The 57671-nt window shown below is 33.5% G+C and carries 51 protein-coding genes and 1 tRNA gene (2 of these 52 cut by a window edge); 22 read left to right on the forward strand and 30 right to left on the reverse strand.

Features of this window, described 5'->3' with window-relative positions:
- From IRZ78_RS00555 to IRZ78_RS00580, 6 genes are all read right to left on the reverse strand, one after another.
- Positions 1–856: the 5' portion of a UDP-3-O-(3-hydroxymyristoyl)glucosamine N-acyltransferase gene (locus tag IRZ78_RS00555; protein ID WP_194614662.1), read on the reverse strand. 74 nt of this gene lie to the left of the window's left edge; only the first 856 of its 930 coding nucleotides appear in the window; it begins with the start codon at positions 854–856; the stop codon falls past the left edge of the window.
- Positions 857–990: 134 nt separating this feature from the next.
- The gene (gene efp, locus IRZ78_RS00560) at positions 991–1557 is read right to left on the reverse strand and encodes an elongation factor P (protein WP_072970794.1); all 567 of its coding nucleotides are present in this window, start codon (positions 1555–1557) and stop codon (positions 991–993) included.
- 92 nt (positions 1558–1649) lie between these two features.
- Positions 1650–2435, reverse strand: a complete 786-nt coding sequence (gene lpxA, locus IRZ78_RS00565; RefSeq protein WP_065450097.1) for an acyl-ACP--UDP-N-acetylglucosamine O-acyltransferase — start codon at positions 2433–2435, stop codon at positions 1650–1652.
- A gap of 74 nt (positions 2436–2509) precedes the next feature.
- Positions 2510–3898: a bifunctional UDP-3-O-[3-hydroxymyristoyl] N-acetylglucosamine deacetylase/3-hydroxyacyl-ACP dehydratase gene (locus tag IRZ78_RS00570; RefSeq protein ID WP_065450304.1), complete on the reverse strand. Its 1389-nt coding sequence runs from the start codon at positions 3896–3898 to the stop codon at positions 2510–2512.
- Complete coding sequence (lpxD, locus tag IRZ78_RS00575; RefSeq protein WP_194614663.1) at positions 3891–4934, reverse strand: UDP-3-O-(3-hydroxymyristoyl)glucosamine N-acyltransferase; 1044 nt, start codon at positions 4932–4934, stop codon at positions 3891–3893. Before lpxD ends, IRZ78_RS00570 begins: the two co-directional genes overlap by 8 nt.
- 39 nt (positions 4935–4973) lie before the next feature.
- Positions 4974–6203 (reverse strand): HD domain-containing protein, encoded by a 1230-nt coding sequence (locus IRZ78_RS00580; RefSeq protein ID WP_194614664.1) that lies wholly within the window; start codon positions 6201–6203, stop codon positions 4974–4976.
- Positions 6204–6424: 221 nt separating this feature from the next.
- Between IRZ78_RS00580 and IRZ78_RS00585 the strand changes: the two genes are divergently transcribed.
- The 5 genes from IRZ78_RS00585 (at position 6425) to IRZ78_RS00605 (ending at position 10827) form a co-directional block, all read left to right on the forward strand.
- Positions 6425–7978 carry a bifunctional response regulator/alkaline phosphatase family protein gene (locus IRZ78_RS00585; RefSeq protein WP_194614665.1) on the forward strand — a complete coding sequence of 518 codons (1554 nt, stop codon included), beginning with the start codon at positions 6425–6427 and terminating at the stop codon, positions 7976–7978.
- 163 nt (positions 7979–8141) lie between these two features.
- On the forward strand, positions 8142–8549 hold the full coding sequence (tsaE, locus tag IRZ78_RS00590) for a tRNA (adenosine(37)-N6)-threonylcarbamoyltransferase complex ATPase subunit type 1 TsaE (RefSeq protein WP_194614666.1): 408 nt from the start codon (positions 8142–8144) through the stop codon (positions 8547–8549).
- Between the two features lie 109 nt (positions 8550–8658).
- Positions 8659–9132: a GNAT family N-acetyltransferase gene (locus IRZ78_RS00595; protein ID WP_194614667.1), complete on the forward strand. Its 474-nt coding sequence runs from the start codon at positions 8659–8661 to the stop codon at positions 9130–9132.
- Between the two features lie 84 nt (positions 9133–9216).
- Positions 9217–10416, forward strand: a complete 1200-nt coding sequence (locus tag IRZ78_RS00600; protein WP_194614668.1) for an alanine dehydrogenase — start codon at positions 9217–9219, stop codon at positions 10414–10416.
- Between the two features lie 36 nt (positions 10417–10452).
- Positions 10453–10827, forward strand: a complete 375-nt coding sequence (locus IRZ78_RS00605; protein ID WP_194614669.1) for a DUF4258 domain-containing protein — start codon at positions 10453–10455, stop codon at positions 10825–10827.
- Between the two features lie 58 nt (positions 10828–10885).
- Here the strand turns inward: IRZ78_RS00605 and IRZ78_RS00610 are convergent, their stop codons facing one another.
- Positions 10886–11551, reverse strand: coding sequence for a uracil-DNA glycosylase (locus tag IRZ78_RS00610; RefSeq protein ID WP_194614670.1), 666 nt, complete (start codon positions 11549–11551; stop codon positions 10886–10888).
- A gap of 132 nt (positions 11552–11683) precedes the next feature.
- Between IRZ78_RS00610 and IRZ78_RS00615 the strand changes: the two genes are divergently transcribed.
- Together IRZ78_RS00615 and IRZ78_RS00620 are read left to right on the forward strand one after the other, a co-directional pair.
- Positions 11684–13849 carry a DNA mismatch repair protein MutS gene (locus IRZ78_RS00615; protein WP_194614671.1) on the forward strand — a complete coding sequence of 722 codons (2166 nt, stop codon included), beginning with the start codon at positions 11684–11686 and terminating at the stop codon, positions 13847–13849.
- 392 nt (positions 13850–14241) lie between these two features.
- A complete protein-coding gene (locus tag IRZ78_RS00620; protein WP_194614955.1) occupies positions 14242–14658 on the forward strand; it encodes a DCC1-like thiol-disulfide oxidoreductase family protein in 417 nt (138 codons plus the stop codon).
- A gap of 404 nt (positions 14659–15062) precedes the next feature.
- Here the strand turns inward: IRZ78_RS00620 and ettA are convergent, their stop codons facing one another.
- The 3 genes from ettA to holA form a co-directional block, all read right to left on the reverse strand.
- Positions 15063–16754, reverse strand: coding sequence for an energy-dependent translational throttle protein EttA (gene ettA / locus IRZ78_RS00625; protein ID WP_194614672.1), 1692 nt, complete (start codon positions 16752–16754; stop codon positions 15063–15065).
- Between the two features lie 106 nt (positions 16755–16860).
- A complete protein-coding gene (locus IRZ78_RS00630; RefSeq protein ID WP_035680915.1) occupies positions 16861–17043 on the reverse strand; it encodes a CAL67264 family membrane protein in 183 nt (60 codons plus the stop codon).
- A 68-nt stretch (positions 17044–17111) separates the two neighbouring features.
- Positions 17112–18116 (reverse strand): DNA polymerase III subunit delta, encoded by a 1005-nt coding sequence (holA, locus tag IRZ78_RS00635; RefSeq protein WP_194614673.1) that lies wholly within the window; start codon positions 18114–18116, stop codon positions 17112–17114.
- A 103-nt stretch (positions 18117–18219) separates the two neighbouring features.
- Here holA and IRZ78_RS00640 point away from each other — a divergent pair, with 103 nt between their 5' ends.
- The 3 genes from IRZ78_RS00640 to IRZ78_RS00650 are packed head-to-tail and all read left to right on the forward strand — an operon-like array spanning position 18220 to position 20584.
- Positions 18220–18666 (forward strand): type I restriction enzyme HsdR N-terminal domain-containing protein, encoded by a 447-nt coding sequence (locus IRZ78_RS00640; RefSeq protein ID WP_194614674.1) that lies wholly within the window; start codon positions 18220–18222, stop codon positions 18664–18666.
- Positions 18667–18696: 30 nt separating this feature from the next.
- Positions 18697–19716: a glycosyltransferase family 2 protein gene (locus IRZ78_RS00645; protein WP_194614675.1), complete on the forward strand. Its 1020-nt coding sequence runs from the start codon at positions 18697–18699 to the stop codon at positions 19714–19716.
- A 34-nt stretch (positions 19717–19750) separates the two neighbouring features.
- Positions 19751–20584 (forward strand): OmpA family protein, encoded by an 834-nt coding sequence (locus tag IRZ78_RS00650; protein WP_194614676.1) that lies wholly within the window; start codon positions 19751–19753, stop codon positions 20582–20584.
- A gap of 231 nt (positions 20585–20815) precedes the next feature.
- On the opposite strand, the gene IRZ78_RS00655 is transcribed toward IRZ78_RS00650, so the two are convergent.
- The 4 genes from IRZ78_RS00655 to IRZ78_RS00670 all read right to left on the reverse strand — a co-directional run bounded on the left by IRZ78_RS00655 (position 20816) and on the right by IRZ78_RS00670 (position 26244).
- Positions 20816–21853, reverse strand: a complete 1038-nt coding sequence (locus IRZ78_RS00655) for a carboxypeptidase-like regulatory domain-containing protein (protein ID WP_194614677.1) — start codon at positions 21851–21853, stop codon at positions 20816–20818.
- An 80-nt stretch (positions 21854–21933) separates the two neighbouring features.
- Entirely contained in the window at positions 21934–22554 is a 621-nt protein-coding gene (locus tag IRZ78_RS00660; protein WP_194614678.1) for an L-threonylcarbamoyladenylate synthase, read from the reverse strand.
- A 226-nt stretch (positions 22555–22780) separates the two neighbouring features.
- Complete coding sequence (locus tag IRZ78_RS00665) at positions 22781–25117, reverse strand: UvrD-helicase domain-containing protein (RefSeq protein ID WP_194614956.1); 2337 nt, start codon at positions 25115–25117, stop codon at positions 22781–22783.
- A 359-nt stretch (positions 25118–25476) separates the two neighbouring features.
- Positions 25477–26244, reverse strand: coding sequence for a TSUP family transporter (locus IRZ78_RS00670; RefSeq protein ID WP_194614679.1), 768 nt, complete (start codon positions 26242–26244; stop codon positions 25477–25479).
- Between the two features lie 124 nt (positions 26245–26368).
- Between IRZ78_RS00670 and IRZ78_RS00675 the strand changes: the two genes are divergently transcribed.
- Positions 26369–26890: a hypothetical protein gene (locus tag IRZ78_RS00675; protein ID WP_194614680.1), complete on the forward strand. Its 522-nt coding sequence runs from the start codon at positions 26369–26371 to the stop codon at positions 26888–26890.
- Between the two features lie 86 nt (positions 26891–26976).
- On the opposite strand, the gene IRZ78_RS00680 is transcribed toward IRZ78_RS00675, so the two are convergent.
- The 5 genes from IRZ78_RS00680 to IRZ78_RS00700 all read right to left on the reverse strand — a co-directional run bounded on the left by IRZ78_RS00680 (position 26977) and on the right by IRZ78_RS00700 (position 31845).
- Complete coding sequence (locus tag IRZ78_RS00680) at positions 26977–27708, reverse strand: hypothetical protein (RefSeq protein WP_194614681.1); 732 nt, start codon at positions 27706–27708, stop codon at positions 26977–26979.
- A gap of 46 nt (positions 27709–27754) precedes the next feature.
- Complete coding sequence (locus IRZ78_RS00685) at positions 27755–28186, reverse strand: hypothetical protein (RefSeq protein WP_194614682.1); 432 nt, start codon at positions 28184–28186, stop codon at positions 27755–27757.
- A 53-nt stretch (positions 28187–28239) separates the two neighbouring features.
- Complete coding sequence (locus tag IRZ78_RS00690) at positions 28240–28647, reverse strand: hypothetical protein (RefSeq protein ID WP_194614683.1); 408 nt, start codon at positions 28645–28647, stop codon at positions 28240–28242.
- 77 nt (positions 28648–28724) lie between these two features.
- Positions 28725–29624: a patatin-like phospholipase family protein gene (locus IRZ78_RS00695; protein WP_194614684.1), complete on the reverse strand. Its 900-nt coding sequence runs from the start codon at positions 29622–29624 to the stop codon at positions 28725–28727.
- Between the two features lie 154 nt (positions 29625–29778).
- Positions 29779–31845, reverse strand: a complete 2067-nt coding sequence (locus IRZ78_RS00700; protein ID WP_194614685.1) for a M1 family metallopeptidase — start codon at positions 31843–31845, stop codon at positions 29779–29781.
- A 67-nt stretch (positions 31846–31912) separates the two neighbouring features.
- On the opposite strand from IRZ78_RS00700, the gene IRZ78_RS00705 reads away from it, so the two are divergent.
- From IRZ78_RS00705 to IRZ78_RS00715, 3 genes are all read left to right on the forward strand, one after another.
- Positions 31913–32677 carry a diphthine--ammonia ligase gene (locus tag IRZ78_RS00705; protein WP_194614686.1) on the forward strand — a complete coding sequence of 255 codons (765 nt, stop codon included), beginning with the start codon at positions 31913–31915 and terminating at the stop codon, positions 32675–32677.
- A gap of 5 nt (positions 32678–32682) precedes the next feature.
- A complete protein-coding gene (locus tag IRZ78_RS00710) occupies positions 32683–33084 on the forward strand; it encodes a hypothetical protein (RefSeq protein ID WP_194614687.1) in 402 nt (133 codons plus the stop codon).
- Positions 33085–33146: 62 nt separating this feature from the next.
- Positions 33147–33653, forward strand: a complete 507-nt coding sequence (locus IRZ78_RS00715; protein WP_194614688.1) for a hypothetical protein — start codon at positions 33147–33149, stop codon at positions 33651–33653.
- Between the two features lie 11 nt (positions 33654–33664).
- On the opposite strand, the gene IRZ78_RS00720 is transcribed toward IRZ78_RS00715, so the two are convergent.
- Together IRZ78_RS00720 and IRZ78_RS00725 are read right to left on the reverse strand one after the other, a co-directional pair.
- Entirely contained in the window at positions 33665–34207 is a 543-nt protein-coding gene (locus tag IRZ78_RS00720; protein ID WP_194614689.1) for a DUF1697 domain-containing protein, read from the reverse strand.
- A 49-nt stretch (positions 34208–34256) separates the two neighbouring features.
- Positions 34257–36020 (reverse strand): hypothetical protein, encoded by a 1764-nt coding sequence (locus IRZ78_RS00725; protein WP_228520306.1) that lies wholly within the window; start codon positions 36018–36020, stop codon positions 34257–34259.
- Positions 36021–36292: 272 nt separating this feature from the next.
- Between IRZ78_RS00725 and recG the strand changes: the two genes are divergently transcribed.
- Positions 36293–38401 (forward strand): ATP-dependent DNA helicase RecG, encoded by a 2109-nt coding sequence (gene recG, locus IRZ78_RS00730; protein ID WP_194614690.1) that lies wholly within the window; start codon positions 36293–36295, stop codon positions 38399–38401.
- Positions 38402–38759: 358 nt separating this feature from the next.
- On the opposite strand, the gene IRZ78_RS00735 is transcribed toward recG, so the two are convergent.
- The 3 genes from IRZ78_RS00735 to IRZ78_RS00745 form a co-directional block, all read right to left on the reverse strand.
- Positions 38760–39362 carry a PAS domain-containing protein gene (locus tag IRZ78_RS00735; RefSeq protein ID WP_194614691.1) on the reverse strand — a complete coding sequence of 201 codons (603 nt, stop codon included), beginning with the start codon at positions 39360–39362 and terminating at the stop codon, positions 38760–38762.
- A 90-nt stretch (positions 39363–39452) separates the two neighbouring features.
- Positions 39453–40313, reverse strand: coding sequence for a hypothetical protein (locus IRZ78_RS00740; protein WP_194614692.1), 861 nt, complete (start codon positions 40311–40313; stop codon positions 39453–39455).
- A 30-nt stretch (positions 40314–40343) separates the two neighbouring features.
- Entirely contained in the window at positions 40344–40940 is a 597-nt protein-coding gene (locus IRZ78_RS00745) for a thioredoxin fold domain-containing protein (protein ID WP_194614693.1), read from the reverse strand.
- 562 nt (positions 40941–41502) lie between these two features.
- Between IRZ78_RS00745 and IRZ78_RS00750 the strand changes: the two genes are divergently transcribed.
- The 5 genes from IRZ78_RS00750 to IRZ78_RS00770 all read left to right on the forward strand — a co-directional run bounded on the left by IRZ78_RS00750 (position 41503) and on the right by IRZ78_RS00770 (position 49062).
- Positions 41503–42564: an efflux RND transporter periplasmic adaptor subunit gene (locus tag IRZ78_RS00750; RefSeq protein ID WP_194614694.1), complete on the forward strand. Its 1062-nt coding sequence runs from the start codon at positions 41503–41505 to the stop codon at positions 42562–42564.
- A 129-nt stretch (positions 42565–42693) separates the two neighbouring features.
- The gene (locus tag IRZ78_RS00755; protein WP_194614695.1) at positions 42694–45792 is read left to right on the forward strand and encodes an efflux RND transporter permease subunit; all 3099 of its coding nucleotides are present in this window, start codon (positions 42694–42696) and stop codon (positions 45790–45792) included.
- A 71-nt stretch (positions 45793–45863) separates the two neighbouring features.
- The gene (locus tag IRZ78_RS00760; protein WP_194614696.1) at positions 45864–47174 is read left to right on the forward strand and encodes a TolC family protein; all 1311 of its coding nucleotides are present in this window, start codon (positions 45864–45866) and stop codon (positions 47172–47174) included.
- A gap of 27 nt (positions 47175–47201) precedes the next feature.
- Positions 47202–48065, forward strand: coding sequence for a bestrophin family ion channel (locus IRZ78_RS00765; RefSeq protein ID WP_194614697.1), 864 nt, complete (start codon positions 47202–47204; stop codon positions 48063–48065).
- Positions 48066–48138: 73 nt separating this feature from the next.
- A complete protein-coding gene (locus IRZ78_RS00770) occupies positions 48139–49062 on the forward strand; it encodes a helix-turn-helix domain-containing protein (RefSeq protein WP_194614698.1) in 924 nt (307 codons plus the stop codon).
- Between the two features lie 151 nt (positions 49063–49213).
- Here IRZ78_RS00770 and IRZ78_RS00775 read toward each other — a convergent pair whose 3' ends face one another.
- Together IRZ78_RS00775 and IRZ78_RS00780 are read right to left on the reverse strand one after the other, a co-directional pair.
- Complete coding sequence (locus IRZ78_RS00775; protein WP_194614699.1) at positions 49214–49588, reverse strand: DUF779 domain-containing protein; 375 nt, start codon at positions 49586–49588, stop codon at positions 49214–49216.
- A 77-nt stretch (positions 49589–49665) separates the two neighbouring features.
- Positions 49666–51171 carry an aldehyde dehydrogenase family protein gene (locus tag IRZ78_RS00780; RefSeq protein WP_194614700.1) on the reverse strand — a complete coding sequence of 502 codons (1506 nt, stop codon included), beginning with the start codon at positions 51169–51171 and terminating at the stop codon, positions 49666–49668.
- Between the two features lie 274 nt (positions 51172–51445).
- Here IRZ78_RS00780 and pheT point away from each other — a divergent pair, with 274 nt between their 5' ends.
- Entirely contained in the window at positions 51446–53866 is a 2421-nt protein-coding gene (gene pheT, locus IRZ78_RS00785; protein WP_194614701.1) for a phenylalanine--tRNA ligase subunit beta, read from the forward strand.
- Positions 53867–53941: 75 nt separating this feature from the next.
- On the opposite strand, the gene IRZ78_RS00790 is transcribed toward pheT, so the two are convergent.
- Positions 53942–54454 (reverse strand): adenine phosphoribosyltransferase, encoded by a 513-nt coding sequence (locus tag IRZ78_RS00790; protein ID WP_194614702.1) that lies wholly within the window; start codon positions 54452–54454, stop codon positions 53942–53944.
- Between the two features lie 114 nt (positions 54455–54568).
- On the opposite strand from IRZ78_RS00790, the gene IRZ78_RS00795 reads away from it, so the two are divergent.
- A tRNA-Arg gene (locus tag IRZ78_RS00795) sits at positions 54569–54642 on the forward strand.
- Positions 54643–54746: 104 nt separating this feature from the next.
- Here the strand turns inward: IRZ78_RS00795 and IRZ78_RS00800 are convergent.
- The 3 genes in view from IRZ78_RS00800 to IRZ78_RS00810 are tightly spaced (at most 11 nt apart) and all read right to left on the reverse strand, a layout consistent with a single transcriptional unit that may run on beyond the window.
- Positions 54747–56177 carry a glycosyltransferase gene (locus IRZ78_RS00800; RefSeq protein WP_228520307.1) on the reverse strand — a complete coding sequence of 477 codons (1431 nt, stop codon included), beginning with the start codon at positions 56175–56177 and terminating at the stop codon, positions 54747–54749.
- An 11-nt stretch (positions 56178–56188) separates the two neighbouring features.
- Positions 56189–57010 carry a HEAT repeat domain-containing protein gene (locus IRZ78_RS00805; protein ID WP_194614703.1) on the reverse strand — a complete coding sequence of 274 codons (822 nt, stop codon included), beginning with the start codon at positions 57008–57010 and terminating at the stop codon, positions 56189–56191.
- Between the two features lies 1 nt (position 57011).
- A protein-coding gene (locus tag IRZ78_RS00810) for a YaiO family outer membrane beta-barrel protein (protein WP_194614704.1) crosses the window boundary here: on the reverse strand, positions 57012–57671 show its 3' portion. The gene runs 555 nt beyond the window's last position; only the last 660 of its 1215 coding nucleotides appear in the window; its start codon lies beyond the right edge, outside the window; its stop codon occupies positions 57012–57014.

Genomic DNA, 57671 nt, shown 5'->3' on the forward strand with positions numbered 1-57671 from the left:
CGATTGGAGTACCAAAATACGATTTTCCCCCTTCGACTGATTTAGTAACTCCGGTTTGTCCCATAATAACAGCCTTCGCTCCTATCGTGATACCGCTTGTCGTACCAACCTGTCCCCAAATAGTAACTTCATCTTCGATAATAACACAACCTGCAATACCAGTTTGAGAGGCTATTAAGCATTTTTTACCAATTACAGTATCATGTCCAACATGTACCTGGTTATCTAGTTTTGTTCCTTCTCCAATAGTAGTATCTCCTGTAACACCCTTGTCTATTGTACAAAGGGCACCAATACCAACATTGTCCTGTATGACAACTCTTCCGCCAGAAATTAACTGATCGAAACCATCCGGACGCTTTTTATAATAGAATGCATCTGCCCCTAAAATTGTCCCCGCATGAATGATAACATTATCGCCAATTACAGTATGGTCGTAAATCGTAACATTAGGGTGTATCAAACAGTTTTTACCGATTGTAACATTGTTTCCAACAAAACAATTGGGCTGAATCACAGTTCCTTCTCCAATAGTTGCAGAAAGAGCAATAGAAACGCTAGTTGCCTGAAAAGGCCTAAAATGTTTGGTCAGGGTATTAAAATCTCTGAAAGGATCGTCAGAAATTAAAAGAGCTTTACCTTCCGGGCAATCTACTTTTTTATTGATTAAAACAATAGTAGCAGCCGATTGTAAAGCTTTGTCATAGTATTTTGGATGATCGACAAAAACTATATCTCCAGATTCAACAACATGTATTTCGTTCATGCCTGAAACCGGAAAGTTTGGGTCGCCAATAAATTCGCATTGAAGCAAATTTGCAATTTCTTGTAAAGAATGAATCTTTGGAAATTTCATATTTTATAATTAGAAAATTTGTCAATTAGAAAATGTGTCAATCAGAAATGTGTCAATCAGAAAATGAATGCTCAAAATTGTGATGATTCACTAATTTTCTAATTGACTCATTGACAAATTATCTAATTAAAAAACTACTCTTTTACACGTTCCATGTAATTACCAGAAGCGGTATCAATTTTAATTTTATCACCTTCGTTGATGAATAAAGGAACGTTTACAGTTGCTCCTGTTTCTACCGTAGCAGATTTTGTAGCATTTGTAGCAGTATTTCCTTTTACACCTGGCTCAGCATATGTAACTTCAAGAATTACAGAAGATGGCATATCTACAGATAATGGCAAATCAGTTTCAGTATTCACCTGAACCATTACGCTTGTTCCTTCTTTTAATAATCCCGGAGCATCCAGAATATTTTTATTCAAAGAAATTTGCTCAAAAGATTCTGTGTTCATAAAATGAAACTCATCTCCTTCAGCATATAAAAACTGGTAATTATGCGTTTCTACACGCACATCATCAATTTTATGTCCAGCAGAAAATGTATTATCTAACACTCTTCCTGTAGTTAAACTTCTCAATTTTGTTCTTACGAAAGCCGGACCTTTTCCGGGCTTTACGTGAAGAAACTCCACTATTTTATAGATATCGTGATTAAATTTAATACACAATCCGTTTCTAATATCTGATGTAGATGCCATTTGTTTTTGTTTTATTTGATATATTGTTCAATCGTTTAACCGTTTATTTGTTTCGATTAAACGATTAAACAAATAAACAATTAATTTTTCTATTAATAGTTTCCTGAATAACCTTTCATAATTCCTCTTGATGAATTTCTGATAAAATCCAGAATTTCATCTCTCTCAGGAGTGGCTTCCATTTCAGCTTCAATAATACTTAAAGCTTGTGTTGTATTGTAATTTTTTTGGTATAAAATTCTGTAAATTTCCTGAATTTCTCTGATTTTCTCAGTAGTAAAACCTCTTCTTCTTAAACCAACTGAATTGATTCCTACGTACGACAATGGCTCTTTTGCTGCTTTTGTATAAGGAGGAACGTCTTTTCTTACCAATGATCCACCAGAAATCATAGCATGATCTCCAATATGAATAAATTGGTGAATAGCTGCCAAACCGCCAATTACAGCATGATTACCAACCACAACGTGACCTGCCAAAGCAACACCGTTTACAATAATAGCATTATTACCAATCTCGCAATCGTGCGCAATGTGAGCATAAGCCATAACCAAACAATTATTACCTAAAATTGTTTGTCCTGAAGCAACTGTACCTCTATTGATTGTTACACACTCTCTAATAGTACAATTATCTCCTATAATAGCTAAAGAATCTTCTCCTCCAAATTTTAAATCTTGCGGCACTGCAGAAATTACTGCTCCTGGAAAAATATTACAATTTTTTCCAATTCTTGCACCTTCCATGATGGTTACATTTGAACCAATCCACGTACCATCACCAATAATGACATTATTGTGAATTGTTGTAAAAGGCTCAATTACAACATTTTTAGCGATTTTCGCGCCAGGATGAACATATGCTAATGGTTGATTCATCTGTGAGTTTTATATTTTATATTAAAATAGTCTAATTTGGGCAACAAACGTAAACAATAAATTTGATTAAACTATTATTGTTTTCTTGCAATTTGAGCCATTAATTCTGCCTCTGTTACCAACTTTCCATTTGCGTAAGCATTTGCCTGCATATGACAAATTCCTCTTCTGATAGGAGAAATTAACTCGCATTTGAAAATTAAGGTATCACCAGGCAATACTTTATGTTTGAATTTAACATTATCTATTTTCATAAAATAAGTTAAATAATTTTCAGGATCCGGAACCGTGCTTAACACTAAAATTCCACCTGTTTGCGCCATTGCTTCAACAATTAAAACACCTGGCATAACCGGAGCTTCAGGAAAATGCCCTACAAAGAAATTTTCGTTCATCGTTACATTTTTCATACCCACAACATGACTGTCAGACATTTCTATAATTCTATCGATTAATAAAAATGGAGGTCTGTGTGGCAAAACTGCCATAATTTTATGAATATCCATCAATGGCTCCAGATTTAAATCGTAAACCGGAACATGATTTCTTTGTTCTATTTTTATAATTTTTGCTAATTTTTTGGCAAACTGTGTATTTACATAGTGTCCTGGTTTATTAGCAATAATTTTTCCCTGAATTCTAACTCCAATCAAAGATAAATCTCCAACAACATCAAGTAATTTGTGTCTTGCAGCTTCGTTTGGATAATGTAATGTTAAATTATCTAAAACACCATTTGGCTTAACCGAAATTTTGTCTTTGCCAAAGGCTTTCTTTAAATTTTCCATTGTAGACTCCGATATTTCCTTATCTACATAAACAATAGCATTATTTAAATCTCCACCTTTGATTAATCCGTTTTCTAAAAGAGATTCTAATTCGTGCAAGAAACTAAAAGTTCTTGAATTAGCGATTTCTTCTTTAAAATCGGCTATGCTTTTCATTGTTGCATTTTGAGTACCTAAAACTTTAGTACCAAAATCAACCATTGCAGTTACCTGATAATCATCACTTGGCATCACTAAGATCTCGCTTCCCGTAGTTTCATCAGTAAACGAAATAACTTCCTTTACTACATAAACATTACGTTTAGCATCTTGTTCTTCTATACCTGCATTTTCAATCGCTTCAACAAAATATTTCGATGAACCATCCATAATAGGAAGTTCAGAGGCATTTAATTCTATAATAACGTTATCCAGATCACAACCAACTAAAGCCGCTAAAACGTGTTCAGGAGTTTGAATTTTTACACCAAGTTTTTCTAAATTTGTGCCTCTTTGCGTATTAACAACATAGTTAGCATCTGCTTCGATCACGGGCTGACCTTGCAAATCTACTCTAACAAAAGTGAAACCATTATTAATTGGAGCTGGTTTAAAAGTCATTGTAACTTCTTTTCCAGTGTGTAATCCAACGCCTGTTAGTGAAATTTCATTTTTGATGGTCTTCTGTTTAACCATTATTTCCATTTTTTGGGTTTATTATTTGTTTTTTTAATTCTTCAACTTCGGCAACAATTTTAGGCAGATTTCTGAAATGAACATATGATTTATTAAAATCACTATATCCAAGCGATGGCGATCCCTGCAATGTTTCATCATCTTTAATGTTTCTTGCTACTCCTGACTGAGCCTGCAATCTTACATTATTACCTATAATTAAGTGGCCTGCGATACCTACTTGCCCGCCAATCATACAGTTTTCTCCTATTTTTGTAGAACCTGCCACGCCTGTTTGGCCAGCAATTACAGTATTTCTGCCAATTTCTACATTATGGGCAATCTGAATTTGATTGTCTAATTTAACTCCTTGTCTAATTATTGTAGAACCAAGAGTCGCTCTGTCTATTGTGGTATTGGCTCCTATATCTACATTATCTTCAATGATAACGTTTCCTATTTGAGGAACCTTACTATACACCCCTTCTTCATTTGGCACAAAACCAAAACCATCCGCACCAATAATGGCTCCTGAATGAATCGTACAATTGTTACCAATTAAAGTTTCAGAATAAATTTTGGCGCCTGCAAAAATATACACATTATCGCCAATAACAACATTATCGCCAATAAAACTGTTTGGATAAATTTTTACATTATCTCCCAGAACTACATTTTGCCCTATATAACTAAAGCTTCCCAGATATAAATTTTCTCCATATTTAGTTCCTTCAGACATAAAAGATTGCGCTTCTATTCCGTTTTTATTCAATTTTACCTGATTATAAAATTGTAAAAGCTTAGAAAAAGAGGCATACGCATCTTCTACCTTAATCAAAGTTGTAGTGATTTCTGCATCTGGTACAAAACTATCATTAACAATAGTAACTGATGCTTTTGTAGTATATATGTAATTGATATATTTGGGATTAGCCAAAAAAGTAAGCGATCCTTCCTCGCCTTCTTCTATTTTAGACAGCCGAGAAACTTCTGCATTGGGATTCCCAACAACTTCTCCTTCTAAAATTCCTGCTATTTGTTCTGCTGTAAATTTCATTGCGACAAAAATATAAAAAATAGATTTTAAATGTTAATTTTAGATAAGTTGTTTTGGAAAACAGATGTAATATTTTGTAACTAATTTAGATAACGATTTCAAATTCAGCTGATCAGAAGCTTCGACAACATCCTCAATTGTTTTATCTTTTTTGAAAATTCGTATTGGTTCAGCTTCTTTGCTATAGGCCTGATTTTTTATTTTTCCTCTAAAAATAAAATATCCAGCCTCTAACTGCGTAATATGGTGCGCGTTAGCAAATTCTTCTTTTAAAGATTGGGATTCTTCTGCCGAAATTTTCTCAGCACTCAATTTAATTTTCAATAAATCTCTATTAATCAACATTTTACTTAAAGTAGAAAGCACAAAATCTTCTTGCTTTTGCCATGCTTTCAAAGCGCTAATGATATCAAAATCATCTAGTTGAGAAAATAAATCTAATTTATCAGCATCAAAATCTTCTAAAGTCACTTTATTTTGCATAAAATACAAAAGAGGCTCACTGCAAGGCAAATTAATTCCTTTTAATGTTAATTCTTTGGCTCTTTTTAGTACATTCATCAAAATTAGCTCTGCAACCAAACTTGTTTTATGCAAGTAAGCCTGCCAGTACATTAATCTTCTCGAAAGCAAAAATTTCTCTACCGAGTAAATTCCTTTTTCTTCGATTACCAAAACACCATCAACAACATTCATCATCTGAATTAAACGCTCAGAATTGACATTCCCTTCGGCAACTCCGGTGTAAAAACTATCTCGTTTCAAATAATCCATTCGATCCATATCCAATTGACTTGAAATCAATTGCAGCATAAATTTCCTGTGATATTCTCCTTTAAAAACCTGGATCGCCAGACTCAGTTTTCCATCAAATTCATCATTCAACTGATTCATGAATAATAACGAAATCGCTTCATGATTCACATCTTCGACAATGCTTTTTTCCATAGCATGTGAAAACGGACCATGACCAATATCGTGCAGTAAAATAGCTATTAGTAAAGCACATTCTTCATCACTGGAAATCGCAACTCCTTTAAAACGAAGTGTTTCTACAGCCTTCTGCATTAAATGCATACAGCCTAAGGCATGATGAAAACGCGTGTGATTGGCTCCGGGATAAACCAAATACGACATTCCCATTTGCGAAATACGGCGTAAACGCTGAAAATACGGATGCTGAATTAAGTCGTAAATAAGTTCGTTCGGGATAGAAATAAACCCGTAGATGGGATCATTGAATATTTTTAACTTATTGATATGAGTCACTATTTGGTTATTTTTAGGTCAACAAATATAAGTAATTAACTATAAACAGCTTTGTGTTTTTCATTTAAAAATTGACATTAAATTGTCGTGATTTTCAATGCAATACTAAATTCAAAAAAAGTTTTAATGTAAAAATCACTATTTGTTATTCTGAAATTTATACTATTTTTAATACTTTTTAAGTTCTATACCTCTAAATTGCATTAAAATTAAATACGTTTATGGATAAGATAAAAATACTTTGGGTTGATGATGAAATCGATCTTTTGAAACCACATATATTATTTCTGGAGAAAAAAAACTACACTGTAACCACTTGTAACAATGGTTTAGACGCTATCGCCTTATTTGAAGAAGATAATTTTGACATTGTTTTTCTTGATGAAAATATGCCGGGAATGAGTGGCCTGGAAACACTTTCTGAAATGAAAGAAAAAAAATCGGCTATCCCGATGATTATGATTACAAAAAGCGAAGAAGAGTATATAATGGAAGAAGCCATTGGTTCTAAAATCGCTGACTATTTGATAAAACCGGTAAATCCGAATCAGATTTTACTGAGTTTAAAGAAAAATCTGGATCATTCGAGGTTAATTTCTGAAAAAACAACTCTAGATTATCAAAAAGAATTCAGGAAAATTTCGATGGAAATGGCGATGGTTAATTCCTATGAAGACTGGGTGGAATTGTATAAAAAGTTAATTTTCTGGGAACTTGAATTGGAAAACATCAACGACCAGGCGATGATTGAAATCCTTGAATCCCAAAAAGTTGAAGCCAATTCGCAATTCGGAAAATATATCGAAAGAAATTATGAAGACTGGTTTGCTCCAAAAGCAGATAAACCAATTCAGTCCCACAATTTATTTAAGGAATTAGTAGTTCCTGAAATTAAAAAGAAAGACAAACCAATTTTGTTGGTTGTAATTGATAATTTACGTTACGACCAATGGAAATCTTTTGAAACCGTTGTGGCAAATTATTACAAATTAGAAAAAGAAGTTCCTTATTTCTCTATCCTTCCTACGGCAACGCAATATGCCAGAAATGCTATTTTCTCAGGTTTATTGCCTACAGAAATGGAGAAACAGTTCCCGCAATACTGGAAAAATGATGTTGAAGACGGCGGAAAAAACCTTTATGAAGCTGAATTTCTTTCGGCGCAATTAAAACGTTTGGGATTAAACATCAAAGAAGATTATTTTAAAATCACCAATTACGCAGGCGGAAAAAAACTGGCAGAAAACTTCAAAGCTTTAAAAGGCAATGATTTAGTGACGGTTGTTTACAATTTTGTCGATATGTTATCGCACGCAAAAACCGAAATGGACGTTGTAAAAGAACTTGCTTCTGATGATAAAGCATATCGCTCACTGACTTTAAGCTGGTTTAAAAACTCTCCACTTTTAGAAATTATTCAGCAAGCACAACTTTTAGGTTTCAAATTGATCCTGACTACAGATCACGGAACAATTAATGTAAAAAACCCATCAAAAGTAGTTGGAGATAAAAATACAAGTTTAAATTTGCGCTACAAAACCGGACGTAGTTTAACATACGAACATAAAGATGTTTATGTTGTAAAAGAACCTAAAGACATTGGTTTACCGGCTATAAACATGAGTAGTTCGTTTATTTTTGCTAAAAATGATTTCTTTTTAGCTTATGTAAACAACTACAATCATTATGTGAGTTATTACAGAAATACGTATCAACACGGCGGAATTTCATTAGAAGAAATGATTATTCCTTTTTTGGTATTTAACCCGAAATAGAAAAGTTTTCAGTCGCAGTTTACAGTAAAAAGAAATTACCACAGATTCACACAGATTAGAAAAATCAATAAAATCTTTTAATCTGTGGCAAAAAAAACGCAGTTTACAGTTTCCAACTAAGACTGAAAACTGTGACTGAGACTATAATTAATAAGTAATAAAAATGGATATCGTTTTTTCATTAGATCAAATTCAAGAAGTAGCAGAGCAAATTTTAGCACAAAATCCAAAGAAGATTATTCTCTTTAATGGAGAAATGGGTGTTGGAAAAACTACTCTAATCAAACAACTATGTAAAAGTCTTGGAGTTGAAGATGCAACTAGCAGTCCGACTTTTTCTTTAGTAAATGAATATTACACTTCTAACAATAACATTGTGTATCATTTTGATTTTTACAGATTAAATAAAGAAACTGAAGCTCTTGATATGGGCGTTGATGATTATCTATATTCAGGAAACTGGTGTTTTATAGAATGGTCTGAAAAAATTGCCAGTTTACTTCCTGAGGAACATTCTGTTGTGACAATTGAGTTATTGGCAGATGGAAAAAGAGAATTAAAATTGGTTTAAAATATTGCACAAAGATTCACTAAGGTCTCACAGAGAAACACAAAATCATTTTTACAACTTTGTGATACTTTGTGAAAAAACTTTGCGAAACAACTTCTATCAAAACATAATGGGCAAACGAAATATAGTAGAAATAATCCCTTTCTCATCAGATTTAAAAGAACCAATCAAAACTTTAAATAAAGAATGGCTTCAAAAATATTTTAAAGTTGAGGAAAAAGACGAAATAGTACTTTCTAATCCACAGGAGGAAATCATTGATAAAGGCGGATTGATTTTTTATGCTAAATATAAAGGTGAAATTATTGGAACAGTTTCTTTAATGAAAATCGATTACGACACTTTTGAACTCAGTAAAATGGCCGTTTCAGATAAAGCGCAAGGTCTCGGAATTGGAAATCAGTTACTAATTCATTGTTTGGCTGTAGCCGAAGAAAATAACATCAGGAAGCTCATTTTGTATTCGAACCGAAAATTACTTCCTGCAATTCATTTGTATGAAAAATTCGGTTTTGTCGAAGTTCCCTTAGGAAATGTTAGCTATGAAAGAGCCGACATTAAAATGGAAAAAATTATACCTTAATTTCATGACGTAGTATTAGCAGAATTTTTACACTGATTTTAAAACTTTTTACGTAATTTGTACTCTTAATTTTTCGCACAACCCATGTCAATCACCTTAACTCCATTTACGAAACAACAATTGTTGCCACAAGAAGAAAAACTTGAAGTGGGCCGATTCAAGAGAGAACTTTTTATAGGGATCCCTAAAGAAACAAGTTATCAGGAACGTCGTATTTGCTTAACTCCAGATGCTGTCAACTCCCTGACTTATGAAGGTCATCGCGTTATGATTGAATCCGGAGCCGGAGAAAGTTCAAGCTACTCTGACAAGGAATACTCTGATGCAGGAGCTGAAGTAACAAAAGATACTAAAAAAGTTTTTGGATGCCCAATGCTGCTAAAAGTAGAACCACCTACTATAGCAGAAATTAAAATGATTAATCCTGAAACGATTATTATTTCGGCTATTCAGTTAAAAACCAAAAAGAAAGAATATTTCGAAGCCTTGGCGCAAAAAAAGATTACTGCACTTGCCTTTGAGTATATTAAAGACGAGGACGGTTCTTATCCTGCTGTTAAATCATTAAGCGAAATTGCCGGAACAGCTTCTGTACTTATTGCTGCCGAATTGATGATTACAAACGAATTTGGGAAAGGACTTTTATTCGGAAACATTACCGGTGTCCCTCCTACCGAAGTTGTAATCTTAGGTGCCGGAACAGTTGGAGAATTTGCCGCTAAAACCGCCATTGGTTTGGGCGCAAATGTAAAAGTTTTTGATAATTCGATTACAAAATTACGTCGTTTGCAAAACAACTTAAATCAAAGAATCTTTACTTCTACTGTGCAGCAAAAAGCATTGCTAAAAGCATTAAGACGTTGCGATGTTGCTATTGGCGCCATGCGCGGAAAGGAACGTTGTCCGATTATAGTGACAGAAACGATGGTAGAGCACATGAAAAAAGGTGCTGTAATTGTTGATGTAAGTATCGACACCGGCGGATGCTTTGAAACCTCGGAAGTTACAACCCATGAGAAACCGACTTTTATAAAAAGTAATGTTCTGCATTATTGTGTTCCTAATATCCCTTCAAGATACTCCAAAACTGCATCGTTATCAATAAGTAATATATTGACTCCTTATTTGCTTCAAATAGCTGAAGACGGAGGTTTAGAAAGTGCCATACGATGCAATAAAGGTTTAAAAAACGGAATTTATCTGTATCACGGAATTTTAACCAACAAAGCAATTGGAGAGTGGTTCGATTTACCGGATAACGACATTAATTTACTTGTATTTTAAGGGAACTTTAATGTACCTTTGCAAAAAATTTATTTCATGAAGTTCGTACACCGTTTTGCATATTATCTTATTGGTTTAGTTATGGGATGCTTTTTTGTAGCCCTTGTTTTTAGCGGAAAAGATACCCGTTGCAACTACTTTCCTAATGCCAGAGTTTTAAATAATTTACGCACAAAACCTTTTCAATATTCTGAAAAAGCAGTTCAGACCTTAAATGAAAAATGGATTGATACAGCTGATATTAAAAATACATTGAAATTTGGAGATGTTGATTTTGATCAAAGCAACGTTCCTTTCAAAAAAGGAAAACTTTATATTATCGAAGGAAAAACAGTTAAAAACCAGGAAGTAATTCTAAAGGTGATCAACTACGAAAATAAAGCAGTCTTGGACGAGATTATAAAAAAATAAAAAGAAGCCAGTTATTTAACTGGCTTCTTTTTTATTGTATATTCCATTTGGCTTATCATTACCATTCAATTTCTTTCAATCCTTTTGACTTTAGAAAAGTATTTGCCTGACTAAAATGTTTATTTCCAAACCAAAAACCTCTATTTGCGCTTAAAGGAGATGGATGTCCTGATTTTAAAATATGATGTTTCGAAGCATCAATTAGTGTGGCTTTCTTTTGGGCAAAACCTCCCCATAATAAAAAAACAACATCTTTACTATTAGCAGAAATTTGCTTAATTACAGCATCTGTAAATTTCTCCCAACCTTTTCCCTGGTGACTTCCTGCCTCAGATTGTCTAACAGTTAATGTAGCGTTTAAAAGAAAAACACCCTGATCTGCCCATCGTTCTAAATTACCTGTTTTAGGAATTGGTATATTTAAATCAGTTTCGATTTCCTTGAAAATATTTTGAAGAGAAGGCGGAAATGAAATCCCGTCATTTACAGAAAAACATAATCCATTTGCCTGATTAGGTCCGTGATAGGGATCTTGTCCGATTATCACAACTTTTACCTGATCAAAATGACAATGGTCAAAAGCTGAAAAAATCTGACTCCCTTTTGGATAACAAACCTTAGTCGAATATTCAGATTTTACAAAATCAATCAATGAATTGAAATATGGTTTTTCAAATTCTTCATTCAAAACCGGTTTCCAGGAATCATGCATTTTTATGTCCATATCTTTTTTTATGCGAATTTCAGGATTTTTTTATTTAAATCATATTTACCAATCATAAATTTAGACATAAACTTTGTAGAATTGAATACTAATGTTTTCGTACTTTTGTGTGTACTTTGTTAAAGAAAATAAATGATATCCATTACCGAAAAAACATTACAAGATTTACAATTCCCTACAGTGCTCGAAACTATTTCGGCAGGCTGTAATACAGATATAGGAAAAGAAAAAGCTTTAAAAATAACACCATTTAGAGATAAAGAAACTTTGATGCAGGCTTTAATGCAAACATCTGAATATGTTTCATCTTTTGAAAATAACAACGCCATTCCCAATCACGGATTTGACGCCATAACGCACGAAATTAAATTTCTGGCAATTGAAGATAGTTTTCTTGAAGTAGGAAGTTTTAGAAAAATTGCGACACTTTCGTCAACAGCAAATTTCTTGCTGAATTTCCTCAAAAAATTTGATGACTATTATCCAAACTTAAACGCAAGAGCTTCAAGAGTTGAATACACGAAAGATATTGTAACTCTCATAGATGCTATTGTAGACAAATACGGAGAAATCAAAGACAATGCTTCACCGGCTTTATTGAGTATTCGTCAGAATATGAATATCGTTCGTGGTAAAGTAAACCAAAGTTTTGGAATGGCACTTTCTCATAATAATAGTCTTGGTTATTTAGATGACATTAAAGAAAGTTTTGTACAAAATCGTAGAGTGCTTGCGGTTTTAGCAATGTATCGCCGTAAGGTAAAAGGCTCTATTTTAGGAAGTTCTAAAACCGGGAGTATTGCTTATATCGAACCAGAAGCTACTTTGCAATATTCAAGAGAACTAGCAAATCTTGAATATGAAGAAAAGGAAGAAATCACGAGAATTTTAAAACAATTATCGAATGCCATTCGACCATTCTTGCCTATACTTATTGAATATCAGGAATTTCTAAGTGATATTGATGTAGTTGCAGGAAAAGCAAAATATGCTAACAGAATAAACGGAATTTTGCCGACAATTACCGAAGAAAGAAGATTGTTTTTTAGAGAAGCGTATCACCCGATTTTGTATTTGAACAACAAGCAAAAGAACGAAGTTACGCATCCGCAAACTATTGAACTAAAACAAGATAATCGTATTATTGTAATCTCTGGTCCAAATGCCGGAGGTAAAACAATTTCGCTTAAAACGGTTGGTTTATTGCAATTGATGCTGCAATCAGGAATGCTAATTCCGGTCCACGAACGAAGCGAGACCTTTTTGTTTGATAGAATTTTAACAGACATTGGAGACAATCAATCTATTGAAAATCATTTAAGTACTTATAGTTACCGATTAAAAAACATGAATTACTTTTTAAAGAAATGTAATAAGAAAACCATGTTTTTAATTGATGAATTTGGTACAGGTTCAGATCCTGAATTAGGTGGTGCTTTGGCGGAAATTTTCCTGGAAGAATTTTACCATCGTGAAGCTTTCGGAATCATTACAACGCACTATTCGAATTTGAAAATTTTGGCGAACGAATTACCGTATGCAACAAATGCGAATATGATGTTTGATGAAAAATCATTGGAACCAATGTACAAATTGGCTCTAGGTCAGGCCGGTAGTTCCTTTACTTTTGAAGTTGCGTTGAAAAACGGAATCCCATTTGGATTGATCAATCGTGCTAAAAAGAAAATCGAAGTTGGGAAAGTTCGTTTTGACAAAACCATTGCAACTCTTCAGAAAGAACGTTCGAAATTGGAAAAAACTTCTATCAATTTGAAAGAAGAAGAAACCCGAGCGCGCGAGGAGAGTAAAAAGATGGAGAACATAAATGTAAAAATCAAACAGAAACTGGAAAGTTATCAGGAATTATATGATAGCAACCAAAAGACAATTTACATTGGTCAGAAAATTGAAGACATCTCGGAGAAATATTTCAACAATAAAAATAAAAAAGAACTTATTGGAGAATTTTTAAAAATCATAGAAATTGAAAATTCAAAACGTAAAAAAGCAACTCCAAAAGAAGCCAAGGCTATAATCGAAAAGAAAAAAGAAGTTATCGCAGAAGTTTCTGTTCAGGTTGAAGAAATCCGAAAAGAGAAAAAAGAAAAGAAACTTAAACCTGTTATTGAAAAACCAAAACCAATTTTAAAAGTTGGCGACAGAGTAAGAATGCTCGACGGAAGATCTGTTGGAAGCATCGACTCAATAGAAAAAAACAAAGCAACAGTAAATTACGGAATCTTTACTTCAAAAGTAAGTCTGGACGAATTGGAATTAGTTGAAGCTGCAAAGAAGTAAGTTTTCTGTCTCAGTTACGGTTTTCAGCTATAAAAAGACTTAAATTTTATCGAAAATTAAAATAAAGCGATTTTAGCAAAGATTTTCAGAAAGACTATTAAGAAGATGGATTATTTTTAAAAATTGCTTAAAATTTATTTATGAAAGAGGTTTTTAATTTATAAAAATTATGGATTACCAATTTTTAATAATAAAAATTGATAGTCATTTTTTGTTATTTCGAGGAACGAGAAATCACACACATAACTCCGTAAAGTAAGTCGCCAATCTTTGTCGATCACCTAGTGTGATTTCTCGTTCCGCGAAATGACAAACTAGATGTTAGCTTTTTCAAAGTTTAAAACTTTGAAAATGCATAAGAACTTAAAACCTTTAACTTGAAACTTTTCCAAATGCAGGATAATCTTCCACAGGACAAAAAAATAATTCTCTTTGACGGTGTATGCAATTTATGCAATGGCACAGTTCAGTTTATTATCAAACATGATAAAAAAGATATCTTTAGATTTGTCGCGTTGCAATCAGAATTGGGAATTGAAATTTGTAATTATATTGGTGTAGACCGAACTAAAATTGACAGCATTATTTTATATCATCCAGGCGTAGCTTATTATTATAAATCTTCGGCAGTTCTTGAAATTGTAGAAGATTTGGGTGGAATTTATAGCCTCACTGGTATTTTTAAAATCTTCCCTGAAAAGTTTAGAAATTACATTTATGACTATGTTGCTAAAAATCGTTACAAGTGGTATGGCAAAAAAGAAAGCTGCATGATTCCTACTCCGGAGTTGAAGGCGAAATTTATTTAAATTTCAATTTTTCAAAATTCCAAATTCCAACTTTTGCGCAATATTGTCATTTCAAGGAACAAGAGATCTTCACAAGAAACTCTATAAAGTATTTGCATCTTTGCGGAATTTAGTCACGAAGCTTTTTCGTACCTCTAAATGACAAACTACACAAAAACATTATTATGGAAATAATTGCCCTAGCCCCGATAGGATTAGAAATCCTTTTGTGGCAGTCCCGATAGCTATCGGGAGCCATAAAAGATCGGAACGAATAGCGGGATTAGCTACTAAAAAAAAAGATTTGTTTTTATAATAGATTTCGAAATGATACAACTTTGTCTTAAATAAAAAAATCCCAAATTCACAATAATTGGAATTTAGGATTTTATCCCGAGGCTTCGGGATGAAAATTACTCAGATTATTATCTAATCAACTTTCTGTATTTCAAACGTTTTGGAGTTAAATCACCGCCTAAACGTTTCTTTTTATTTTCTTCGTATTCAGAGAAACCTCCTTCGAAATAATACACTTCAGAATCTCCTTCGAAAGCCAGAATGTGTGTACAAATTCTGTCTAAGAACCATCTGTCGTGCGAAATAATTACAGCGCAACCGGCAAAATTTTCCAAACCTTCTTCAAGGGCACGAAGCGTATTTACATCTAAATCATTCGTAGGCTCATCCAGTAAAAGTACGTTTCCTTCTTCTTTCAAAGTCATTGCTAAGTGTAAACGGTTACGCTCTCCACCAGATAACATTGATACTTTTTTATTTTGCTCACCTCCACCAAAGTTGAAACGAGATAAGTATGCTCTTGAGTTCACTTGCTTTCCACCCATCATTACTAATTCCTGACCGTCAGCAAAATTCTCCCAAATAGATTTATTCGGATCAATGTTAGAGTGCGACTGATCTACGTAAGCAATTTTCACGGTTTCGCCAACTGAAAATTCTCCGCTATCTGTTTTTTCCTCACCCATAATCATTTTGAAAATGGTAGATTTACCAGCACCGTTTGGTCCAATGATTCCAACAATACCCGCTTGTGGCAAAGTAAAGTTTAAATTATCATATAGTAATTTATCACCAAAAGCCTTGGCAACATTTTTAGCTTCGATAACATTTGTACCTAAACGTGGACCATTCGGGATGTAGATTTCCAGGTTTTCATCCAATTGTTTTTGGTCTTCATTCAATAATTTATCGTAATTCTGCAAACGCGCTTTTTGTTTGGTTTGACGACCTTTTGCTCCCTGACGAACCCAGTCCAACTCACGCTCTAAAGTTTTTCTACGTTTAGATGCTACTTTTTCTTCTTGTGCCATACGGTTTGATTTTTGGTCTAACCAAGAAGAATAATTTCCTTTCCAAGGAATACCTTCTCCTCTATCCAACTCTAAAATCCAACCAGCAACATTGTCAAGGAAATATCTATCATGCGTTACAGCAATTACAGTTCCGGAATATTGAGCTAAATGCTGCTCTAACCAAAGTACAGACTCGGCATCAAGGTGGTTGGTAGGCTCATCGAGTAACAATACATCAGGCTGTTGTAACAACAAACGACATAAAGCTACACGACGGCGCTCTCCTCCTGAAAGGTTTTTGATTGGCGTATCACCTTCCGGAGTACGCAAAGCATCCATTGCAATTTCTAATTTGGTATCGATTTCCCAAGCACCAAGAGCATCAATTTTATCTTGTAAAGCAGCCTGACGATCCATTAATTTATCCATTTTATCTGGATCTGAGTAGTTCTCTTCAAGACCGAATAAATCATTAATTTGATTGTACTCTTCTAAAACAGCCATAGTTTCTGCAGCTCCTTCACGAACAATTTCGATAACAGTTTTAGAGTCATCAAGAATTGGCTCTTGCTCTAAATAACCTACAGTATAACCTGGTTGAAAAACAACATCTCCCTGATAATTTTTATCAACTCCTGCAATAATTTTTAAAAGAGAAGATTTTCCTGATCCGTTAAGTCCTAAAATACCAATTTTAGCACCATAAAAGAAACTCAGGTAAATGTTTTTAAGCACCGGTTTGTCTGCTCCCTGATAGGTTTTACTCAACTTTTGCATTGAGAAAATTACTTTCTTATCGTCTGACATTCTATTTATTTTTTAATTTTTATGATTATTTTTTTTTATTAACCTATTATATAGTGCAATTGATTTTTGCAATTGATATTGAGTTTGATATTGAGTTTTGATTTTTTTATACTCTACCTTTTAATGCATTAAAAACCCAGGCATTGGCAAAAAAACCAACACCAACTGCTACAAACCCCCAGCCAGAGACGTCTCTGTATCTAAAAGCGCCAAGACCTATAAGTAACAATCCCATAAGTACCATTATAAAAGTAGCCCATCCTAAAACGGTATTTTTATTCATTCCCATAATTGTGTAATTATTGTTTTAAAAGTAGTAATTTTTTTAGAGATGCAAATATCGTGAATTTTCACGGCTTAATTAAATATTTTGTACAGCATTTCTTTTAATAAATCTGCCTGAGGTAATGCATTAGCTCCAACCCCTTTACTTTTAACATCAACATCACGCAGTGCTCCTACAATCTGACTTACTTTTCGCATTGGGTAATTCTTGATCGCTAAATCATATTCTTTTAGGAAATAAGGATTAACGCCAATTGCTGAAGCTACATTTTTAGGATTTTTGTCTTTAAGCCCATGATATTTTAAAAGCTGAACGAAAAACCCAAAAACTAATCCGGTTGTCATTACTAATGGATATTCTTTAGGATTATGCGCAAAGTTCTCCGCAATTTTATATGCTTTCAATTGATTGCGTTCACCAATTGCTTTCCGAAGTTCGAAAACATTATAATCTTTACTAAAACCAATATTTTCCTCGATATGCTGAGGCGTAATTACAGTTCCTTGCGGTAAAATAATCTGTAATTTTTCTAATTCATTATTGATTTTACTTAAATCTGTACCCAAAAACTCTACCAACATAGCATTGGCTTTTGGGTCTATCGTGTATTTTTTCCCAGCAAGTACGCGTTTTATCCAGTCACCAACCTGGTTTTCATACAGTTTTTTACTTTCGTAAACGATTCCGTTTTGCGCTAATAATTTGGTTACTTTTTTACGTTTATCAAGTGTTTTGTATTTGTAACAAAATACCAGAACCGTAGTTTCCATCGGATTATTTACGTACGACTCTATTTTATCAATTGTTCTTGACAAATCCTGGGCTTCTTTTACAATAACAACCTGACGATCAGACATCATAGGATAGCGCTTGGCCGTTGAAACAATATCTTCTACCGTAACATCTCTACCATATAATACCGTTTGATTGAATCCTTTCTCTTCTTCTAAAAGTATGTTCTGCTCAATATATTCCGATAATTTATCAATATAATAAGGCTCCTCACCCATTAAAAAATAAATAGGTTTTATATTTCCGGCTTTAATATCATTAACAATTTTTACAACTTCGTCCATTTATTTTAGTTTTCAGTGTTCAGTACCAGTAGGCAGTTTTAATTTAAAAAAAAAACAATTATCTAATTTTCAAATTGACTAATTTTCAAATTATATTTGCGCTATGCAGCAATTAAATTTTCCTTCTTATACTTTCCGATTCAAAAATAGCGAAAATAAAGTGTCTATTTTCGATGAAATCAGGAAAAAATTTATCATTCTTACCCCAGAAGAATGGGTGCGTCAGCATGTGGTTCACTATTTAATTGATGAGAAAAAATACCCTAAATCTCTAATCAATGTCGAGAAAGTTTTAACAGTCAACGGATTAAGAAAAAGATACGATATTGTGGTCTTTAATCCGGATGGTTCTATACATATATTAGTAGAATGTAAAGCGCCCAGCGTAAAGATATCTCAGGCAACTTTTGATCAGATTGCCCGTTACAATATGACAATGAAGGCACGGTTTTTGAATGTTACAAACGGTCTAAATCATTTTTACTGCCAAATGGATTTTGAAAACGAAAAATATCAGTTTTTAAGAAGTTTGCCAGATTATAATGAATAAAAATAATATTAAAAATAAATAGAATTACTTTTGGATAAAATTGCAGTTGTCATTTTAAATTGGAACGGCGTAAAATTGTTAGAGCAGTTTTTACCCTCTGTTGTTCAATTTTCGGAAGGAACCCAAATATATGTCGCTGATAATGCTTCGACAGATGATTCTATCAATTTTATCAAACAAAATTTTCCTACCATAAAAATAGTTGTAAACATTGGTAATCATGGCTTTGCAAAAGGTTACAATGATGCTTTACAACATATAGATGCTGAAATTTATGCTTTAGTAAATTCAGATATCGAAGTAACTGAAAATTGGCTAAACCCAATTATTGAAACTTTCAATAAAGAAAAACAAACCGCTATAATTCAGCCTAAAATTCTTGATTTTAAAAACAAGGAATATTTTGAATATGCTGGTGCTGCCGGTGGATTTATTGATAAATATGGTTTCCCGTTTTGCCGTGGACGTATTTTTGATACTTTAGAAAAAGACAATGGCCAATACGATGATAATTGTGAATTATTCTGGGCTTCAGGAGCTTGTTTTTTTATCAGAAGCGAAGTTTATCACGAATTAGGAGGTTTTGATGAAAGCTTTTTTGCGCATCAGGAAGAAATTGATTTGTGCTGGCGTGCGGCAAACGAAGGACACATCATTAAGTACAATTCAAAATCAGTTGTTTATCATGTTGGAGGAGCAACTTTACAACAGGGAAATCCTAAAAAAACGTATTTGAATTTTAGAAATTCATTGTTAATGCTTGTGAAAAACCTGCCTAAAAAAAGTTTGTTTTTTGTCATTTTCTTCAGAATGATTTTAGATGGCATCGCTGGTATGCGTTTTCTTACACAGGGAAAATTCGGGCATACTTTTGCAATTTTGAAGGCGCATTTTTCATTTTATTGCATATCTTTAAAATATCTGCGTGAGCGAAAAGATTTTCAGATACAGCAATACTATACTGTAAAAAGTATCGTTTTCTTGTATTACATAAAGAAACTGACCGTATTTAAAGAAATCTTTAACAGTAATCAAAATATTAAAAACTAAATTTGTAATCAACGTTTAATTAAATATAATACCTATGAGAAAAATAGTAATTGCACTATCAGTATTAATGGCCTTAACTTCGTGTGTATCGAAAAAGCAATACGCAGCTTTAGAAGCTAAGAACAAAGAGACACAAGATTTATTAAACTCTTGCACCGTAAAACTAAATGCTTGTTTAGAGGAAAAAGCAGGGTTAGCAGCTACAGCAGAAAGCTATAAACAACATAATCAAGATTTAATAAGCACTTCTAAAGACTTAACTGTATTAACAACTAAAGGAGCTGAAAATCTTGAAAAATCTTTAGAAAGTTTAAAAGAAAAAGACTTAAAAATATCAAGACTTCAGGATGCATTAACTAAAAAAGACAGTGTAACTTTAGCTTTAGTTACTAGCTTAAAAGGTGCTGTTGGAATTAATGATCCGGATATCGAAATCAACGTAGAAAAAGGAGTTGTATTTATTTCTATCGCAGACAAATTATTATTTAAAAGCGGTAGCTATGATGTAACTGACAAAGCTAAAGGTGTTTTGGCTAAAGTTGCAAAAGTAGTAAACGACAAACCAGATTTCGAATGTATGGTGGAAGGTCACACAGATAACGTTCCTTACAAAAGCAACGGAATTTTGTTAGACAACTGGGATTTAAGTGTTAAACGTTCTACATCTATTGTACGTGTATTAACAAATGATCTTGGTGTGAACCCTGCTAAATTAATCGCAGCTGGTAGAAGTTCTTATGTACCATTAGTTGCTAATGATACTCCGGATGACAGAGCCCGTAACAGAAGAACTCGTATTGTGGTTATGCCAAAAATCGATCAATTCTATGATATGATTGAAAAAGAAATGAAAAAACAACAAAAATAATTTAAGTTTTTCACATACTTTATTAAACAGAAAAAGCAGGTCGATTGACCTGCTTTTATGTATCCCTAACTTTTTTAATAACCAATTAAATATAAATTAAGAATAGCATTATCTTTAAACTAACTAAATTTTAACTAATCTAAAGTTAGTTATTATTTTTCAACTTTTATATCATTTAAGTATTTTTTTACAAATACTTTACATCTATCACTTTTTGAACATTACAATTTATCACATTCTATAATTTAAGGGTAATAAATCACCAACTTTCTTTTCTGCAATTTTACCCAAAAAAAGTATATCATTAATATTTGAATTATTTCCATACTTATATATAGAAAAATTATCTGTAAGGAAAACTATTTTTGATGACTCACTGTTATTAAACATAACTTTATAAGAAGCTACTACATCGCTTATATTTTCTTCATTTTTAACTTCTTCTTTTGGTTGTGGAAGAATGGTAACTTTTACAAGATCATCTTCTTTATTAATTCTAAAACGTACATTTGGATCAAGATTGTTAGAGTCATTAAATAATAAAAATTTATCTGATCCCCAATCTTTATTTGCTAAAGTCCTGAAAAATTGAACTTGTGAACCTTGAAAAGCTTTTTCCCGACGTTCTAAAATTTCTGAAGAATTGTTAATTTCCTCAAAACGACTTACTCCCTGATAAAAGTTATTTATTACATCTTTGGAACTAATACTTACTTTATCAAATGTAATTTCAAAACCAACTAATTCATAATTAATTTTATATCCTAAAGAGCTATTCATAATAACCAAAGGCTTATCTGAAAAAGCAGTAAACATCAACTTTTTTTTATCATATTTAAATTGAATGTCATCTTCATTATATATTACGGTTGATTTTGCATTTTTTGTCTGACCTAAAAAATATTCTCTAAAAAGTTTTAATTTCTGAGCTCTGGTAAACAATTCCTTTTTATTAATAACAACTTCTTTAAGTTGATTTTTAGAAACTGTCATTTTAATATTTAATGGTTTAGTACTATCTAAACCACTTAGATATTCTCTTTCGTAACCCATAAAACTTACTACCAATACACTATTAGCTTTGGGTTCGTATCTTATGGAATAATCTCCGTTTGCATCTGAAACAGTAGAAAATGTAGTTCCGTCAAAATAAATATTTACACCTTGCAGGGGAATATTATCCTTACCTACAATTTTACCTTTGAGGATATTTTGCGAAAATATAGTAACAGAAGAAAATAAGAATAAAAAAAGGTAAAGGTTTTTCATAAAAAATAAAAGGTTTGATTAATTATTAGCTAATTAACCAAACCTTTTATTAATATCCAAGATATTGTATTGAATTATTCTTACAATATATCTATATCTCCTTTTCCTTCCCTAACAACAACCGGTTCGCCTTCTGATAAGTCAATAATTGTCGAACCAACATTATCACCGTAACCTCCATCAATAACAAGATCAACAAGATTTTGCCATTTCTCAAAAATCAATTCCGGATCTGTTGTATATTCAATCACATCATCTTCATCACGAATAGATGTTGACACAATAGGGTTTCCTAATTGGCGAACAATTTCTAAAGCAATATTATTATCAGGCACACGAATACCTACTGTAGTTTTCTTTTTAAACTCTTTAGGCAAATTATTATTACCCGGCAAAATAAAAGTGTAAGGACCCGGTAATGCTCTTTTTAAAATTTTAAAAGTAGACGTATCAATCTGACGAACATAATCTGAAAGATTACTCAAATCATGACAGATGAAGGAGAAATTAGCTTTCTCAAGCTTAACTCCTTTTATTTTGGCAATTTTTTCTAAAGCCCTCGAATTGGTAATATCACAACCTAAACCATAAACGGTATCAGTTGGATAAATTACTAAACCTCCATTCTGAAGCACTTTTACAACCTTTGCAATTGCGGCTTCACTAGGTTTATCTGGATATATTTTTATGAACTCAGCCATTTTTTAGAATAAAGATGTTAGATTATAGAATAAAGACTACTCTTTACTCCTTTTATTTTTTTTTAAGTAATAATAACATTCCAACTTAAAATAGATTTATCTTAAATTAAAAAGATACTTATTCTCTTGAAAAATTATCAAAATTATGAAGGTCGAAAATCAAATCCGGTGATAAAAAATTGAATTTTAAAAATCTATTTCTATCCTCTTTTTTCTATATTCTTTTCTACCCTACCACATCTAATTTAGCAAATCTTAGCAACAATTTCTTGATACCTCCAACTTCAAATTTTATTTCTGCTTTTTTATCAGCACCAACACCTTCTAAATTTACGACTTCACCTTTACCGAAACGTTCGTGCATTACAACATTTCCAATAGTTAGCTTATTCTCAAATAAATTCGGCGCAGCACTGTTAGGATTCGTTCCTGTCACGGGCTTTAATTTACGAATATTCAAATCAGGCTTTGGCTGATTATCCGTAACATGTTTTGGTGGCGTAGATCCAATTGGTTTTGCCTGTCTTAATTTAGATTTGTCGACATCTCCAAAAATATCCCCATCGATAGGTGATTTATATCGGTAATTCGTTTCTGCCGGAGTTAAATATTCCAAGTATTGTGCGTCGATTTCTTCAATAAAACGCGATGGTTCGCTATCAGTCAGTTTCCCCCAACGGTAACGCGATTGTGCATATGTTAAATAAGCATGATGCTCTGCACGAGTTAAAGCTACGTAAAATAATCGACGTTCTTCTTCTAGTTCGCTTCTTGTGCTCATACTCATCGCACTCGGAAACAAATCTTCCTCCATTCCTACCACAAAAACATGAGGAAATTCCAATCCTTTTGCTAAGTGAATCGTCATTAATGCCACACGATCTTCATCAGATGTGTCTTTATCTAAATCAGTTGCAAGCGCTACATCTTCCATAAATTCAGACAAAGCTCCTCTTGCGCCATCAATTTCTTTTTGTCCTTCGGTAAAATCTTTTAAACCATTTAATAGCTCTTCGATATTCTGAATCTTTGCCATTCCTTCAGGAGTAGCATCTTTCTTTAATTCCTGAACAAGACCGGTTTTCTTAGTCACATAATCAGTAATATAAAAAGCATCCTGATTTTGATCAATAACCTGAAAACTCTGAATCATTGTCACAAAATCATTGATTTTGTTCTTTGTTCCTGTGTTCAGTTTCAAGTCGATTTTATCAATATTCACCATCACTTCCCAAATCGAACGCTTATAATGATTCGCGGCGATAGTCAACTTCTCAACCGTTGTATCACCAATTCCACGAGCCGGATAATTAATTACACGAACCAGCGCTTCTTCATCTTTTGGGTTAATTACCAAACGCAAATAACACAAAACATCTTTAATCTCCTTACGTTGGTAGAACGACAATCCACCATAAATACGATACGGAATATCTCTCTTACGCAAAGCATCCTCCATTGCACGCGACTGAGCATTCGTACGATACAAAATCGCAAATGCACCATTATGCAATTGATTTTGCATTTTTTGTTCAAAAATGGTACTTGCTACAAAACGTCCTTCTTCAGCATCTGTTAAACTACGATGTATTTTAATTTTTGAGCCAAAATCATTCGCAGTCCAAACTACCTTATCCAGTTTCGTTTTATTATGTTCCATTACAGTATTCGCCGCTTCAACAATATTTCTCGTCGAACGGTAATTTTGCTCTAAACGAAACATTATTACGCCTTCATAATCTTTCTGGAAATTCAAAATATTATTAATATTCGCCCCACGGAAAGCATAAATACTCTGCGCATCATCACCAACCACACAAATATTCTGAAACTTATCTGATAAAGCCCTAACAATCAAATACTGAGAATGATTCGTATCCTGGTACTCATCCACCAATATGTAACGAAAACGATTCTGATATTTGGCTAAAACCTCCGGAAAACGGGTCAATAACTCATTGGTTTTCAACAACAAATCATCAAAATCCATCGCTCCTGCTTTAAAACAACGCTCTACGTATTGCTGATAAATTTCTCCCAAACGAGGTCTTTTGGCCATTGCATCAGCCTCTACCAGTTCAGGATTATTGAAATAGGCTTTTACCGTAATCAAACTATTTTTATAATTAGATATACGTCCTAATATTTGTTTTGGTTTATAAACATCACGATCCAGCTGCATTTCTTTGATAATCGAAGAAATTAATCTCGCTGAATCCTGAGAATCATAAATGGTAAAATTCGATGGATAACCTAAATGATCCGACTCCGCACGAAGAATACGGGCAAAGATCGAGTGAAAAGTTCCCATCCAAAGATTTTTTGCTTCAGATGCTCCCACAATATCCGAAATCCTGTGCTTCATTTCACGAGCAGCTTTGTTCGTAAACGTAAGCGACAAAATATTGAAAGCGTCAATACCCTGCGCCATCAAATAAGCAATTCTAATAGTTAAAACACGGGTTTTTCCAGAACCCGCTCCAGCAATAATAATCATTGGCCCGTCTTTTTTTAGAACGGGTTGTCGTTGTGCCTCATTGAGCTGGTCAATGTACTTTTGCATGAAATTCTTCTCCATATGATGCAAAAATAAGAATTAATGATTGAATAAGCTACTACCTTTTTTTAAGAAACTAAGTTTCTAAGATTATAAGTTTCTAAGCCTTTTTTAGAAGCAGAACAATAGGCTTTTTTAAGAAATATAGTTCCCGCTTTCGGCTATATCTCTCCGTTTCACTGCGAGGATACCGCCTCTATCGGGGCTAAATTAGAAACAATTGGCTTTTTTGAGAACGTTGCTAAGTTAGAAAGTCGCTAAGATGCTAAGTTTTTTTTCAAAATTTAATTATCTCACAATTTAAACATTAAAATATATATTCTAACAATTAGCAAAAAACTCAGAGTCTCAGAATCTTAGTATTTTTATTTATAAAAAACATCGTAAGCAAATCGAATCAACGTACCAACCACCACAATCAAAAAGAAAATCCTAATAAAACCATTTCCTTTATTAATGGCCAGCTTAGCACCAAGCCATCCGCCAAGTCCGTTGCTAATTGCCATTGGAATTGCAATCGACCAAATGATTTTTCCTTTGATCATAAACAAACAAATCGAACCAAAATTAGTGGCCAGATTTACCATTTTAGCATTTGCAGAAGCGTGTAAAAAATCAAAACCTAAAAGAGCAATGAAGGCAACCACAAAAAAACTTCCGGTTCCCGGACCAATAAAGCCATCGTAGAAACCAACAATGATACTAATTACAACGGCATAAATAATTTGAGTTGCAGCCGAATGATCTTTGGCTACATGTTGTCCAAAATTCTTTTTCGCATAGGTATATACAAACAGCAACGATAAAACCACAAGCAACAGAGGTTTCATAAAATCATTACTCACCATTGTTAATATTGTAGATCCCAAAAAAGCTGAAGGAACCGCTAAACACATCATAATCAACAACAATCGCCATTGAATCACTACTTTTTTCATGTATTGAAAAGCGGCAAAAGCTGTTCCGCTAAAAGCAGGAATTTTTAAAGTTCCTATAACAGTCGAAACAGGTAAATTGGGCAATAAAATCAATCCCATTGGAGTTTGAATCAATCCTCCTCCGCCAACAATTGCATCAATAAATCCGGCTGCAAAAGCAGCCAGACAAAGAAAAAATATGATATATAAATCCATTAATATTGTGTTTCAGGCGGTTTAAAAAGAAGTCTACAAAAGTAGACTTCCATTTTGTTTATTACAATAAAATTAAATCGGATTTCTCCTCAAAAAGTATATTTTTGTTGAAAAATTGAACCAAATGGATTATACACGAATTATAGAATTAGCCAGTTATACTTTACCAGCCATTGTTACAGGATTTGTGGCTTACAGCTTTTTTGAATTACACATAAAAAACAACGATAAAAAACGTAACTTTTTATTAAACAGAGAATATCAAAAACAATCTCTTCCAATACGTTTGCAAGCTTACGAGCGAATGACTTTGTTTTTAGAACGTATCAATTTAACTAAATTACTAATCAGAATAACTCCTATTTCGAACGAGAAACATGATTATGAAAATTATGTAATCGACCAGATCGAACAGGAATTCGAACATAATTTAACACAGCAAATTTATATGTCAGACGAGTGTTGGACAATCATTACTACTGCCAAAAATTCAACGATACAAATCATACGTAAAGCCGCTATGAGTGATCGCGTTGACAGTGCTGATAAATTACGTGAAGTAATCCTGAATGATTTATTAGAAAAACAATCACCAAGTAATGCTGCTTTAGGATATATCAAAAACGAGGTATCTGAGTTGTGGTAAAATTATAATTGCAGAGTTCTGGTTTTAGATTTTAGATTATGTTTTTTTAGTCTAAAATCTAAAATCAAGTACTTCATTTATCCTTATTATTTCCACCAGTTTTCTTTCGGTTTAACTTCCCATCCGTTTTTAAAGTATTTATTAGAAACACTTATTTCTCCGGCTCCAATATCAAAATCGTAATTTACGCTGGGAATCCTGTAATGACCCCAATTGCATATTTTTTCTTTTCCAGAATTATTAGATTTCCATATTCCAACAAACGCATTATTAAAATAATTATCCCTATAACTTTCAATATCGTTGTACGTGATTAAATTGTTTTTATCAACATAAAATATGGTTTGCACCTGTCCGTGAAATTCCCCTGTATTCTTTTGATTTTTATTTTCAACAAACTTATAATTAGCCACTACCAATCCCTGACTTTTTATTCCTGCATTTTTATATTCATCATCAACGCCAAATTTTCGTATTTTAAGTTCTTGTATTTTCACGATGGTTATTGTGCCCACAAAATCACAAATATTTGATTTAACGTTTGACTTACCATGAACGATATATTCTGCTTTATTTTTTTCATTTCTTTTAATCGAAATAAACTTTATCAATATCCGCTGGTAATTATCACCAATCACACCATAAACATCACGGTCTCCAGTATTCCATAAATTAGAAAAATCATGACTATTATATTTAAGTAATTCATTCTTTTGAAATACTTCAGATTTATCCCAAATAAAAGTCCTGCATAGATTTTCCTGACTGAATATGTTTAAAGTAACAAAGAAGAAAAGAAATAATTTTACAACTCTCATTTAGATGTGATTAAATTAAAAGTAATATTGAATTTGATAAAAAACATTATATCTTTTTTAAAATTGTCTGAGTCCAATTTTTATCAGTTTCAGAAATTATAATAGTTTTGAATCCATACTTTTTGCCTTCGGCTTCAACTCCCATTGAATCATCTACATGAATATCAATATTAAATACTGTAGGGAACTTCGAGCTATAAATATTTGTGTTGCGGAGTTTTTGTTGATGTTTCTGTTGGTTTATTACATAATCAACAGCAATACCATACGAATAAAACATCCATTTTATCCTCGATTCGCTTCTGTGTGAAGTGGTATAAATATAAATTTGATGTTTTTGTTTTTTTAACTCTTTAAATAAATCTATCGTTCCTTTTCTCAAGCATTCAATACCAAGAATACGCTGAAGAAAATTTGTTTTTTCTAATTCAAACTTATTAGAAATCAATGTGTCATCCAGATCAAAAGAGAGTATCATAAAAAATTAATTTCTAGCTATTTACAATAATAAATAAATCAGCTTTATAAAAACTATTGAAATTTGCTCTCCAGGTAATTTAGATTATTATCCATCAAAGCTTTTACAATTTCGATTGTTTTTTCTTTAGTCAGATCAAGCAATTCAGATGTAAAATCTTTATTCATTTTTTCACTTAATCCAAACCACGTTTTTTGCAACTTTGGTCTTTTAAAAAAAACATAAAATTCATATTTCTTTGGAGTACCAACAGCAGAAATTGCTAAACCATTTTTGTTGTTTAAATTTTCAAATTCAATTGAAGGCGAATAGTAATTAGTTTGTTCGTTTTCCATTTCTTTCAAATGTAAATTCCACGGAAAATTTTCAAATATTTGTATTATCTCTGAAGAATCAATCTTTCCTTTTTCAATAACCTTTGGATTTTTCGGCTCACAAATACTATATCTAAAATTGCTCATTTTTATTATTTATATTATACATCAACATTTTAACACTATTAAATATCAATCTAAAATCTAAAATCAGCAATCTAAAATCATCTATTATCACTCATAACCTCAGACTTATTCTGAGCATATTCGTAACCCTGCTCCCACCATTCTTTCATGACTTCTTTATTAAAAATCAAAGCATTATCAGTTAGTTTTGTGGGCGTGTAATATAAGTTAAGTTTTACATTCTTATTGTTTGCCATCAGTTTTCCTATAGCAATATCGTGTTTTTCAACCTGATCCAAAGCAATTCGGAACAAATCGATCATTAAGGAAAACGGATTTTTACCAATAACGGTTTTATTCATATTGACTTCGGTTTCCAGAATAATAACATCAATTTCAGTAGCGCCGCGGTTAATCGCTTCACGAATCGGAACCAGGCTTGAAAATCCTCCGTCACCATATTCGAAGTTGTCTTTCTCGACCAAACTCATAAACGGAACGTAATTACTTGAAATCCAAGACCAATCACAAAACTCTTCGTAAGTGCAATCTTTTATCGATTTATATTCTGATTCGTTTTTAGTGAAATTGGTGACTGTAATGATAACATCGTTTTTCTGTTTCTTTAACTTATTAAAATCCGAAAGAGAAAAATTATTTCTAATGTATTTTTTCAATCCTTTACTTTCTCCAAACGTTCTTTTTCCTTTAAAAAACTGACGTAGAACATTGAAGTGATTTATGGTAACAATATCTACTCCTCCTTTGGTTTTAATCACAAAAGGACAAATATTGAAAATATTAGCCATGGTAACATTGGTATAAATAGAGTGAATTTGTTTAATATGACCCAGGGCCAAATGGGGAATAAGTAAGCTACCTGTAGAAGTTCCTATAAATAAATCATATTCGTGATTTTTCTCTTCTATTAAATATTGCGCTACACCACCGGCAAACGCGCCTTTACTTCCTCCACCAGAAATAACCAATGCTCTCATTTTTTTAGTTATGGGTTATGAGTTAAAAGTTATGAGTTATAATATTTTTTATCTTTTCTATTCTCATCACTTCGAATTCTATTATCTTAATATTTCGTGTTTTTTTATTCGCTTAACTTAAAGTTCCCAACTCATAATTCACAACTCATAACTTTTAACTTTTTTCAACTAATAAACGATTCAATTGAAATTGTTCTTCGGGGTTCAAATTAGGCAAAATTCTCTCAAACAAAGCACGCATTTCTGAATTTTTTAATAAAAACCGTATTGTATCTCTGCCGTATTTTGAAAATTGCCACATATGATGCGTGGTTGCGCTGACTAAATTACTCAAAACCTGATCGTTAATTATCTTAAAAGCAATCAGTTTTTCAAGTGCATTTTGTCGTGTTGTAGCTTCGTATTTTGTAGATGAAAATGAAATTAACTCATTGGCTAAAGCATCCGGATTATCGCTGTAATCCGGAGTCGATAATGCTAATGAAAGCCATAATATTCGAAGATTAAAATCGTTGAAACCAATCCAGTTTTTCGATTTATTTAGATATTCTGTACGATGATCCGGGAAATTTTTCCACAAATAAAACAATGCAATTTCCTGTGTCTGATAGGATTGATCGTCTAATAAGGTTTCGTAATTTGTTCTAAAATCTTCCGGGATTTTGGACAATGATTCTGCCACAGCTTGTCGGACTTGTATATTGTTGGTTTGCAAAGCTATTAGTAAAAGCTCTTTCTTTGCTTCGTACTTTTCAGGTTCTGTCTGGTTTACAATAGCTTCTTTTACAGTTTCGTAAACGTTCGATTCTAAAGTCTTTTTTAAAAACTCTATTTTCTCCGGTAATGGCGTTTTCTTCAATTTATCAACTTCCAATCTAACTTGAATGGCTTTGTTTTTACTCAATAAAGCATTCGCTGTGGGTGTATCAAAAGCTGTCGATTCTAACCAGGTTTTCTGAAATTTATCCAAATCAAAATCGGATACTTTTTTGATTTCATCAAAGAAATTTTGTGTATTTACAGTTTGATAAGCATACTTTTTCAGATAATTTTTTATCGCTTTTTTGAATGCTTTATCACCAATGGATTCATGTAAAACAAACAATGCCCAGGCACCTTTTTCATAAAAAGTCAACGAACTTGCTTTGGCATTCAAAACCGGAACCGAATCTGTTCTTGAAGCAAATTTTATTTGTTGTGCCGTTTCGTATAATTTCGAATAGAAAAAATCATCTCCATAAATTTCCCTTTCGGCCAATGCTGCATAATACGTTGCAAAACCTTCCTGAAGCCAATGATGTGTACTGCTTTCGGCCGTAATTAAATCTCCAAACCAATGATGTGCCAACTCATGAGCGTCAACGTTTGTATAATTTCGATCTGTAAATCCTATCGAATCCACAATATATCGTGTCGCGAAAAGTGTAGTAGTTGTATTTTCCATACCAGCATACAGGAAATCGCGAACAGGAATTTCTCTATAGATTTCCCACGGATACTTCACTCCTATTTCTTTTTCTAAAAAATCAAAAATACGTTTTGAATATCGGTATGTTGGTTCAAAACGGTTCGTATCTTTATTTTCAAGATAATATTCCAGCGCAATTTTAGATTTTGCTTTGAATTCTTTTTTATCATATTTCCCAATGGCAAGCATTAATAAATAAGAACTCATAGGATTTTGCATTTGGTATTGCCAATGCGTTGAATTTCCTTCTGATTTTTTTTCTTTTAAAATTCCGTTTGAAACAACCTGATAATCATTCTCGTAGGTAATTCCTAAACTAAAAATAATTTTTTCGTTTACATCGTCGAAACTAGGAAACCAATTACTGGTATATCTTCCCTGACCTTGCGTCCAGATTTGAGTTTCTGTATTATCAATATTAATAAAGTAAAGAGCCTGTTTTGGTTTAACCGAATATTCGAAAGTTAAGCGGTTTTCTCCCTTCTGAAAATTATTCAGAATTTGCAATTCTTTGCCGGTATTAATATAAACAACATCTTTATTATCGATCTGAATATGAAAAAAATCCATGTTTTTAGCATCGATTTTAATGGTATCAATAGGCTTTAAAACCTCAAAGCGATAATCGACAATTCCGTGAACTGATTTTTCCGCTGTGTTTAATTTTAATTGTCCTGAAACCGATTTAAAATCGACAAATTGGGTTTGTTGTGCAAAAACGAAACTGGTAATAAATAGGAAGATGTATTTCATTGAAATAAATTTGAAGGCGAAATCCCAAAGTTACAAAGGTTTCACCAACAAATCGAATGAAATTTGTATGTTTACCTTAGAAAATTACAACTACGTGTCAATACCAAAAAAAGCCTTATTTAACTGGAGCAGCGGAAAAGATTCTGCTCTGGCATTGTATAAAACATTACAAAATCCTGATTTTAAAATCGAATATTTGCTTACGAGCGTCAATCAGCAATTTCAACGAATTTCTATGCATGGCGTTCGTGTCGAATTATTAGAAGCGCAGGCAAAAAGCATTGGATTGCCACTTAAAATCATGCAGATTCCTGAAATGCCAACAATGGAGGTCTATGAAAGTGTGATGACCAAAACTTTAACCGAATTAAAAAACGAAGGAATAACACGTTCTGTTTTTGGTGATATTTTCCTGGAAGATTTACGCCAATACCGCGAAGATCAATTGGCTAAAATAGGTTTTGAAGGTGTTTTTCCGCTTTGGAAGATTCCAACGCAGGATTTAATACAGGAATTCATTTCGTTAGGATTTAAAACGATTGTCGTTTGCGTAAACGAACGTTATTTAGACAAGAATTTTGTTGGCCGAATTATCGATCAGGAATTCATTAACGATTTGCCTGATAATGTAGATGTTTGCGGTGAAAACGGTGAATTTCATACCTTTACTTTTGATGGTCCGATTTTTTCAGAACCTGTAAAATTTGAAATTGGCGAAATCGTGTATCGAAAATACGAAAAGCCTAAAACCGAAGATTCTTCCGATACTGCTTGTGATACAAGTGCCAGCGATGCTTTTGATTTTGGATTTTGGTATTGTGACCTAATTTAACAACAATGAAAATATTCTATTTTAAAAAGATTTGTACCCTTATATTTCTAATAACTATTGCCCTCGTTTGCCAGAGCTGTCTGGTAAGCCGTTGCAAAAGACCTCAGATTATGGGGTATATTTATGATCCTATCAGCAGAAAACCAATTGAAAACTGCAAAGTTGGAGAAAATCTCACAGACACAAAAGGTTATTTTCAATTAAAAGAATTACGTTATTCTGAGTTTACTTTTGTTGGCTATGAAGCGCCGCCATTAATGGTAAATGAAGCAATTATTAAAGAGGGCTACGAAAATAAATCGATACAATTATTTAATCCTTTTGGTGGTGGAATAAGAAAAGGTGCTGTGCACAATTGTGATACTATCTTTTTAAAAAGGGCGCCTGTAACAGTTATCGAAAAATAATTTACTTTTATTACATTTAGAATTCAGTTTCAATTCAATTATTAATTTCATTAAAACATATTATGGCTGTAAAAGAAATTAGTTTAGAAATAAAAAAAATTCTGGAATTCCTTAATGAAATAGGAATTGATGTAATTGAAAAAGAATTAGATACAAGCTTTTTACCAGGATTAAGCCTGGGACCAAATTGTATTTATATCGATTATGATCAATTATTATATCCAGGTGATATTTTACACGAAGCAGGGCATTTAGCGGTTACCACATCTGCTGAAAGAAACAAGGCCGGTACAAGCGAAATGTCGCCCAAATGGCCTACCCAGGCCGAAGAAATAGCAGCGATTTTATGGTCATTTGCAGCTGCAAATCATTTACAATTACCACTTGACTTTGTATTTCACCCTAATGGTTATAAAGGCGCTTCGGATTGGTTTATTTCGAATTTTAGTGATAAAAATTATATTGGATTGCCGTTTTTAGAATGGATTGGACTTACCTTAAGTAATGATCGTGCACTCAAAGAAGGCAAAGAAGCTTTTCCTGTAATGCAAAAATGGCTAAGAGATTAGTAATTATCACATTAACCGTTATATAATTCTAGTAAATTCGTAACCGTATTCCAGTTTCGCATTGTTACTATAACATTAAGTTTTTTCTCGATATATTTTCCTTCTAATCTGGTTTTTCCAGCACCAATGTCGTATTTAATAAAAATTCTGTTGCCGTCGATGCTAGCTTCATCGGGTTTAAACTGACTGATTTTTAAATCATTTATGTTTTCTTTTTTCAGAGTAGTTGATACAAAGGCAACATATAGTTTTTTGGTATCTATATCTTTTTCTTTGAAATAAGGATTATTTTTAAAACACAATTCCAGATCTTCTTTGGCAATAACTATGGTAGGAACTTCATGTCCGAAGACCTTAAAAATTTCCTGTTTGATCATAAAACCCACTTTCGAAGCACTTTCTTCGTCTGTATCTACAAAAACATTTCCGGATTGCAGATACGTTCTCACATTCGTAAAACCAATATTTTCTAACATAGTTTTCAAAGCCTCCATTTTCATCATATTGTGACCGGAAACGTTGATTCCTCGTAAAAGTGCTAAATGTGTTGTCATTGTTTAAGTTTTGTTCAAAGATAAAAATTCATTTGATGATTATGGACAACTACTCTTCATCTTCTCCAATTTCTATATCAAACTTGGTTAAAAAATCGTTTAATCGCTTTTTATATCTTGCATTGGCCTGGTTTACAATCTCGTCCGTTTCTTCGTTTGTTTCTATTGGTTCAAGATTAAATTCTTTTTTAACCCATTGCTGAAACTCGTCTTTATTTTCATTTTCTTTATAATATTCCTCGTCTTTATAAAAATAAGCAGAATCAAAATCAACTGAAATTTCTGTATCCAAAGTCAAAAGATGAATCAATGCACGTGTATTTTCGGCTACAACATGAATACCGCCTTCATCACCAAAAACCACTATCGGGCAATGGTTTAAATCATTATCTATCAACCAATATGCATAAGAACTTCCTGAACCATTTGCTCCTGAAAATTCAATAAAACTATTATAAAATTCTTCTTTCTCAGACCATGTTTTTATCCCGGTTTTTTCATTTGTTATGGTAAGGCCAAAACATTCCGAATAGGTTTCTGCGCCAAATTCCTGCTCGAATTTATACAGTTTTAACAAATCTTCCGGTAAAGCATAACTGCCAAACTGAACTGAAAAATCTTCTAATGAAAAACTGTTGTCATATTCTGCATATTCTGTTTCATCATCATCGTCATCTTCTTCCTCAGAAGTTTCTGCCGTGAGTACTTCAAAAACTTTGATTACAGCACATTTTACACAAAACATTTCAATTCCGGGAGCCGTTTCGTTGTTAGCCCATTGGAATTTTGGATTTCCGTCCTCATATAAATATTCCAGTAAAAGTGTTATTTCTTCATTATCATGGCACCATAAAGCGCGCAATCTAATATTGAAACCATTTGTAATATCTTCAGAAATCTGACTGTATTTCTTTCCTTCATATTCAAACGGAATAAACGAATACTCGTTTCCTTCACTTTCTTTGCTGATTCTGCCTATAAATTCCAGTCCAGACAAAACGTTGATCATTTCGATAAACTTATCACGGAAATTAGCATACATATACTTTTCCGTTTTTTCGTAATCCAGAATCGAAAGTCCTTGTTTAAAGGCATCTTCGTGATAATTATTTCCTAAAATCTTTGTTCCATAATCTGAAATTTCGATAAAAGAATCATGTACAATATCTGATAATTTATGAGTCGACGGAAAGTAATTTTCAATTGTCATCACTGCTCCATTTTCATCCGCAACATTACTGCAGATTAATATATCTGGTCGGTTTACATTAATTATGGCCTGAATATCTGTAAAACGTTCAAAATGCATTAGCATATCATCACTGTAAATTAACCAGGCTGTAACATCGCCTTTTACAAAAAGTTCTCCGTGATTGTATTCTCCTAAAAGTGCATCGCATTTTACGCCGCCACCCAAATAATGCACGCTTCCAAACAAATTGATATTTACACTTGTTGTTTGTCCTAAAACAATTAAAGCAGGTGAATTATCAGTATCAAAAGAACTTATAAGTTTCGTAACCGAAAGATTTCCTTTAAAAATAAATCCTAGTATAAAAACATCAGGATGTTCTTCTGTACTATAATCCATTTCAAACGAATCCATTTGTACATCATCTTCTGCTAGCAGAAAAATTGGATTTTCTTCATAGTCAGGAAAACGCCAGGTATCTTCAAAAACATTATAGATTTTTTCATTATTAAAATCGGTAAGATCTCCAATAATATTGTGAGCTTCGTGTCGATTAATAACTTTAAATGTAACGCCGGCAAACTCTAAGGTTTCAAAAGGAACTTTTTCTTCGTTAATCATATAGGAGCTTATATTTTAAACATTTAACAAATCTAATAATTATCTTTATTTGTTAAAATACCTAATCAATTATTTCAGGCTTTCAAATTTCCTATTTTAAATTTATCTTCGCTTTTCTAAAGAGAATAGAGTTAAGAGAATAGGACAAAGAGAATAGAGTAAAGAGAAATAGAGTAAAGAGACTAAAATCTATTAACTATGATCCATATTCTACATTCTATAATCTATTTTCCATATTCTATTTTCTATAACCTAAATTCTAAAATAAATTAATGTCTAATAATCTCCTTGAAACCCCAATCGAATACTTAAAAGGTGTTGGTCCCAGTCGTGGTCAATTGCTTCGTAAGGAATTGGGTATTCATAAATACAGGGATTTAGTTAATTTTTTTCCGAACAGATATATTGACAGAACACGTTATTACAAGATCAACGAGCTACAGAATACAGGTGCCGAAGTTCAGATTATTGGTAAAATCATCAATATAAAAACAGTTGAATTTGCCAAAAACAAAAAACGTTTAGTAGCCACTTTCGTGGATGATACGGGGCAAATAGACCTGAACTGGTTTCAGGGACACAAATGGATTCGGGAGAGTTTAAAACTGAATGAAGTTTGTGTGATTTTCGGGAAATGTTCGCTTTATGGAAGTCAGTTTAGTATGGCGCATCCGGAAATTGAATTGTTAAGCGAGCACGAAAAAAGCCTTAGGTCAGCGATGCAGCCTGTTTATCCTTCGACTGAAACACTTACGAACAGAGGGATTTCAAACCGAACGATTAATAAAATGATGGAGCAGTTGTTTCTTGAGACCCAAGCTCTGTTTACAGAAACCTTCCCTCCTTATTTAATAGAAGAACTAAAACTAATCTCGAAAAGAGCGGCTTTATTCAACATACATTTCCCGAAGAGTACTGACGCTTTGGCGAAAGCCCAATTTCGATTGAAATTTGAAGAACTGTTCTTCATTCAATTGCAATTGATTACTAAAAACCTGATCAGAAAACATAAAATAAAAGGGCATCCGTTTACAAAAGTGGGTGAACTTTTTAATGAATTCTACCAGAACCATTTACCGTTTCAGCTTACCAACGCCCAGAAAAGAGTGGTAAAAGAAATCCGTTCAGACATGGGAAGCAATGCCCAAATGAACCGATTATTACAAGGAGATGTAGGTTCCGGAAAAACCATTGTTGCTTTTTTGAGTATGCTTCTGGCAATCGATAACGGTTTTCAGGCTTGTTTAATGGCGCCAACAGAAATTCTCGCTAATCAGCATTTTATTGGGTTATCTGAGTTAGCTCAAACCTTAAACCTGAATATAAAAATATTAACCGGCTCAACTAAAATAGCGGCACGAAGAATCATTCACGAAGAACTGGAAAACGGAAGTTTACATATCATTATTGGTACTCATGCTTTGCTGGAAGATAAAGTGAAATTCCAGAATTTAGGTTTGGCTGTTATTGATGAACAACACCGTTTTGGAGTAGAACAGAGATCAAAATTGTGGAAGAAAAATGATATTCCGCCACACGTTCTGGTTATGACTGCTACTCCTATTCCGAGAACTTTAGCGATGAGTCTCTACGGAGATCTCGATATTTCGGTCATTGATGAATTGCCTCCCGGCAGAAAACCCATTCAAACCGTACATCGTTTTGATAGTAACCGATTGAAAGTATGGAAATTTCTGCGAGATGAAATTGCCTTGGGAAGACAAATTTATATCGTTTATCCCTTAATTCAGGAATCTGAAAAAATGGATTATAAGGATTTAATGGATGGCTACGAAAGTATATCACGTGATTTCCCTTTGCCTCAATATTCAATATCTATCTTACATGGAAAAATGAAACCGGCTGATAAAGATGCCGAAATGAAACGTTTCTCTGAAGGCAAAACCAATATTATGGTGGCAACAACTGTAATTGAGGTTGGTGTAAATGTACCCAACGCGAGTGTAATGATTATCGAAAGTGCAGAACGTTTTGGATTGTCCCAGCTACACCAATTACGTGGCCGTGTAGGTCGTGGTGCCGAACAAAGTTATTGTATCCTGATGACAAGCCACAAGTTAAGTGATGACAGTAAAACCCGAATGCAAACCATGGTACAAACCAATGATGGTTTCGAAATTGCCGAAGTAGATCTTAAACTCCGAGGCCCGGGAGATTTAATGGGAACACAGCAAAGTGGTGTTCTAAATCTTCAAATTGCTGATATTGTGCGCGACAGAGACATTTTAGGTCTGGCGAGAAACTACGCCATGAAAATCTTAAAAGAAGACGGCCCCTTACAAAAACCGGAACACGCCGTACTAAAAGCGGTTTTTATCGAACTCACGAAGAAGAAAAATATTTGGAATTATATTAGCTAAGGTGCTAAGTTCTGAGTTGCTAAGATTCTAAGTTTCTTTTTAAAATTCCAAAAAGAAAGTAAAATTCCAATTTTCAAGACTCTTCTTCCGGAGCCTCTTCATATCGGCAATAAATAAGGCAATAAGGCGAAAAAAAATCTTTGTTCCTTTGTTGCTCTGCTACTTTGAAGCTTTTTTGAAAAAACTTAGTAACTTAGAAGCTTAGCAACTCAGAAGCTCAGAAAAAAATATACTTCACCGCATTACATCTAAAATTCAATAATTCTTATTCTATAAGGTGATTTAGATTTGTTGGGGGACAAATTTTAAAATTGAAATTTAGTGCACACAATGAAGCATATAGTTTTTTTTGTATTCTTTATTTTTTAGGTGGCGCTTTCTTTTCGAACAAACCACTAAAAAGACCTTTACTTATTTTATTTTTATCATCTTTTCCTGTTGCTACCAGATGGTCAACATACTCCATATACGTCTTTTTGCGTTCTTCCAGAAAACCAATTAAATAATCCTCAGAAGCTCCAAGACCGCTTACTTCTTCAATATGAAGCAGTTTTTTATATAAAGGTTCTATAAACTTGGTGATGATTTCTTCCGGAACTGATTTTCTGGTTCCAAAATAACCTGCAATTTCTCCGTCGCCATCAGCAATAATTTTAAAATCGGTAATTACCCAATAGTACCTTCCGGTTTTTGACATGTTTTTGATAATAACGTGGATGTTTTGACTGGATTTAATACTATCCCACAAGAATTTAAAAATTACTTTTGGCATATCAGGATGACGGATCACATTATGAGGCTGTCCGATAAGTTCATGCTCATCATAACCTGACACATCTATAAAAGCTTCATTTGCGTATAAAATAGTTCCTTTTGTATCTGTTTTACTTAATAATACTTTAGTTTTATTCCAATCAACTTCTCTGTCTGATGGAGTCGGGCGAGTAATTCTGTTATCCATAAATTTTGTATTTTAAATTAATAGGCAATTGTATTTTGCGTATAAACTGTGGCCTGTAAAGTATTTTTATAATTAAGTTTTCTACATCAATTAACTTTGGCCTCTGCTGTTAGTCGATTTTACATGAATGTCATTCACCAAATCATCAATTTTTTTAGCACTTTCTCTCATCATTTCCAGATAACTTAAAAGTTTGTCGTTATCGGTATGTCCTTTTGAAACATCAATAAGTTTTAAAACCGAATTGACCGGCAATTTTAAATCAAGAGTCGTTCTATGAATAAAATCATTATAATCTTTAGTAGCGCTCATCGAACTATATTTTGCCGATGCTAATTTGATATTTTCCAATTCATATTCATCAGAAATTTTCGAAATATGGTTTTGGCTGTGTTCCTTAAAATAATACGCCCAATATCCGTTCATAAAGAAAACAACTGCTGCTAAAACGACATGAATAATAAAGGTTTCAAGATCAAAGTTTACCTGAGAAAAATACAGCTGTAATCCTTTTGGATCCGTGTAAACATAGTTTTGCATGTATGCCAAAGCCCCGTGATGCAAGACCACCAAAAACGTAAGTGGTATTTGCAGTTTCCAGTTTTGATAGATAATCAAAATCGTACTCGCAATAAAAACCGTAAAATGCATCTCGAATAATCCGTGCATCTGATAGATATACTGTGCCATGAAAATAGCCAGAACAACTGCTAAAACGTACTGATAAAAATTAGAGTTTTTGATAAAAAATTTGGCCGAATAGTACAATAAAAGATTCAAAGTCCCTACTCCCACTCCAATTTCAAATGTGTCGTATTTAAAGGCTAAGGCAATTCCCAAAAGGAAATAAATGGCAAGAACATAGTTGATAATCGTATCTGATTTTTGTGTCATCGTAGACATAAAATTGTGAAGATAATCGCGTTCATTCAAACTGGCTTTTGTTTTCATAAATTAAATAGATTAGGTTAAGAAATAGATTTATTTAGTGCATTTTGGTAGCGAGCATCCATAAGCTCTCAGAGCTAAAGCATCAAACGAAGGGGACTTGGTTTGTTTTAATAAAGCATCAATTGCCATTTTCGCATAATTACTATCGGCATTGGTACAATATCTTGTTTTGTTGTAGTTTCCGCGGTAATATAAGTTTCTTGAACCATCTAAAAGGACTGCCTGAGGCGTTGAGAAAACACCACAATCTTTTGCTATACTTTCATCAAAATAAACCGGAATATTGGCATCAAATTTTTTCTGAATCTCTTCTATTGTAAAGTCCTTTTGTTTGTTGAGAACTACAATTTTAAAATTAATCTGATTTCCGTACTTTTTGATAAGACCGCTTACGTGAGGAATATTAAAGCGGGAACAAGGACAATCCGGATTGAAAAAGTGAATAAAAATTGGCCTCGTGTCTGTTGTACAGCACTTAAGGTCAATTTTACTTCCCATGGCTATATCATGATAGTTTTTAGGAACTGGTGTAGGTAAACTGTATTTGAATTCGTTTTGCCAGAATAAAACAGAAATGGCAGCGCATAATAATAACATCCATAAGCCAACAAGTAATTTTCTTAGCATAAAAGGCAGTTTTTGGGGTTAAAATAAAAATTGTTTAAACGACTGTTAAATAATTTATTTTGACATGAAATATTTACAACTTAAAAGCAAATAAAAAACCTACACATTTAACAGCTTAACCACCAAAAACATTACTATTCGTACAAAAAAAAGATCATTTTGTTTAAGCATATTAATGTTACGAATAAAATCGATAAACTGCAAAAAAAATCAGACAAAAACACAAATAATTCACAAAAAGAAAGAATAATATTACTTTTAAAAGATTGTTTTAAGTAAAAATACGTAACTAAAAACATATAAATAAAGCGTATTAGTACCTGAAAAGATGATTAATAAACTCTAAAAACAATTTAATTATAAATAAATTCAATCCCATTAAACCATTTGCGGAAAATCATATCTAATTACAAAAAAGCGGCGAACATAGCTGTTAAAAGACATTTAAAATTAATATCATACAAGTGTTAAATAAAACCCAACATCTTTCGTTTTCGTTTCAAAAAGTTAAATTTGTAGGCTTACTAAAAACACATACCCAAAAAACATTTACCTCAATTTTATGAAAGTAAAAAACCTTATTTATGCCTTGCTGATTATATGCATCGGAGGATTTATAACCTACAGAATAGTTTCAAACAAAAAGAAGAACGAAGAATCTAAAAATTTTGGCGACAAGGACAAGCCTACAACAGTAACAGGAATTGTGGTGCAAACTGCTACTTTCGATAATAACCTATCACTTTCAGGGTCAATTGAGGCAAATGAACAAATAGAAATTCACAGTGAAGTTTCAGGAATTGTTGAAGGAATTTATTTTAATGAAGGTAGTTTTGTAAATAAAGGTCAGGTTCTTTTTAAGGTAAATGATATCGAACTTAAAGCACAATTAAGACAGGCTGTAACCAAAGAAGGCCTGGCTAGTGAAAACGAAAGAAGAGCAAAATTACTGCTTCAGAAAGAGGCTATTAGTCAGGAAGAATTTGATGTTGCCAACGCTGATTACGCTTCGATGAAAGCGCAAACTCAATTAATAAGAGCGCAAATAGCAAAAACAGCTGTAAAAGCTCCTTTTTCGGGTAAAATTGGTTTACGCTCTATATCACCGGGAACTTATATTACGCCAACGGTTTTGGTGGCCAAATTAGTAAATACAGGAAAATTAAAAATCACATTTTCTATTCCTGAAAAATACGCTTCGCAGGTAAAATCAGGATCAACAATCGACTTTGCGGTTTCAGGATCAGATAAAGTATATAAGGCAAAGATTTATGCGATTGAGCCGGAAGTGGAAGTAGCAACACGCACCTTGAAAATTCGCGCCATTGCAGATAATATCGATGGGAAACTTTTCCCTGGAACTTTTGCTGATGTAAAACTACCTCTAAACATCATCAAAGATGCGATAGTGGTGCCTTCAGAAGCGATTGTGCCTGTTCAAAGCGGTAAAAAAGTGTACGTGGCCAATATGGGAAAAGCCAAAGAAGTTATGGTTGATGCTACTACAAGAACCGATTCTTCAATTTTGATTTTATCAGGATTAAAAGCCGGAGATACCTTAATTACCAGTGGCGTAATGTCATTAAAGAATGAGGCATCAATAAAAGTTCAAGTAAAAAAATAATTTTAAGTTAAGAGTTATGGGTTATGAGTTAGATCTGAGTTATAGGTTTTAAGCTTCAAGTCTTATTTCTATTTTCTTTATTCTATTTTCTAAAATCTAAAATCTGAACTCTAAAATCCAAAATCTCAAATGAGTTTATCTACTACTAGTATAAAAAGACCTGTTTTAACCATTGTACTGAATCTTCTGATTATTCTATTCGGTTTTATTGGTTATACATTTTTGGGTGTTCGGGAATTTCCTTCGATCGACCCTGCACAGGTTTCCATTAGAACCAATTATACAGGAGCCAATTCTGATATTATAGAATCACAAATTACAGAACCTCTTGAAAAAGCAGTAAATGCAATTGACGGGATTCGAAATATCACATCATCCAGTAATCAGGGAAGCAGTAATATTACCATCGAATTTAATCTGGATAAAAATCTTGAAGAAGCCGCAAACGACGTTCGTGACAAAGTTTCGCAAGCTGTTCGAAGTTTACCGCAGGATATTGATGCACCGCCGGTAGTTTCTAAAGCCGATGCCGATAGTGAATCTATTATTTCGATGACTGTTCAGAGTGATAGCAGAAGTTCTTTGGAATTAAGTGATTATGCAGAAAATGTTATTTCACAACGTTTAGAAACAATTCCCGGAGTGAGTGGTGTTCAAATCTGGGGACAAAAACGTTACGCCATGCGTTTGTGGATTGATCCGATAAAATTAAACGCTTATAACTGTACGGTTTCGGATGTTCGAAATGCCTTAAACGCACAAAATGTAGAATTACCTTCCGGAAAATTAACCGGAAACAATACAGAATTGACTGTAAAGACCATTGGAAATCTTTCGAAACCGGAAGAATTTAACGATATTATTATTCGAACAGACGGAGATAAAATTGTTCGTTTGAGCGATGTTGGAGGTGCTGAATTAGGACCAGAAAATATCGAAACTTCTTTAACATCTTCAGGTCTTCCAATGATTGGTATGGCCATTGTACCAATGCCGGGAGCGAATTACCTGGATATTTCGAAAGAATTTTATAAAAAATATGACGCTTTAAAAAAGGATCTTCCAAAGGATATCAAACTAAACATAGCACTTGACAATACGCTTTTCGTAAAAAAATCGGTACTTGAAGTGGCTGAAACTTTAGGGATTTCGATTATTCTGGTAATCATCATTATCTATTTGTTTTTTAGAGATTGGGCCATTGCATTCAGGCCTTTAATTGATATTCCGGTATCTTTAATTGCTACGTTTTTTATCATGTGGTTGTTCGGGTTTTCTATCAACGTATTAACCTTATTGGCAATTGTATTAGCAACTGGTCTGGTGGTCGATGACGGAATTGTAGTAACCGAAAATATCTTCAAAAAAGTCGAAGAAGGAATGTCGCCAATCGAAGCGGCTATCAAAGGTTCTAATGAAATTTTCTATGCTGTAATCTCGATTTCCGTTACACTTGCTGCCGTATTCTTGCCTGTAATTTTCTTAGAAGGTTTCGTAGGCCGACTCTTTCGGGAATTTGGGGTCGTAATTGGGGCCGCGGTTTTAATCTCAGCTTTTGTATCCTTGACGTTAACACCAATGCTGAATGCTTATTTGATGAAAGGCGGAGAACAGAAAAAATCAAAATTCTATATAAAAACAGAACCTTTTTTCGAAAAACTAAATAGCGGATATGCAGCATCATTAGGCCGATTCATGGAAAAAAAATGGATCTCCTTCCCTATTCTTATTGCTTGTTTTGGATTGATTTATTTATTCTTTACCATACTTCCAAAAGAAACCGCTCCTTATGATGACCGTAGTTCTGTAACCATGCGTATGACTACTCCGGAGGGTTCTTCTTATGACTATACCAACCGTTTTATGCAGGAAATGTCGAGATTGGTTGATGATTCTATCCCGGAGAAAAAAGTAAGTTTAGTCATTACAGCAGGAGGTTCCGGAGGTTCTGCAACAAATTCAGGATTTATCAGGCTTTCGTTGAAAGAACCGGATGAAAGAACTAAGTCTCAAAAAGATATTGCAGATCAATTAACCAAATGGACTAAAAAATACCCGGATGCTAAAACATCTGTAATTCAGCAGCCTACAATTGCCGTAAACCGACGTGGAGGACTTCCGATTCAGTACATTATTCAGGCTCCAAATTTTGAGAAACTGAGAGAAAAAATTCCTGTTTTCATGAGTGAAGTGGGTAAAAGTGATGTTTTCTCGACTTCGGATGTGAATTTAAAATTCAACAAACCTGAAATCAACGTAAGTATCGATCGTGAAAAGGCCGAAAGTTTAGGTATATCAATTATGGATATTGCTCAGACTTTGCAGCTTTCTTTAAGCGGACAACGTTTTGGATATTTCATTAAAAACGGAAAACAATATCAGGTCATTGGTCAGTTTGATCAAAAAGACCGTTCGAAACCATTAGATTTAACTTCGATGTTTGTTCGAAACAAATCCGGTCAGTTGATTCAGATGGATAATGTCGTAAAAGTCGAAGAGCAAAGTAACCCGCCACAATTGTATCATAATAACAGATACATGTCGGCAACAGTTTCTGCAGGTTTGGCTCCGGGCAAAAGTATCAGCGATGGTATCGAAGAAATGGATAGAATTAAAGCTAAAGTTCTAGACCAGAGTTTTACCACCGATTTAAGTGGAGAATCGCGAGATTTTGTCGAAAGCAGTTCGAATACTTCTTTTGCTTTTGGATTGGCTTTGTTATTAATCTTTTTGATTCTTGCCGCACAATTCGAGAGTTTTATCGATCCGTTGATTATTATTTTGACTGTGCCAATGGCCGTTGCAGGAGCTTTATTCTCCTTATGGTTATTCAATCAAACCTGGAATATATTCAGTCAGATTGGTACGGTAATGCTTATTGGTCTGGTAACTAAAAATGGTATTTTGATTGTAGAATTTGCCAATCAGCTTCGAGAACAGGGAAAACCAAAAATGGAAGCCATTCTTGAAGCATCAGAAGCACGTTTACGCCCAATTTTAATGACAAGTTTGGCCATTGCCTTAGGAGCATTACCAATTGCAATGTCCCTTGGAGCAGCTTCTACCAGTAGAATCGGGATGGGAGTTGTAATTGTGGGAGGAACTATTTTCTCATTAGCATTGACACTTTTTGTAATCCCGGCTATTTATTTGATGTGGTCTAAAGCCAGAAAACATTATCCGGAATTTGATCATATCGAAGAATACGAAAGAGAGAGCCATAAATAGATATTAAAATTTGAAATAATATAGATGTGAATTTCGTTTTAAAGTGTTATTCGCAGCTAACCATTCATCATATGAAAACTAAAATAACATTAATAAGTCTCGTTTTATTTTTGTTTTGTGCAGCAAAAAGCAGCGCACAGGAAATCCTGACTATCGAAGATGCTATGAAAATAGCTTTAGAAAATAACTTTGAAATTAAGATTGCTAAAAATAATTCAACCATAAGCGAAACAAACGTTACCGTTGGAAATGCAGGTATCCTGCCAACTGCAACAGCTAATATTGTAGACAATAACAGCGTTACAAACTCTACGCAGGTACGTCAGGACGGAACATCAACTACATTAAATAATGCAAAAAACAACAGTTTAACGTATGGGGTTAGTTTAGGCTGGACTGTTTTTGACGGAATGAGAATGTTTGCCAGATACGATCAGCTAAAAGAGCTTCAAAAATTAGGCGATGCCGAATTAAAAAGAACGGTTTTAATGAAAATTGGTCAGGTAAATTCAGCTTATTATGATTTAGTACAGCAACAGCATCAGTTATCGGCTTTAGATACTACAATTGTAATTTCTAAACAAAGAGTTCAATTGGCACAAAACCGTTTCACGATTGGTAAAGCTTCAAAATTAGAAGTTTTAAACGCGCAGGTTGATTTAAACACAGATCAGGTTGCTTTATTAAGGCAAAAAGAGTCGTATAAAAATGCCAAAATTTTACTGAATCAGTATTTAGCACGTGATCCCCAAATTGATTTTACAGTAACTGATTTGGTTACCGTAGATAACAAACTGGTATTGATAGATTTAATGGATCTTGCAAAAAAACAAAATCCGGCTTTAGAAGCGCAGGTTATCAATAAACGTATTGCAGAATTACAACTTAAACAAGTAAAAGCAAGCCGATACCCGACCGTAAATTTAACGTCAGGTTATAATTTTTCTGAAAGCCAGTCAAGTCTTGGATTTACAAGCGAAAACTCTTCAAAAGGTTTTACATACGGTTTTAATGCTTCACTGAATATTTTTGATGGATTGAATCAGCATAGAAATGAAAAAGTAGCCAAATTGCAAATCGAAAATTCTCAAATTGCCATAGAGCAGCAAAACATGATTTTGAATACGCAATTGAGTACGGCTTTTCAAACGTATCTAACCAACTTGGAATTAATTGATCTTGAAGAAGATAATCAGGCTATTGCAAAGCAAAACTTAGATATTACGCTTGATAAATTCAGAATCGGAACCATAACAACTCTTGATTTCAGAACAGCTCAGTTGAATTATGTGAATGCAAAAGTACGTTACAGCAACGCACAATATGAGGCTAAATTATCTGAAATTGCCCTGAAAGAATTAGCAGGAAATATTAATTTTTAGATTAAATTTGTTTCAAAACAAACTTAAATGATCTCATATAATACCAAGGACTGGTTTACTTTTATTTTCCATGTTCATAAATCAGATACAGCAAGAAAACTGTTTCCGATAATGATCGCTATCGGAATTTATTCTTCTGTAATTGCGTATCTTGAAATCGCCTATTTTAAAGTAGGTAAAAACGATTACATCCATAACATTCCCATCATGCACGGAATGTTAGGTTTTGTAATTTCGTTACTGCTTGTTTTTAGAACCAATACCGCTTACGACCGCTGGTGGGAAGGGCGAAAATTATGGGGAGGCCTGGTCAACAATAGCCGTAATCTTGCTATTAAACTTTCGGCAATGCTGAAAGATGAAAGTGATCGAAAATTCTTCAGAAAATTCATTCCTACTTATGCTTCAATCTTGCACAGACATCTTCATGATACTGAAACTAGTAAGCAGCTTTTTGATGATGTAGATTTAGAAATTGACCATCATAAACACAAACCTAATCAGGTAAAAAGAATGATGTTTCATAAGATCAATGATTTGTATGATTCTAAAAAAATTACCGGAGAACAACTCATTATTTTAAACGAAGAATTACAATCTTTTACGGATATATGCGGTGCCTGCGAAAGAATAAAAAACACGCCTATTCCTTACTCTTACAGTGCTTTCATAAAGAAATTCATTTTCTTTTATACCATGACATTACCTTTTGGTTACTCGATTAGTCTGGGATATTTTGTTGCTCCGGTTGTTGTTTTTATTTTTTATGTACTGGCGAGTTTAGAGCTTATTGCAGAGGAAATTGAAGATCCGTTTGGTGACGACGAAAATGATCTGCCTACCAAAAAAATTGCAGAAAATATTAAAAAACATGTTGAAGAACTGATTTAATTAAACGTTAAATCTGAGGTTTCTATTCATTTTTTTTATTAAATTTAAAGCCTTACTTCAAAATTTAATCACAATGAATAACCAACGTGCTTTAATAAATCCTCCGCATTTATCGAATGAAAAATCATTGAAAACACTTGTTGAAAACAGGACCGTTTACACATTAAATCATTGTGAGTTAAATATTTTTGAAACCTACGAATCTTCTCAATTAGTACCACTAAAATTTAACGATTTTGTGGTGACCAGTATGCTGAGAGGAAAAAAGATCATGCATCTTTTTGATGAGCCCGGATTTGATTATCTGCCGGGAGAAACAGTCGTTATTCCGTCGAATGTGGAAATGAAAATTGATTTTCCTGAAGCTTCGAGAGAAAATCCAACGCAATGTCTGGCACTCGCAATCGACAAGGCTAAAATAAATCATACCTTAAATTTTCTAAACGAACATTATCCTAAAGAAGGCAGCGATTGTTATTGGCAATTAAATTATCAAAACTATTTCTTTTATAACAATATAGATCTTGCCCTTACAATCAACAAATTGATTAAAGAGTGCATGGGTACCTCAATGACAAAAGATGCTCTGGCCGACTTGACTTTACAGGAATTATTAATTAGAATTATACAAACGCAAACAGCAAAATCAATTGATCAGGGAATTTCGGTTTCTTCAAACAGTCCAATTTTTGAAGTTACCGAGTTTATCAGGCTTAATTTAAAAGAAAATATAAATTTGAAAAGCCTGAGCGAAAAAGCCTGTATGAGTACAGCTTCTTTTTATCGCTTTTTCAAACGGGAATTAGGCATGAGCCCGATTGAATATGTTTTGAATGAAAAAATAAAACACGCCAAAAAACTACTAAGAAATCCCGGCATTCAGATTAACGAAGTTTGCTATTTATCCGGTTTTGAAGATGCTAATTACTTTATCCGATTGTTTAAAAAACACGAGGGAATTACGCCTAAGCAATATCAGTTGTTGTATGTTAATTAAAGATGCTGAGACTCTAAGTCGCTAAGGTTCTAAGTTTTTTTTTTGCCTTACTCTCTCATTTTATGTTACTCTTAAAAATAAAAAATCTCCAAAGCATTCTTACCGTAGAGACGGAAAAACTCAGAACCTTAGAATCTTAGCAACTTAGAACTTATTCTATAAAACTAACCGGTTCCAAATCTTTCTCTTCTTCTTCTGTAAAAATTCTATATTCGATTTGAAATGTTTTTTTCAAAGGAGTTTCTAGCGAAAAACCTCCTACACCAAAAGCGTCGATTACTTTTAGGGTAAAATGGGCATGTTTCCAATATTCGAATAAATCTTTATCTACCCAAAATTCTGTGTCTTCTATAGTTCCTACACAAACATCCCCCATTCGCTGATAATATCCGCCTTTTTCAAAACATTGTGGCTGCGTTCCTTCGCAACAGCCTCCGGCCTGATAAAACATCAAATCGCCGTGTTTTTCTTTTAGAATATTAATCAGTTCAATGGCTTGATCTGTGGCGTCGAGTCTCTTTATCATAATCTTTTTCTTTTAAATTAAATTTACAAAAAAAGGTAAGCCAGAAACTTACCTTTTTAAACCAACATAATAACAAATTAAAAAAAGCCTAATTTCTTTTTATCATAAGAAATCAGCATATTTTTGGTTTGACGATATTGTCCTAACATTATTTTATGATTTTCACGGCCAATTCCGGATTGTTTATAGCCTCCAAAAGGCGCTCCGGCAGGATATGAATGATATTGATTGATCCAGACACGACCTGACTGAATTGCTCTTGGCACCTGATAAATTTCATGTGCATCACGTGTCCATACTCCGGCCCCCAAACCGTACATGGTGTCATTCGCAATTTCAATAGCTTCTTCAGTCGTTTTAAAAGTCGTAACTGCCAGAACTGGTCCAAAAATTTCTTCCTGGAAAATTCTCATTTTATTGTTTCCTTTAAATAAAGTTGGCTTGATATAATAACCGCCTTCAAGATCTCCCCCTAAATGATTTTCGTCTCCTCCTGTCAAAAGCTCGGCTCCTTCTTCTTTACCTAATTTTATATAAGACATGATTTTTTCTTTCTGTACCAATGAGGTCTGAGCGCCAATCATAGTTGACTTATCCAGTGGATTTCCGGCAATAATAGCCTCAGTTCTTTCAATTACTTTAGCAATAAACTTGTCATAAATATCTTCATGAATCAGTAATCTTGAAGGACAAGTACAGATTTCGCCTTGATTTAAAGCAAATAATACAGCACCTTCGATCGCTTTGTCGAAGAAATCATCATCGTGATCTGCTACTGATGGAAAGAAGATATTTGGAGATTTACCTCCTAATTCTAAGGTTACCGGAATAATATTTTCGGTAGCATATTGCATTACCAAACGTCCTGTAGTAGTTGATCCTGTAAATGCTGCTTTAGCCACTTTTTTATTTGTAACCAAAGGACGACCAAGCTCAGCTCCAAAACCGTTTACGATATTTAAAACTCCCGGAGGAAGAATATCGCCTATTAATTCCATAAGAACTAAAATAGAAATCGGCGTACTTTCTGCAGGTTTCAAAACAATAGTATTTCCTGCTGCGAGTGCCGGAGCGATTTTCCAAACCGCCATTAAAATAGGGAAATTCCACGGAATAATCTGAGCAACAACTCCTAATGGTTCACTTAAAGCAATCGAAACCGTTTGAGAATCCAGTTCTGCGATAGAGCTTTCTTCGGCACGAATTACGCCTGCAAAATATCGAAAGTGATCTATTGCCAGCGGAATATCTGCTGCCAGTGTTTCACGAATTGGTTTCCCGTTATCAATGGTTTCTACAGTCGCGATATACTCCTGATTGTCTTCTATTTTTTGTGCTATTTTATTTAGCAGAATACTTCTTTCGGTAACCGAGGTTTTTCCCCATGTTTTAAACGCTTCGTAGGCTGCATCAACGGCCAATTCTAAATCTTCTTTACCTGAATGTGCGGCTTTGGTAAATACTTTTCCATCAATAGGAGAAAGAACATCAAAATACTCTCCTTTTACCGGAGCAGTAAATTTTCCGTTGATATAATTATCATATTTTGCCTTAAATTCAGGTCTTTGTGCTATATTACTCATAATAAAAAGTTTTTGATTCATTTCAAATTTACTTTCATAAATTGAAACTGAATAGCACTTTTCATTCATCTAGTAGCACAAAAATTACACATTCGCTTTTACAACTAACTTTTAATATTTAATTATCAAAATATTAGCATTAAAAATACAAACTCCTCAATAACAATAGGTTTTATATAAAATAAAAACAGCTCGAAAAAACCAAATAAATTGTTTCTTACTACCACACGCAATCCTTATATTTGTATCCTTATACAAGAATAAAAAAGTTAACATGAAAATATCTTACAACTGGTTAAAACAATTTATTAAAACAGACTGGACATCTGAACAAACTTCAGAATTACTTACAGATTTAGGTCTTGAAGTAGAAGTTGTCGAAAAATACCAATCAGTTAAAGGCGGTTTAGAAGGAGTGGTTGTAGGACACGTACTTACTTGCGAAAAGCACCCTGATGCGGATAGATTAAACATTACAACTGTAAATATTGGTTTAGAAGCTCCTATACAAATTGTTTGTGGCGCAGCGAATGTTGCAGCAGGGCAAAAAGTTCCTGTAGCTACTATAGGAACAGTTTTATATGATAAAGATGGTGCTGAATTCACTATTAAAAAAGGAAAAATTCGCGGACAGGAAAGCCACGGAATGATTTGTGCCGAAGATGAACTTGGTTTAGGTACAAGCCATGACGGAATTATGATTCTGGATGAAAAATTAGTACCGGGAACGCCCGCTGCAGACGTTTTTCAGGTAGTAAATGACGAAGTATTCGAAATAGGATTAACTCCAAATCGTGCTGATGCCATGAGTCATCTTGGAACTGCACGTGATTTAAGAGCAGGAATGCTGCAACGTGGTGTAAACGTAGAATTGATCACGCCATCTGTGAGTAATTTTAGAGTAGACATGCGTACCTTAAAAATTGACGTGAATGTCGAAGAACCTCTTTTGGCTCCAAGATACTGCGGTGTAACTATTTCAGGAATTTCCGTTCAGGAATCTCCGGCCTGGTTACAGGATCGTTTAAAAGCTATTGGATTAACTCCAAAAAATAATATTGTCGATGTTACTAATTATGTTTTACATGAATTAGGACAGCCTTTGCATGCTTTTGATGCGGCAAAAATCAACGGAAAAATCACTGTAAAAACACTTCCTGAAGGTACTAAATTTGTGACTTTAGATGATGTTGAAAGAACTTTACACAAAGAGGATTTAATGATTTGCGACGAAAAAGGTCCGCTTTGTATTGCGGGAGTTTTTGGAGGAAAAAAATCAGGAGTATCAGATGGAACCACTACTATATTCTTAGAAAGTGCTTATTTTGATGCTGTAAGTGTTCGTAAAACAGCCAAAAGACATCAATTGAATACGGATGCTTCTTTTAGATTTGAAAGAGGAATTGACCCAACGATTACAGAATATGCTTTGAAACGTGCAGCCCTTTTAATATTGGAAGTTGCAGGCGGAAAAATCACTTCTGATGTTGTAGAAGTTTATCCTAAAAAAATAGAAGATTTCTCTGTTTTATTGAATTTTAGTCATGTTTCTAAAATTATCGGACAGGAAATTCCGAAAGATACTATCAAAAAAATTCTGGTTTCTTTAGATATAAAAGTAAACAGCGTTTCTGATTCCGGTTTAGGATTGACAATTCCTGCATACCGTGTAGATGTACAACGTGAAATAGATGTAATCGAAGAAATTTTAAGAGTGTACGGATATAACAATATCAATTTCTCTAAAAAATTCAATGCAACGGTTTCTAATTCGCCAAGAACAGAAGATTATAAAGTACAAAATGTAATAGCATCACAATTGAATTCTCAGGGATTTCATGAAATGATGGCCAATTCTTTGACAACAGCTGCTTATGCTAAATTATCGACTGCTTTAAAAGAAGAGCATAATGTTTCGATACTGAATCCGTTAAGTAGTGATTTATCTACTATGCGTCAATCTTTATTGTTCTCTGGTTTAGAAGCGATCTCGTATAATATTAACAGAAAAAATTCTGATTTAAAATTATTCGAATTCGGAAAATCATACCATAAATATCTAAACGGATACGAGGAGCACAAACATTTGACTTTATTGATCTCCGGAAACAGAAACAAAGAAAGCTGGACCAATCCGCAAAAAACAACTGATTTCTTTTTATTAAAAGGATATGTAAAAGGAATTCTTGCCCGTTTGGGAATTGATAAAATTTCGAATGCTCCGGTACAATCTGATATTTTCTCAGAAGGAACTGCTATTTGCTACAACAATGATACATTGGTAGAAATGGGTGTGGTTAAGAAATCGATCTTAAAACATTTCGGAATCAAACAAGATGTTTATTTTGCTGATTTCAACTGGGATTTAGTACTAAAAATCATTACAGGAAAAATCAAATATTCTGAAATTCCTAAATATCCTGAAGTTCGTAGAGATTTAGCTTTATTGATTGATAAGAGCACTACTTATGAAAGCATTTTTAACCTTGCTAAGCAAACTGAGAAATCACTTTTGAAAGATGTTAACCTATTTGACGTTTACGAAGGCAGTAAGCTTCCAGAGGGCAAAAAATCGTATGCTTTAAGTTTCACCATTCAGGACAATACAAAAACGCTTACAGACGCTCAAATTGATAAAATTATGTCGAAATTGCAAAATTCTTTTGAGACAGAGCTTGGAGCCAGTTTGAGATAAAAGTAGTTTGAGTAAAATATAAAATCCCAATGCTGAAATATTTCGGCATTGGGATTTTTTTATTGTTGTTTTATCCTAATAAGTGATTGCTGCAAAAATAGGATGATCTTTAATTTTTTCTCTTCCGTTTAAAAAACCGAGCTCCATTAAAAAATTACATTGAACAATCACCCCGCCTAATTTTTCGACCAACTCACAAACTGCTTTAGCAGTCCCTCCTGTTGCCAAAACATCATCATGGATCAAAACCCTGTCTCCTTTTTTTATTGCATCTGTGTGCATTTCTAAGCTATCTGTGCCGTATTCTAGTTCGTAAGTAGCGGAAATGGTTTCATACGGTAACTTTTTAGGTTTCCGAACCGGAACAAAACCTGCATTTAATTCCTGTGCCAATAATATCCCAAAGAAAAAGCCACGACTCTCTGCTCCTACTACTTTATCTATTTTTTGCCCTTTTAAAGATTCTACTAAGATCTTAACGCATTCTTTTGTTGCAATTGGATCATTTAGTAACGGAGTGATGTCTTTAAACAAAATTTCTTTTTTTGGAAAACCTTGAATATCACGTATATAATTTTCAATCTTCATTTTTTTTTATTTTTATGTTATTTTATGCTTGTTTATGTCACATTTATGTCTATCTTTGCACCCGCAATAAGCAATCAACAAAGCTACGAAAAATTAGCTAATTGATAACAAAAAGGCCTCGTGGCGCAACTGAATAGCGCACTTGATTACGGCTCAAGAGGTTACTGGTTTGAATCCAGTCGAGGTCACTACAGCCAAATGGCGTCAATTGTCTTCAATTGACGCCATTTTTATTAAAAAAAACTATTTATCAATATATTAAGATCATTTTTTTTATTAACGATCATTTTTTTTATTTCTTAGTAAAACCTTTTCTGGTCATTTCTCCCCAGCCTTTGGTTCCCATAATTTTTTCTTTGTAACCAATTAGGGCGGCGTAAACTGTTAGTGGATGAAAGTAAATGGGTTCTATGAAAGCAGCAATCAAAAGTTTAAAAAAATCAGTTTGTTTTGGGTATTTATGATAAGAATACTCTTCACTATAAAGCGCTATAACCGAAAACATAACAGCGAAAAAGTAAACAAAAAGAACCAGCAATATGAAAAAATGCCAGTTAAGTAAGCCTATTACAATAAACACGAGTGTTATGACAAGACCAATAAATTCTATTCCGGGAGCCAGGAATTCAAACAAGGTCCAGTAAGGCACACTAATCATACCCAACAATTTGTACTTCGGATTCAGAAACATTTTTTTGTGCAGACTAAGTGTTTCAATTGTCCCTCTCATCCAGCGGCTGCGCTGTTTCTTAAATATTTTAAAATCTTCAGGTGCTTCTGTCCAGCAAAGCGGGTCCGGTATGTAACTAACACCGTACGGTATTTTATTTTCCAGCATATAACGGCGCATTCTCACGACCAGTTCCATATCTTCACCAACTGTTTTTGTGTTATAACCACCAGCCATTAAAGCAATTTCCTTATCAAAGGCACCAAACGCACCACTTATAAGCAATAAACCATCCAGCCTGCTCCATGCCATTCTGCCTAAAAGAAACGCTCTTAAGTATTCTAAAACCTGTATTCTTGGGAGCATCTTATCCGGAATATTTACCTCAACCAAACGGCCGTTTTTAATAACACACTGGTTCGCTATCCTGACTACACCACCAGTAGCGATAATACGTTTGCCGTAAGATTCCAGAAAAGGTTTTGCCAGCTTGAGTAACGCATCTTTATCCAGAATACAATCAACATCAATACAAACCACATATTGATTCTGGGCGATATTAAGTCCGACATTTAGTGCGTCGGCTTTGCCCCCATTTTCCTTATCGACTACGATCAGTTTTTTGAAAGCAGCATTTCTGGAAGTATAAATTCCCCTAATTTTTTTTGTTACTATTTTTGGGTGAATAGCAAGTTCTGTCAGGACAAGATCGTACTTTTTAATCAGGATTTCCATAGAATTGTCCTTGCTTCCGTCGTTGACCACAATAACCTGGTAATTATTGTAATTAAGGGAAAGTAGTGATTTTACATTTTCTTCAATTGTAAAACCTTCGTTGTAAGCAGGAGCTATTAGAGAGAGACTTGGCGCAAATTCACTTGTAAGAAGCACATCATAATCAACAAAACTATTCTTTTTAAGATATTCCCTAAGTTCTCTGGTAGACAAGTGAGCCAGTACAAGATAAGAAGACATAATTAATACGGCATAACCAATTATAAGGATCAGATATTCCTCAAAAAAAAGTGCTAATTCAGTAGTAAAAAAAGTCATTCTTTATTCTATTAAACAGTTAATAACTGAAGTACATTTTGCGCTTCGTACTTTATTAAGGTATTGGGAGCATTAGCAACCAGCTTTGTCAGGTAAGGAATTTTTTGTGTTAGTTTAAGCTCCTTAATTAGTTTTAATCCTAGTGCAATTACGGTTGTATTTTGAGATTCAAGCAATAACTCAACCCCTTTAATATCGCCAATATCGTGCTTTTTGAAAGCATGTATGATATTAATCTGAGTCCAGTCATCAATTGGATGTGGATGCTCTGTGAGATACGGCAGACTTTTTGTACCTCCAAGCTTGATAGCAGCATTCACGGCTGTGATTTTTAAAATTTTATTTCCGCCTTGAGATGCTTTTATGATCCTGTCAAAAGCGTCAGCACAATTTATTTCTGATAATTCTGTAATTCCTTTGCATTTTACTTCCCACCTCAGGCTCCTGATTTTTTTGAAGGAATCTTTTATCAATTCTGAATCTTTGTAAAACTGCTCTAACTTTTCGGCATAATTTCCTTCGTAATTTTTATGAAGATTCATAATCGAATCGATCATAACTTCCCTGAAAAAGGATTTACGAAAGAGTTTATTAAAATTTTCGTCCTTATTAACTTCTGAAAAAGGCATATCCTGAAAAACCACCGAAAACATTAATTTTTCAATAATGATGGTATATTCCGCAAGGCGTTTGTTCCTTCTTATCTTCCTGCTTCGGCTGCTTATTATTATTAAGTAAAGAATAAATGATGTTAGTATAAACAGGCCTATGGACAGAATTAAAAAAGGTTCTACCCAGGTTCCGCTCTTATAAAGTTCCCATAGTTTCGTCATATCAGAAGCGTTTCGTTAGAATTACCTGAACATTGAATCTATTTCTGTAGGCATCAGGCAGATATTCTTCGTACTCGTAAAGAAAAACAGGTCTGATAAAAAAGGAATCACCAAGACGACGTTGGTATTGTATACCTGCTCTGTATGACTTTAAAGGTTGTGTTAGGTTATTGTAAAGATAAAGATATGGGACATTTCCATATTGCAGTTCAAACCTTATGATACTTTCTTTTTCTTCATTTGTGTTTTGAAAACTCAAAACATGAGAAAATAATTCGTTTGTCGTATCGTAATAAGGTCTGTAGGCAATTGTATTGGCACCAATATGGTAGGCCAATTGTCCTGTTAGTAAGGTTACATCTTCTGTTTCAAAATGCATGTATCGAACACCCAAGGCATAGTCAAACTTTTTATGCGGAACGAAATAATACTCAACACCGGCTTTTGCTACAGGAAACACCGTCTCTCCTGTTGAAACCCCTCCATTCACATACAAATAGTTCTTTTTAGCGAAAGTTTGATAATAGTCTGCTTCAAACAGCATTTGTGTATCGCCATTTACATGACCAACATTAGCGCGTCCCACAAGTGCTGATTTGGTGAACTTATGAGAGTACTCGACATAGCCATAATGCAATGGTGATTGTCCGGGATTCGATGT

This window comes from Flavobacterium sp. CSZ (genome assembly GCF_015350725.1).
Taxonomy (GTDB): domain Bacteria; phylum Bacteroidota; class Bacteroidia; order Flavobacteriales; family Flavobacteriaceae; genus Flavobacterium.

Excerpts from the sequence above, each read along its gene's own strand:
- lpxA (WP_065450097.1), bottom strand. The coding sequence starts at position 2,435 with ATGAATCAACCATTAGCATATGTTCATCCTGGCGCGAAAATCGCTAAA.
- tsaE (WP_194614666.1), top strand. The coding sequence starts at position 8,142 with ATGGATATCGTTTTTTCATTAGATCAAATTCAAGAAGTAGCAGAGCAA.
- IRZ78_RS00655 (WP_194614677.1), bottom strand. The coding sequence starts at position 21,853 with ATGAAAAACCTTTACCTTTTTTTATTCTTATTTTCTTCTGTTACTATA.
- pheT (WP_194614701.1), top strand. The coding sequence starts at position 51,446 with ATGAAAATATCTTACAACTGGTTAAAACAATTTATTAAAACAGACTGG.
- IRZ78_RS00570 (WP_065450304.1), bottom strand. The coding sequence starts at position 3,898 with ATGGTTAAACAGAAGACCATCAAAAATGAAATTTCACTAACAGGCGTT.
- efp (WP_072970794.1), bottom strand. The coding sequence starts at position 1,557 with ATGGCATCTACATCAGATATTAGAAACGGATTGTGTATTAAATTTAAT.
- IRZ78_RS00775 (WP_194614699.1), bottom strand. The coding sequence starts at position 49,588 with ATGATAAAGAGACTCGACGCCACAGATCAAGCCATTGAACTGATTAAT.
- IRZ78_RS00640 (WP_194614674.1), top strand. The coding sequence starts at position 18,220 with ATGCAGCAATTAAATTTTCCTTCTTATACTTTCCGATTCAAAAATAGC.
- IRZ78_RS00765 (WP_194614697.1), top strand. The coding sequence starts at position 47,202 with ATGATCTCATATAATACCAAGGACTGGTTTACTTTTATTTTCCATGTT.
- IRZ78_RS00770 (WP_194614698.1), top strand. The coding sequence starts at position 48,139 with ATGAATAACCAACGTGCTTTAATAAATCCTCCGCATTTATCGAATGAA.
- IRZ78_RS00675 (WP_194614680.1), top strand. The coding sequence starts at position 26,369 with ATGGATTATACACGAATTATAGAATTAGCCAGTTATACTTTACCAGCC.
- IRZ78_RS00710 (WP_194614687.1), top strand. The coding sequence starts at position 32,683 with ATGAAAATATTCTATTTTAAAAAGATTTGTACCCTTATATTTCTAATA.
- IRZ78_RS00695 (WP_194614684.1), bottom strand. The coding sequence starts at position 29,624 with ATGAGAGCATTGGTTATTTCTGGTGGAGGAAGTAAAGGCGCGTTTGCC.
- IRZ78_RS00715 (WP_194614688.1), top strand. The coding sequence starts at position 33,147 with ATGGCTGTAAAAGAAATTAGTTTAGAAATAAAAAAAATTCTGGAATTC.
- IRZ78_RS00585 (WP_194614665.1), top strand. The coding sequence starts at position 6,425 with ATGGATAAGATAAAAATACTTTGGGTTGATGATGAAATCGATCTTTTG.
- IRZ78_RS00615 (WP_194614671.1), top strand. The coding sequence starts at position 11,684 with ATGATATCCATTACCGAAAAAACATTACAAGATTTACAATTCCCTACA.
- IRZ78_RS00760 (WP_194614696.1), top strand. The coding sequence starts at position 45,864 with ATGAAAACTAAAATAACATTAATAAGTCTCGTTTTATTTTTGTTTTGT.
- IRZ78_RS00750 (WP_194614694.1), top strand. The coding sequence starts at position 41,503 with ATGAAAGTAAAAAACCTTATTTATGCCTTGCTGATTATATGCATCGGA.
- IRZ78_RS00670 (WP_194614679.1), bottom strand. The coding sequence starts at position 26,244 with ATGGATTTATATATCATATTTTTTCTTTGTCTGGCTGCTTTTGCAGCC.
- IRZ78_RS00620 (WP_194614955.1), top strand. The coding sequence starts at position 14,242 with ATGCAGGATAATCTTCCACAGGACAAAAAAATAATTCTCTTTGACGGT.
- IRZ78_RS00755 (WP_194614695.1), top strand. The coding sequence starts at position 42,694 with ATGAGTTTATCTACTACTAGTATAAAAAGACCTGTTTTAACCATTGTA.
- IRZ78_RS00650 (WP_194614676.1), top strand. The coding sequence starts at position 19,751 with ATGAGAAAAATAGTAATTGCACTATCAGTATTAATGGCCTTAACTTCG.
- IRZ78_RS00660 (WP_194614678.1), bottom strand. The coding sequence starts at position 22,554 with ATGGCTGAGTTCATAAAAATATATCCAGATAAACCTAGTGAAGCCGCA.
- IRZ78_RS00630 (WP_035680915.1), bottom strand. The coding sequence starts at position 17,043 with ATGGGAATGAATAAAAATACCGTTTTAGGATGGGCTACTTTTATAATG.
- IRZ78_RS00690 (WP_194614683.1), bottom strand. The coding sequence starts at position 28,647 with ATGAGCAATTTTAGATATAGTATTTGTGAGCCGAAAAATCCAAAGGTT.
- ettA (WP_194614672.1), bottom strand. The coding sequence starts at position 16,754 with ATGTCAGACGATAAGAAAGTAATTTTCTCAATGCAAAAGTTGAGTAAA.
- IRZ78_RS00720 (WP_194614689.1), bottom strand. The coding sequence starts at position 34,207 with ATGACAACACATTTAGCACTTTTACGAGGAATCAACGTTTCCGGTCAC.
- IRZ78_RS00685 (WP_194614682.1), bottom strand. The coding sequence starts at position 28,186 with ATGATACTCTCTTTTGATCTGGATGACACATTGATTTCTAATAAGTTT.
- IRZ78_RS00780 (WP_194614700.1), bottom strand. The coding sequence starts at position 51,171 with ATGAGTAATATAGCACAAAGACCTGAATTTAAGGCAAAATATGATAAT.
- IRZ78_RS00725 (WP_228520306.1), bottom strand. The coding sequence starts at position 36,020 with ATGATTAACGAAGAAAAAGTTCCTTTTGAAACCTTAGAGTTTGCCGGC.
- IRZ78_RS00740 (WP_194614692.1), bottom strand. The coding sequence starts at position 40,313 with ATGAAAACAAAAGCCAGTTTGAATGAACGCGATTATCTTCACAATTTT.
- IRZ78_RS00735 (WP_194614691.1), bottom strand. The coding sequence starts at position 39,362 with ATGGATAACAGAATTACTCGCCCGACTCCATCAGACAGAGAAGTTGAT.
- IRZ78_RS00665 (WP_194614956.1), bottom strand. The coding sequence starts at position 25,117 with ATGCAAAAGTACATTGACCAGCTCAATGAGGCACAACGACAACCCGTT.
- IRZ78_RS00600 (WP_194614668.1), top strand. The coding sequence starts at position 9,217 with ATGTCAATCACCTTAACTCCATTTACGAAACAACAATTGTTGCCACAA.
- IRZ78_RS00800 (WP_228520307.1), bottom strand. The coding sequence starts at position 56,177 with ATGACTTTTTTTACTACTGAATTAGCACTTTTTTTTGAGGAATATCTG.
- IRZ78_RS00610 (WP_194614670.1), bottom strand. The coding sequence starts at position 11,551 with ATGGACATAAAAATGCATGATTCCTGGAAACCGGTTTTGAATGAAGAA.
- IRZ78_RS00705 (WP_194614686.1), top strand. The coding sequence starts at position 31,913 with ATGTTTACCTTAGAAAATTACAACTACGTGTCAATACCAAAAAAAGCC.
- recG (WP_194614690.1), top strand. The coding sequence starts at position 36,293 with ATGTCTAATAATCTCCTTGAAACCCCAATCGAATACTTAAAAGGTGTT.
- IRZ78_RS00745 (WP_194614693.1), bottom strand. The coding sequence starts at position 40,940 with ATGCTAAGAAAATTACTTGTTGGCTTATGGATGTTATTATTATGCGCT.
- IRZ78_RS00790 (WP_194614702.1), bottom strand. The coding sequence starts at position 54,454 with ATGAAGATTGAAAATTATATACGTGATATTCAAGGTTTTCCAAAAAAA.
- IRZ78_RS00680 (WP_194614681.1), bottom strand. The coding sequence starts at position 27,708 with ATGAGAGTTGTAAAATTATTTCTTTTCTTCTTTGTTACTTTAAACATA.
- lpxD (WP_194614663.1), bottom strand. The coding sequence starts at position 4,934 with ATGAAATTTACAGCAGAACAAATAGCAGGAATTTTAGAAGGAGAAGTT.
- IRZ78_RS00595 (WP_194614667.1), top strand. The coding sequence starts at position 8,659 with ATGGGCAAACGAAATATAGTAGAAATAATCCCTTTCTCATCAGATTTA.
- IRZ78_RS00605 (WP_194614669.1), top strand. The coding sequence starts at position 10,453 with ATGAAGTTCGTACACCGTTTTGCATATTATCTTATTGGTTTAGTTATG.
- IRZ78_RS00805 (WP_194614703.1), bottom strand. The coding sequence starts at position 57,010 with ATGACGAAACTATGGGAACTTTATAAGAGCGGAACCTGGGTAGAACCT.
- holA (WP_194614673.1), bottom strand. The coding sequence starts at position 18,116 with ATGGACGAAGTTGTAAAAATTGTTAATGATATTAAAGCCGGAAATATA.
- IRZ78_RS00700 (WP_194614685.1), bottom strand. The coding sequence starts at position 31,845 with ATGAAATACATCTTCCTATTTATTACCAGTTTCGTTTTTGCACAACAA.